53 protein-coding genes (1 of these 53 only partly in view) are annotated in these 57,671 nt (G+C 47.3%); 36 read left to right on the top strand and 17 right to left on the bottom strand.

Annotation, left to right across the window (positions count from 1 at the left end):
• A protein-coding gene (gene mtnK / locus ACDJ58_RS08040) for an S-methyl-5-thioribose kinase (RefSeq protein WP_413376961.1) crosses the window boundary here: on the bottom strand, nt 1–1,075 show its 5' portion. 143 nt of this gene lie to the left of the window's left edge; the window shows 1,075 of its 1,218 coding nt (coding positions 1–1,075); its start codon is at nt 1,073–1,075; its stop codon lies beyond the left edge, outside the window.
• 299 nt (nt 1,076–1,374) lie between these two features.
• On the opposite strand from mtnK, the gene ACDJ58_RS08045 reads away from it, so the two are divergent.
• The 9 genes from ACDJ58_RS08045 (at nt 1,375) to ACDJ58_RS08085 (ending at nt 9,313) form a co-directional block, all read left to right on the top strand.
• Nucleotides 1,375–1,836: a Dps family protein gene (locus ACDJ58_RS08045; protein WP_063564284.1), complete on the top strand. Its 462-nt coding sequence runs from the start codon at nt 1,375–1,377 to the stop codon at nt 1,834–1,836.
• Nucleotides 1,837–1,963: 127 nt separating this feature from the next.
• Nucleotides 1,964–2,539, top strand: a complete 576-nt coding sequence (locus ACDJ58_RS08050; RefSeq protein ID WP_413376963.1) for a DUF1802 family protein — start codon at nt 1,964–1,966, stop codon at nt 2,537–2,539.
• Between the two features lie 371 nt (nt 2,540–2,910).
• Nucleotides 2,911–3,690 carry a Fe-S cluster assembly ATPase SufC gene (gene sufC, locus ACDJ58_RS08055; protein ID WP_062320002.1) on the top strand — a complete coding sequence of 260 codons (780 nt, stop codon included), beginning with the start codon at nt 2,911–2,913 and terminating at the stop codon, nt 3,688–3,690.
• Between the two features lie 24 nt (nt 3,691–3,714).
• On the top strand, nt 3,715–5,019 hold the full coding sequence (sufD, locus tag ACDJ58_RS08060) for a Fe-S cluster assembly protein SufD (protein ID WP_413376966.1): 1,305 nt from the start codon (nt 3,715–3,717) through the stop codon (nt 5,017–5,019).
• The gene (locus ACDJ58_RS08065) at nt 5,016–6,236 is read left to right on the top strand and encodes a cysteine desulfurase (protein WP_090895337.1); all 1,221 of its coding nucleotides are present in this window, start codon (nt 5,016–5,018) and stop codon (nt 6,234–6,236) included. The genes sufD and ACDJ58_RS08065 overlap by 4 nt, the downstream gene beginning before the upstream one ends.
• The gene (gene sufU / locus ACDJ58_RS08070; RefSeq protein WP_413376968.1) at nt 6,226–6,657 is read left to right on the top strand and encodes a Fe-S cluster assembly sulfur transfer protein SufU; all 432 of its coding nucleotides are present in this window, start codon (nt 6,226–6,228) and stop codon (nt 6,655–6,657) included. The genes ACDJ58_RS08065 and sufU overlap by 11 nt, the downstream gene beginning before the upstream one ends.
• A gap of 20 nt (nt 6,658–6,677) precedes the next feature.
• The gene (gene sufB, locus ACDJ58_RS08075) at nt 6,678–8,075 is read left to right on the top strand and encodes a Fe-S cluster assembly protein SufB (protein ID WP_024629097.1); all 1,398 of its coding nucleotides are present in this window, start codon (nt 6,678–6,680) and stop codon (nt 8,073–8,075) included.
• Nucleotides 8,076–8,319: 244 nt separating this feature from the next.
• Nucleotides 8,320–9,039 carry a M23 family metallopeptidase gene (locus ACDJ58_RS08080; protein WP_413376970.1) on the top strand — a complete coding sequence of 240 codons (720 nt, stop codon included), beginning with the start codon at nt 8,320–8,322 and terminating at the stop codon, nt 9,037–9,039.
• A 142-nt stretch (nt 9,040–9,181) separates the two neighbouring features.
• Nucleotides 9,182–9,313 carry a YjcZ family sporulation protein gene (locus tag ACDJ58_RS08085; protein ID WP_211754048.1) on the top strand — a complete coding sequence of 44 codons (132 nt, stop codon included), beginning with the start codon at nt 9,182–9,184 and terminating at the stop codon, nt 9,311–9,313.
• 142 nt (nt 9,314–9,455) lie between these two features.
• Here the strand turns inward: ACDJ58_RS08085 and ACDJ58_RS08090 are convergent, their stop codons facing one another.
• Complete coding sequence (locus ACDJ58_RS08090) at nt 9,456–10,505, bottom strand: HD-GYP domain-containing protein (RefSeq protein WP_413376972.1); 1,050 nt, start codon at nt 10,503–10,505, stop codon at nt 9,456–9,458.
• A gap of 124 nt (nt 10,506–10,629) precedes the next feature.
• Complete coding sequence (locus ACDJ58_RS08095; RefSeq protein ID WP_413376974.1) at nt 10,630–11,376, bottom strand: molybdenum cofactor biosynthesis protein; 747 nt, start codon at nt 11,374–11,376, stop codon at nt 10,630–10,632.
• Between the two features lie 119 nt (nt 11,377–11,495).
• On the opposite strand from ACDJ58_RS08095, the gene ACDJ58_RS08100 reads away from it, so the two are divergent.
• The 7 genes from ACDJ58_RS08100 to ACDJ58_RS08130 all read left to right on the top strand — a co-directional run bounded on the left by ACDJ58_RS08100 (nt 11,496) and on the right by ACDJ58_RS08130 (nt 18,307).
• Entirely contained in the window at nt 11,496–12,926 is a 1,431-nt protein-coding gene (locus tag ACDJ58_RS08100) for a bifunctional metallophosphatase/5'-nucleotidase (RefSeq protein WP_413376975.1), read from the top strand.
• A gap of 69 nt (nt 12,927–12,995) precedes the next feature.
• Nucleotides 12,996–14,114, top strand: coding sequence for an HD-GYP domain-containing protein (locus ACDJ58_RS08105; RefSeq protein ID WP_413376977.1), 1,119 nt, complete (start codon nt 12,996–12,998; stop codon nt 14,112–14,114).
• Between the two features lie 222 nt (nt 14,115–14,336).
• A complete protein-coding gene (yfkAB, locus tag ACDJ58_RS08110) occupies nt 14,337–15,473 on the top strand; it encodes a radical SAM/CxCxxxxC motif protein YfkAB (RefSeq protein WP_413376979.1) in 1,137 nt (378 codons plus the stop codon).
• A gap of 52 nt (nt 15,474–15,525) precedes the next feature.
• Nucleotides 15,526–16,914, top strand: a complete 1,389-nt coding sequence (locus tag ACDJ58_RS08115; RefSeq protein WP_413379548.1) for a hemolysin family protein — start codon at nt 15,526–15,528, stop codon at nt 16,912–16,914.
• Nucleotides 16,915–17,139: 225 nt separating this feature from the next.
• Nucleotides 17,140–17,379: a spore coat associated protein CotJA gene (locus ACDJ58_RS08120; RefSeq protein WP_413376981.1), complete on the top strand. Its 240-nt coding sequence runs from the start codon at nt 17,140–17,142 to the stop codon at nt 17,377–17,379.
• Complete coding sequence (locus ACDJ58_RS08125; RefSeq protein WP_063564297.1) at nt 17,369–17,644, top strand: spore coat protein CotJB; 276 nt, start codon at nt 17,369–17,371, stop codon at nt 17,642–17,644. The genes ACDJ58_RS08120 and ACDJ58_RS08125 overlap by 11 nt, the downstream gene beginning before the upstream one ends.
• 93 nt (nt 17,645–17,737) lie before the next feature.
• A complete protein-coding gene (locus ACDJ58_RS08130; RefSeq protein WP_063564298.1) occupies nt 17,738–18,307 on the top strand; it encodes a manganese catalase family protein in 570 nt (189 codons plus the stop codon).
• Nucleotides 18,308–18,525: 218 nt separating this feature from the next.
• Here the strand turns inward: ACDJ58_RS08130 and ACDJ58_RS08135 are convergent, their stop codons facing one another.
• The 4 genes from ACDJ58_RS08135 to ACDJ58_RS08150 form a co-directional block, all read right to left on the bottom strand.
• Nucleotides 18,526–19,518, bottom strand: coding sequence for a 3-oxoacyl-[acyl-carrier-protein] synthase III C-terminal domain-containing protein (locus tag ACDJ58_RS08135; protein ID WP_413376984.1), 993 nt, complete (start codon nt 19,516–19,518; stop codon nt 18,526–18,528).
• Nucleotides 19,519–19,573: 55 nt separating this feature from the next.
• Nucleotides 19,574–19,924 (bottom strand): hypothetical protein, encoded by a 351-nt coding sequence (locus ACDJ58_RS08140; RefSeq protein WP_413376986.1) that lies wholly within the window; start codon nt 19,922–19,924, stop codon nt 19,574–19,576.
• A 185-nt stretch (nt 19,925–20,109) separates the two neighbouring features.
• Nucleotides 20,110–20,478 carry a carboxymuconolactone decarboxylase family protein gene (locus ACDJ58_RS08145; RefSeq protein WP_413376988.1) on the bottom strand — a complete coding sequence of 123 codons (369 nt, stop codon included), beginning with the start codon at nt 20,476–20,478 and terminating at the stop codon, nt 20,110–20,112.
• A gap of 12 nt (nt 20,479–20,490) precedes the next feature.
• A complete protein-coding gene (locus tag ACDJ58_RS08150) occupies nt 20,491–22,122 on the bottom strand; it encodes a thiamine pyrophosphate-binding protein (RefSeq protein WP_413376990.1) in 1,632 nt (543 codons plus the stop codon).
• A gap of 405 nt (nt 22,123–22,527) precedes the next feature.
• Between ACDJ58_RS08150 and ACDJ58_RS08155 the strand changes: the two genes are divergently transcribed.
• On the top strand, nt 22,528–23,499 hold the full coding sequence (locus ACDJ58_RS08155) for a Gfo/Idh/MocA family protein (protein WP_413376992.1): 972 nt from the start codon (nt 22,528–22,530) through the stop codon (nt 23,497–23,499).
• Nucleotides 23,500–23,656: 157 nt separating this feature from the next.
• Nucleotides 23,657–24,343 carry an HAD hydrolase-like protein gene (locus tag ACDJ58_RS08160; protein ID WP_163759324.1) on the top strand — a complete coding sequence of 229 codons (687 nt, stop codon included), beginning with the start codon at nt 23,657–23,659 and terminating at the stop codon, nt 24,341–24,343.
• Nucleotides 24,344–24,438: 95 nt separating this feature from the next.
• Here the strand turns inward: ACDJ58_RS08160 and ACDJ58_RS08165 are convergent, their stop codons facing one another.
• From ACDJ58_RS08165 to ACDJ58_RS08185, 5 genes are all read right to left on the bottom strand, one after another.
• A complete protein-coding gene (locus ACDJ58_RS08165) occupies nt 24,439–25,635 on the bottom strand; it encodes a YheC/YheD family protein (RefSeq protein WP_413376994.1) in 1,197 nt (398 codons plus the stop codon).
• Between the two features lie 35 nt (nt 25,636–25,670).
• Nucleotides 25,671–26,777: a YheC/YheD family protein gene (locus ACDJ58_RS08170; protein ID WP_413376996.1), complete on the bottom strand. Its 1,107-nt coding sequence runs from the start codon at nt 26,775–26,777 to the stop codon at nt 25,671–25,673.
• Complete coding sequence (locus ACDJ58_RS08175; RefSeq protein WP_413376998.1) at nt 26,777–28,150, bottom strand: YheC/YheD family protein; 1,374 nt, start codon at nt 28,148–28,150, stop codon at nt 26,777–26,779. The genes ACDJ58_RS08170 and ACDJ58_RS08175 overlap by 1 nt, the downstream gene beginning before the upstream one ends.
• A 61-nt stretch (nt 28,151–28,211) precedes the next feature.
• Nucleotides 28,212–29,402, bottom strand: a complete 1,191-nt coding sequence (locus ACDJ58_RS08180) for a YheC/YheD family protein (protein ID WP_413377000.1) — start codon at nt 29,400–29,402, stop codon at nt 28,212–28,214.
• A 30-nt stretch (nt 29,403–29,432) separates the two neighbouring features.
• Nucleotides 29,433–30,800: a YheC/YheD family protein gene (locus ACDJ58_RS08185; protein WP_413377002.1), complete on the bottom strand. Its 1,368-nt coding sequence runs from the start codon at nt 30,798–30,800 to the stop codon at nt 29,433–29,435.
• Nucleotides 30,801–31,081: 281 nt separating this feature from the next.
• Here ACDJ58_RS08185 and ACDJ58_RS08190 point away from each other — a divergent pair, with 281 nt between their 5' ends.
• From ACDJ58_RS08190 to ACDJ58_RS08200, 3 genes are all read left to right on the top strand, one after another.
• Nucleotides 31,082–31,429 (top strand): YlbF family regulator, encoded by a 348-nt coding sequence (locus tag ACDJ58_RS08190; protein ID WP_062319951.1) that lies wholly within the window; start codon nt 31,082–31,084, stop codon nt 31,427–31,429.
• 102 nt (nt 31,430–31,531) lie between these two features.
• Nucleotides 31,532–31,819, top strand: coding sequence for a hypothetical protein (locus ACDJ58_RS08195; RefSeq protein WP_076289792.1), 288 nt, complete (start codon nt 31,532–31,534; stop codon nt 31,817–31,819).
• A gap of 236 nt (nt 31,820–32,055) precedes the next feature.
• Nucleotides 32,056–33,390 (top strand): DRTGG domain-containing protein, encoded by a 1,335-nt coding sequence (locus tag ACDJ58_RS08200; protein ID WP_064639320.1) that lies wholly within the window; start codon nt 32,056–32,058, stop codon nt 33,388–33,390.
• Nucleotides 33,391–33,556: 166 nt separating this feature from the next.
• Here ACDJ58_RS08200 and ACDJ58_RS08205 read toward each other — a convergent pair whose 3' ends face one another.
• The 3 genes from ACDJ58_RS08205 to ACDJ58_RS08215 all read right to left on the bottom strand — a co-directional run bounded on the left by ACDJ58_RS08205 (nt 33,557) and on the right by ACDJ58_RS08215 (nt 34,836).
• On the bottom strand, nt 33,557–33,898 hold the full coding sequence (locus tag ACDJ58_RS08205) for a YtpI family protein (RefSeq protein WP_379434360.1): 342 nt from the start codon (nt 33,896–33,898) through the stop codon (nt 33,557–33,559).
• A 98-nt stretch (nt 33,899–33,996) separates the two neighbouring features.
• Nucleotides 33,997–34,485, bottom strand: coding sequence for a hypothetical protein (locus ACDJ58_RS08210; protein WP_076289791.1), 489 nt, complete (start codon nt 34,483–34,485; stop codon nt 33,997–33,999).
• A gap of 21 nt (nt 34,486–34,506) precedes the next feature.
• A complete protein-coding gene (locus tag ACDJ58_RS08215; protein ID WP_024629128.1) occupies nt 34,507–34,836 on the bottom strand; it encodes a YtrH family sporulation protein in 330 nt (109 codons plus the stop codon).
• A gap of 307 nt (nt 34,837–35,143) precedes the next feature.
• On the opposite strand from ACDJ58_RS08215, the gene ACDJ58_RS08220 reads away from it, so the two are divergent.
• The 8 genes from ACDJ58_RS08220 (at nt 35,144) to ACDJ58_RS08255 (ending at nt 45,668) form a co-directional block, all read left to right on the top strand.
• The gene (locus ACDJ58_RS08220; protein WP_413377005.1) at nt 35,144–39,238 is read left to right on the top strand and encodes a DNA polymerase III subunit alpha; all 4,095 of its coding nucleotides are present in this window, start codon (nt 35,144–35,146) and stop codon (nt 39,236–39,238) included.
• Nucleotides 39,239–39,792: 554 nt separating this feature from the next.
• Nucleotides 39,793–40,284 (top strand): phosphatidylglycerophosphatase A, encoded by a 492-nt coding sequence (locus ACDJ58_RS08225; protein ID WP_024629130.1) that lies wholly within the window; start codon nt 39,793–39,795, stop codon nt 40,282–40,284.
• A 285-nt stretch (nt 40,285–40,569) separates the two neighbouring features.
• Nucleotides 40,570–40,758 (top strand): hypothetical protein, encoded by a 189-nt coding sequence (locus ACDJ58_RS08230; protein WP_017689496.1) that lies wholly within the window; start codon nt 40,570–40,572, stop codon nt 40,756–40,758.
• Between the two features lie 406 nt (nt 40,759–41,164).
• Nucleotides 41,165–42,058: an acetyl-CoA carboxylase, carboxyltransferase subunit beta gene (gene accD, locus ACDJ58_RS08235; RefSeq protein WP_063568087.1), complete on the top strand. Its 894-nt coding sequence runs from the start codon at nt 41,165–41,167 to the stop codon at nt 42,056–42,058.
• Complete coding sequence (locus ACDJ58_RS08240; RefSeq protein ID WP_413377007.1) at nt 42,059–43,090, top strand: acetyl-CoA carboxylase carboxyltransferase subunit alpha; 1,032 nt, start codon at nt 42,059–42,061, stop codon at nt 43,088–43,090. It abuts the gene before it with no gap.
• A gap of 105 nt (nt 43,091–43,195) precedes the next feature.
• Entirely contained in the window at nt 43,196–44,623 is a 1,428-nt protein-coding gene (gene pyk, locus ACDJ58_RS08245; protein ID WP_063568089.1) for a pyruvate kinase, read from the top strand.
• Nucleotides 44,624–44,753: 130 nt separating this feature from the next.
• Nucleotides 44,754–45,260, top strand: coding sequence for an acyl-CoA thioesterase (locus ACDJ58_RS08250; protein ID WP_413377009.1), 507 nt, complete (start codon nt 44,754–44,756; stop codon nt 45,258–45,260).
• 6 nt (nt 45,261–45,266) lie between these two features.
• Nucleotides 45,267–45,668: an FxsA family protein gene (locus tag ACDJ58_RS08255; protein WP_063568091.1), complete on the top strand. Its 402-nt coding sequence runs from the start codon at nt 45,267–45,269 to the stop codon at nt 45,666–45,668.
• 111 nt (nt 45,669–45,779) lie between these two features.
• Here ACDJ58_RS08255 and ytvI read toward each other — a convergent pair whose 3' ends face one another.
• Nucleotides 45,780–46,898, bottom strand: a complete 1,119-nt coding sequence (ytvI, locus tag ACDJ58_RS08260) for a sporulation integral membrane protein YtvI (protein WP_063568092.1) — start codon at nt 46,896–46,898, stop codon at nt 45,780–45,782.
• 478 nt (nt 46,899–47,376) lie between these two features.
• On the opposite strand from ytvI, the gene citZ reads away from it, so the two are divergent.
• The 4 genes from citZ to ACDJ58_RS08280 all read left to right on the top strand — a co-directional run bounded on the left by citZ (nt 47,377) and on the right by ACDJ58_RS08280 (nt 51,453).
• Nucleotides 47,377–48,489: a citrate synthase gene (gene citZ, locus ACDJ58_RS08265; RefSeq protein WP_413377011.1), complete on the top strand. Its 1,113-nt coding sequence runs from the start codon at nt 47,377–47,379 to the stop codon at nt 48,487–48,489.
• Nucleotides 48,490–48,639: 150 nt separating this feature from the next.
• On the top strand, nt 48,640–49,932 hold the full coding sequence (gene icd / locus ACDJ58_RS08270; protein WP_063568094.1) for an NADP-dependent isocitrate dehydrogenase: 1,293 nt from the start codon (nt 48,640–48,642) through the stop codon (nt 49,930–49,932).
• 15 nt (nt 49,933–49,947) lie between these two features.
• Nucleotides 49,948–50,889: a malate dehydrogenase gene (gene mdh / locus ACDJ58_RS08275; protein WP_090895396.1), complete on the top strand. Its 942-nt coding sequence runs from the start codon at nt 49,948–49,950 to the stop codon at nt 50,887–50,889.
• A 138-nt stretch (nt 50,890–51,027) separates the two neighbouring features.
• Nucleotides 51,028–51,453: a hypothetical protein gene (locus tag ACDJ58_RS08280; RefSeq protein ID WP_181586571.1), complete on the top strand. Its 426-nt coding sequence runs from the start codon at nt 51,028–51,030 to the stop codon at nt 51,451–51,453.
• Nucleotides 51,454–51,679: 226 nt separating this feature from the next.
• Here the strand turns inward: ACDJ58_RS08280 and ACDJ58_RS08285 are convergent, their stop codons facing one another.
• Nucleotides 51,680–53,239, bottom strand: coding sequence for a histidine kinase N-terminal 7TM domain-containing protein (locus tag ACDJ58_RS08285; protein ID WP_413377014.1), 1,560 nt, complete (start codon nt 53,237–53,239; stop codon nt 51,680–51,682).
• Between the two features lie 409 nt (nt 53,240–53,648).
• Here ACDJ58_RS08285 and ACDJ58_RS08290 point away from each other — a divergent pair, with 409 nt between their 5' ends.
• The 3 genes from ACDJ58_RS08290 (at nt 53,649) to ACDJ58_RS08300 (ending at nt 57,662) form a co-directional block, all read left to right on the top strand.
• Nucleotides 53,649–54,518, top strand: coding sequence for an SDR family oxidoreductase (locus ACDJ58_RS08290; protein ID WP_376032808.1), 870 nt, complete (start codon nt 53,649–53,651; stop codon nt 54,516–54,518).
• Between the two features lie 470 nt (nt 54,519–54,988).
• The gene (pnpS, locus tag ACDJ58_RS08295; RefSeq protein ID WP_413377016.1) at nt 54,989–56,818 is read left to right on the top strand and encodes a two-component system histidine kinase PnpS; all 1,830 of its coding nucleotides are present in this window, start codon (nt 54,989–54,991) and stop codon (nt 56,816–56,818) included.
• A 115-nt stretch (nt 56,819–56,933) separates the two neighbouring features.
• Complete coding sequence (locus tag ACDJ58_RS08300) at nt 56,934–57,662, top strand: response regulator transcription factor (RefSeq protein ID WP_053783546.1); 729 nt, start codon at nt 56,934–56,936, stop codon at nt 57,660–57,662.
• Nucleotides 57,663–57,671 lie beyond the last annotated feature (9 nt).

A 57,671-nucleotide genomic window follows, 5' to 3' on the forward strand; every position in this document is an offset into this window, starting at 1 on the left:
TCGTATCGATATCTGCGACATGCGCAAGTCCGACAATACGGCGGACCATTTTCGCGCCAGCAAAGCCAGCAGAATCTCTGAATAATTGTTGTACATAAAGATCTTCGTATCCAGGCGCCTTAGCCATAGGATCTACCAGATCGGAAGTCCACAGAGCACGGAAGCGGGATTCAAATTCAGTCCATACGTCACGAACCATATTCAGCAAAATCGTTTCACGCTCATGAAGAGCCGTCTGATCCTGGAATCGACCTGGTAGAGAGGCGTAGTGGAGAAGCAGATTGGCAAGCACGGCTCCTACATCAAATCCCATTGGGCCGAAATAGGCAAATTCGGGATCAATGACTTTGGTGGATTCAGGTGTGACAAAAATACTGCCTGTGTGCAAATCACCATGAAGTAGAGCTTGACCATGGGTGAGAAATTTCTCGCGCAGCAAGGCTACTTCAAGATGAAGTTCTCCATCTGTACGAAGTGCTTCCGCTTCATCTTCAATGGCAGCCTCATAATTATTTTTCTCCGCAATGCGATACGGTTCATCAAAGATCAGATCTTCGGTTATTTTACATTGATCCGGATTGACGAATCTGCCCTGTTTTTCTTTCTTCAGTTGCTGGTTCATGCCAAGATCTGAAGTGAAAAACAGCGTTCTTGCCATGAACTCCCCAATATGTTGTGCAAAAAGAGGATATGTTCGGCCATCGATGAGGCCTTTACGCATAATCACATGATCGCTCAAATCTTCCATCACAGTTAAGGCGAGATCATCATCATAATGGTACACTTCGGGCACCATTCCCGGACATAGACGATACTCTTCCTGTAGGATTTCTCGTTCAATTCTGGCACGTACCAGAGACAATGGCCATGATTCTCCGACCACTTTCGCATAAGGAAGAGCTTGTTTGATAATGATACTTTTATCGGAGTTCTGATCCGTGATATGGAAGACCAAATTCAGATTGCCGTCACCGATCTCACGACATTCCAGATTCGCATCTGCCGCAAACGGACCCGGTAATGTTTTGGCCAGTTCGATTGCATCCTGGGGTGTAAAAGGGTGATATTGGGACAAGAATGCCACCTCCATATATATGAAGAAACAGGAAAACCCACTTCTTTGCTTGGTATATGTCAGTATATCGGAAATAACTGTGATTTTGTACCCTTTTTTTGAGACAGCCTATACCGGACTTGTTTCGAACTTCTGGTGTACGGGTAAAAACAAATAGGCCGGACGGTTGACAGAAATACCGCCGACAAGGCTCCCCACCACTGGGTGGTGCCGAAATGTTAAATCTCTGTCATTTACGGCAGGATAACCTGCTTATAGTGAATGTCAGACTAATTTTATAATAAAAGGATGGGATTAAGATGGCTACAAAAAACAAAACGGATCAAGCAAAATCGGTGGAACAAGTACTTAATCGTCAGGTGGCAAACCTGAACGTCCTGTATGTTAAAATCCATAACTATCACTGGTATGTAAAAGGACCTAACTTTTTCACACTGCACGTGAAATTCGAAGAATTTTACAATGAAGTAACTGTACAAATGGATGAAATCGCTGAACGTATTCTTACCCTCAAAGGCAGCCCTGCGGCTACGATGAAAGAATATCTGGAGATTTCCTCCATTCAGGAAGCAGCTGGTGGCGAAGATGCCAACACAATGGTACAGAACCTGATCGAGGATTTTGCTACCTTGTCGAACGAGTACCAGGAAGGTATTGAAGTGGCAGACGCTGCGGAAGACCAACCAACATCTGATATGCTGACAGGCTTCAAGGCTGATCTGGAGAAACATATGTGGATGCTGCGCTCTTTCTTGGGCTAATTCCATCCTCATTTACCGAGTTTGTTGGCTTATAAACCATACAGTTACTCTAACCTTTCTTTCACGTTGTCAGGATGACGCCGAGCGTCTATACTGCTGACAAGACTGACTTCGGGAGGAGAACTTTATGATAGGCACAACGATACCGGCATTAAAAGAATGGGCCTCCGCAATCAAAGCACTGGAAACGGGTCGCCAAGTTATGGTGATGCGCAAAGGCGGGATTGTGGAGGAAACCCGACGTTTTGAGTTGAAAAGTCCAGCGTTCTATCTGTATCCGACTTATGAACATCAGCGTAAAGAACTGATAAAGTCCTCTGATCATTTCTATGTTGAGGAATCACTGGCCGAATGGGTGCCTGAAGCTTCGACGATCCATCTCACAGCATATGCTGAAGTGACACAGGATTTGGAGATCAGAGATCAGGAGATGCTGGATCGACTTCTTGACTTTCATATGTGGACAGCGGATTTTGCCGAAGACCGCCTAAAGTGGAAACGCAAAGATCCACTCCACGTATTGATACTCCGAGTGTACCGTTTGAAGGAACCGATGGAGATTCCCGTGTTACCTGAATACAACGGATGCCGTTCATGGATTTCCATTCCGAATGGTCCGGTGCCGCGCGAAATGACGCCGGTGGTGGACGTTGCGGATTTTGACGAACAGGTACAGAAGATTAACGAGATGCTCAAAATGTAATGTTATTTATCGGAAGGACTTGTCCATGATTTGGATAGGTCCTTTTTCGGTTGAAAGGATCAGATTTGATAAAAGGTTGAATCCTTGTGATTTTTCTCACTGTCTATTTATGACGAAGAAGTTTTGTCATTTGATTCAATCTGGCTTTTATTATAGAATCAAATAGAATAATGTTTCCTGTAAGGGACAAGAGTTCTTAGGAAATGACTTGATAATCATTGAGAATCAGTTTAGAATTATTCTAAAGTGATTCTTGCTTTGGAGATTGGAGTACAGGAGAAATTCAGGGGAAGCCCTGTTCAGATATTAATAGGCGCTTTTTCGTTTTCGACAGTAAACATCAATTTAATCAATGGAGGGAAACAATACACATGGCTACGAATTTCGTCATTGAAGGTCTGAAAGCGACGATCGAAGGTAAGGAAATCCTGAAAGGCATCAACCTGGAAATGAAAGGTGGAGAAATCCACGCAATCATGGGTCCGAACGGAACAGGTAAATCAACACTGGCTTCTGCACTTATGGGGCACCCTAAATATGAAGTAACAGACGGTACGATTACACTTGATGGTGAAGATGTATTGGATATGGCTGTAGACGAGCGCGCTCGTGCAGGTCTATTCCTGGCTATGCAATACCCGAGTGAAATTGCTGGTGTAACGAATTCTGACTTCCTGCGTAGCGCAATTAACGCACGTCGTGGTGAAGGCAACGAGATCTCCCTGATCAAGTTCATTCGCCAAATGGAAGGTAAAATGAAAGAACTCGACATGAATCCTGAATTTGCTCACCGTTACCTGAATGAAGGTTTCTCCGGTGGTGAGAAAAAACGGAACGAGATTCTGCAAATGATGCTGCTTGATCCAAAAATCGTAGTACTCGATGAAATCGACTCCGGTCTGGATATCGATGCTCTGAAAATCGTGGCAAACGGTGTAAACGCAATGAAGAGCGAAGATCGCGGCTTCCTGATCATCACTCACTACCAACGCCTGTTGAACTATATTACTCCTGACTATGTACACGTAATGATGCAAGGTCGTATCGTGAAGTCTGGTGGACCTGAACTGGCTCACCGCCTAGAAGCTGAAGGATATGATTGGGTTAAAGAAGAGCTGGGAATCACGGACGAAACTGTAGGTCAAGCGTAAAGACAAAACGGAGGAGGATAATCAATGACTACACAAACAATTCTTCCGGTTGAATCTGAAGCGCTTCGCGCCTTGTCGGAAAGCAACAATGAACCCGGCTGGTTGACCGAGCAGCGTCTCGAAGCCCTTAAGCTAGCAAGTGGGCTTGCGCTTCCCAAACTGGAAAAACAAAAAATCGAACGCTGGAATGTCAGCGAGTACGGCACGTATAAAGCTAGTGAAGCGATTGCTTCCCTTGAGGAAGTACCAGCTTCCATTAAAGATCTGGTTAAGGACCAAGCGGAAGGCAGTCTGGTTATCCAGCGTAATTCCGGTACGGTATATTCCAAGTTATCTGCTGATCTTGCAGCAAAAGGAGTTATCTTCACAGATCTGGCTACAGCAGTTCGCGAACACAGTGATCTGGTAAAACCATATCTGAATACGGCTGTGAAAGCAGATGAGCATTCACTTGCTGCACTGCATGCAGCGCTTTGGAACGGTGGGGTATTCCTCTATGTTCCGAAAAATGTAGAAATTGAAGTTCCGCTGCAAGCGGTACTGCTCACAGATGATGCTTCTGCAACGTTTGCACCTCACGTGCTTGTAGTTGCTGAGTCCAACAGCTCCGTTACTTATGTGGATAACTATGTATCTGGCGAACTGTCTTCACCTGTATTCCATAACGGTGTTGTGGAAGTATTCGTGAAAGCTGGTGCCAAAGTCCGTTTCGCATCAGTTCACCAACTGAGCACAAGTGTTACTGACGTATCTTTCCGCCGTGCAGTGGTGGAGAACGACGGTTCGATCGAGTGGATCGTTGGTGAGATGAACAACGGTGATACTGCAAGCAACACGATGACGGTTCTTAAAGGGAACGGCTCAAGCTCCGATTCCAAAGTTATTGCAGTAGGTTCCGGTTCCCAGAAGCTGAACTACACAACTGAAGCTCGTCACTTCGGCAAAAACACGCCAAGTCAGATGATTACACGTGCAGTTATGCGTGAAGAGGCTTCTGCAATCATTAACGGAATCACGAAGATTGAGAAAGGCGCTACCAAAGCGGACGGACAGCAAACAGAGAAAGTACTGATGCTGAGCCCGAAAGCACGTGGAGACGCCAACCCAATCCTTCTCATTGATGAGGATGATGTAACAGCAGGTCACGCGGCTTCTGTAGGTCAAGTAAATGTGGAGCAAATTCATTACTTGATGTCACGCGGGATTAACCGTACGGATGCGGAACGCCTGATCATTTACGGGTTCCTGGCTCCGGTGGTGGCGGATATTCCTCTGGAAGCACTGCGTACCCAATTGCAGTCTCTCATCGAACGGAAACTGGGACAATGAACCCGGCTATCCGCGAGCAGTTCCCGATCCTCCACCAGGAAATCAACGGACACCCGCTCGTATACCTAGATAACGCAGCGACTTCCCAGAAGCCGCTGGCTGTAATCGAAGCGATTAAACATTATTATGAATATGAGAACTCCAATGTGCATCGTGGTGTTCATACGCTTGGAAGCCGTGCAACGGATGCTTATGAAGGCGCACGTGAGAAGGTTGCCAAGTTTATCAACGCACGGCGCACACAGGAGATCATTTTCACCCGTGGGACAACGACTGCTCTGAATTTGGTGGCTTCGTCCTACGGACGCGCAGTCTGCAAAGAAGGTGACGAAATTGTTATTACGCAGATGGAACACCATAGCAATCTGATTCCATGGCAGCAGGTAGCCAAGGAAACGGGAGCGACATTGAAATACATTCCGCTTCAGCCGGATGGTAACATTGATTTGGCTGATGTGGAGAAGACGATTACGAACAATACTAAAATTGTAGCAATCGCGTATGTATCCAATGTTATGGGTGTTGTTCATCCGGTAAAACAAATCGCTGAAATTGCACACCGCAAAGGTGCTGTCATCGTTGTGGATGGCGCACAGAGCACACCGCACATGAAGGTAGATGTGCAGGATCTGGACTGTGATTTCTACGCATTATCCGGCCATAAAATGTGCGGACCAACCGGGATCGGTGCACTTTACGGCAAAAAGGCGCTGCTGGAGTCCATGGAACCGGTTGAGTTCGGCGGTGAAATGATTGATGATGTGGGTCTCTATGAATCCAACTGGAAAGAGCTTCCTTGGAAGTTCGAAGGCGGAACCCCAATTATTGCAGGTGCGGTAGGGTTGGGAGCTGCCATTGATTTTCTGGAGCAGATTGGCATGGATGAGATTGCTCATCATGAAAGTGTGCTGGCAGCTTATGCAACGGAACGTATGGCCGAGATTGACGGACTGACCATTTATGGGCCAGCTAAGCGTCATGTCGGAGTGGTTACATTTAACCTCGGTGATGTACACCCGCATGATGTGGCAACTGTGCTGGATGCGAGTGGCGTAGCCATTCGTGCCGGACACCACTGTTGCCAACCGCTGATGCGTTGGCTTGAAGTCAGTTCAACAGCTCGTGCCAGTTTCTATCTATACAATAACGAACAAGATGTGGATCGGCTTGTCAGCGCCTTAATCCAGACAAAGGAGTATTTTGGCGATGCAACTTGATGATCTGTACCGGCGTGTCATAATGGACCACTACAAAAACCCGCGGAACCGCGGAACGTTCGATAATGAAGCTGTCACGGTGAATTTGAACAATCCAACGTGCGGCGACCGGATTTCACTGCAACTTTTGCTGAAAGACGGAATCGTTCAGGAAGCCAAGTATACGGGGGAAGGTTGTTCCATCAGCATGTCCTCGGCATCAATGATGACCGAGGCAGTCAAAGGCAAAACGATGGATCAGGCACTCGACATGGCTAACCGTTTTTCCTCACTGATGAAAGGGGAAGAAGTCCATTTCGACGATTATGAAGATCTCGAAGCCCTATCCGGTGTGAACAAGTTCCCTGCACGCATCAAATGTGCCACATTGGCCTGGAATGCACTACGCAAAGGAATTGACGAAGAGGACAATGTACAATAACGATAGGGAGGTAGAGCAAGATGGCTAAAAAAGCACCAGAAATGGAAGAGTATAAATATGGTTTTCGCGACGAGCACAAATCCATCTTTCAAACCGGTAAAGGTCTGACTGCAGAAGTCGTTACGGAGATTTCCAAAATCAAGAACGAACCGGAATGGATGTTGGAATTCCGTTTGAAATCCCTGAAACAATTCGAAAAAATGCCGATGCCTAAATGGGGCGGAGATCTTGACGGATTGGATTTCAACGAAATTCAGTATTATGTCCGTGCTTCTGACAAGCAAGGAAAAACATGGGAAGAGGTTCCTTCCGAAATCAAGGAAACTTTTGATAAACTGGGTATCCCTGAAGCGGAGCAAAAGTTCCTCGCAGGTGTATCGGCTCAGTATGAGTCCGAGGTTGTATACCACAACATGCAAAAAGAATTGGAAGATCAGGGCGTAATCTTCATGGATACGGATACTGCACTTAGAGAGCATCCGGAAATCCTGCGTGAATATTTCGCAACCGTTATTCCACCAGCTGATAACAAATTCGCTGCATTGAACAGTGCCGTTTGGTCCGGAGGAAGCTTCATCTACGTGCCTAAAGGCGTAAAATGTGAAGTGCCTCTGCAAGCCTATTTCCGGATTAACTCCGAAAATATGGGACAATTCGAGCGTACACTCATCATTGCAGACGAAGACAGCTTCGTTCACTATGTAGAGGGCTGTACAGCTCCAATCTACAGCACGAACTCACTGCACAGTGCGGTTGTTGAGATCATCTGTAAGAAAAATGCCCGTGTTCGTTATACAACGATTCAAAACTGGGCACCAAACATCTACAACCTGGTTACGAAACGTGCGGTTGCTGAAGAAAATGCAACAATGGAATGGGTCGATGGCAACATTGGTTCCAAACTGACGATGAAATATCCAGCAGTTGTACTGAAAGGCCGCGGAGCTAAAGGTTCGGTTCTGTCCATCGCTGTAGCTGGTAAAAATCAGCATCAGGATGCAGGCGCGAAAATGATTCACTTGGCTCCAGATACAACATCAACGATTGTATCCAAGTCGATCAGTAAACATGGTGGTAAAGTAACCTACCGTGGTCTGGCTTCCTTTGGTCGCCAAGCGGAAGGCGCAAAATCCAATATCAAATGTGATACGCTCATTCTGGATAATGAGTCCACATCCGATACGATTCCTTACAATGAAATCATGAATGATAACATCATGCTGGAGCATGAAGCTACGGTATCCAAGGTGTCTGAGGATCAACTCTTCTACCTGATGAGCCGTGGTTTGACCGATGCAGAAGCAACACAGATGATCATCATGGGCTTTATTGAACCGTTCACGAAGGAACTGCCGATGGAATATGCGGTAGAGATGAACAGATTGATCAAGTTTGAAATGGAAGGGTCGATTGGTTAATCCAACTGCCCTGGTCCGTTTCGAAACGTCGATTCTGATTGTGGCAAAGTTGTGCTGAATCAGTTTCACGTGAACTAAATAGCATATCAAGAAAGATCGAGGGAGTTTATCCCTCGATCTTTTTTTATTGCAGTAGAAACGAACTGGGATGCTCTATCCTGGGTTTATTTGTAATAAAATAAGATCAATAGCACAAGCCATTTACTAGATTTAAGCATCTAATGATAGAAAAGGATGTGAATACATGAGCATAAATCCGTTTAAGAGATATCGGATTACGAGTTCATTTGGCTATCGAATTCATCCTATTTCTGGCGGTCAGACATTTCATCGTGGAATCGATCTCGTCACAGAGCCATGGAATGGGCCCATACATGCATTTATGGACGGGGCTGTATGTTTTTCTGCGGAAGGTGCTACAGGCTCAGGATTCGGCGGTTACGGGCTTACGGTTGCAGTACAGGATCATAGGGGCTACTTGCATTGTTACGCTCACCTTTCCCGAATTGCAGTGAAAGTTGGACAGCAAGTGAAACAAGGACAGCTTCTTGGCAACCAGGGGAGCACGGGTGAAAGCACGGGTCCGCATGTGCATTATGAGGTACGCAAAACGAGCTCCCCTTCGTATGGATACACGGCTAGTGAAAATGGTGTTGTTGATCCAGGGATATATTTGCAATCTGAATATAATTCGACGGTTGAAGGACAGGAGGGGACCCCAATGACGACGGAGGAAAGGGCACGATTAACAGCGATGGAGAAGATGCTGGAATCCCAGTCAGCCTGGATTCAGCAGCAGAAAAGCATTTCCAGTATGGCTTGTCCATCTTGGGCTGAGGAAGCTTATCATTACTACCAACCATATATAATGAACGAAACAGGCAGTTATGACTTTTGGAGATTACTTGTCATCATGTATCGTAAGGAGAAGGGAATCAAGGTCTCTTCCAGTTCCTCAAGTTAACGAACAGATCAGGAGTATACGTGAAGCTTGATTTAGGCAAAAGCAGGCAGACAACCATTTATTGAATGTTTCCAGTTCGCCCGGTTCATCCCAACGCAAACGTCATATGTTAGGGTATACCTGATGAAGAGGAGGCAATCACATGAGCGAAGTAGGATATGGCTGTGGGGGCAACGTAGGCGGCGTAGGCGGATACAATATGTTCACAAACACGGGTGCGATCTTGGTACTGTTCATTCTGTTGGTTATCATCACTAAAGCATTCTTTATTTAATATGATATGAACAAATCGGTATACAAAAAGGGAAGCCTTAACGGCTCCCCTTTTTTTCACGTGCATACCATGTAAACGTGTAAGATGTTCTCTTGAATTTGGGTTACTCTAACTGCTGCTGCGCATACTTAAATGCTAATGGTTACTGGATATAAATTTCAACGATAGCTACATCTCTTTCCTTCACTAAATCAATAAAGGCTGTAGAGGTCTGAACGAGTGGGCGGAAGTAATCCGCAGGGTTGTTCAAAACAATCAGACCGGTTTCGCCGGTCGTGAGCAGAACCCTTTTGCCAATAAAATTGGGAAGCATGTGTTTGATGAGTTCCTGCGTAACTTCAGCATTCAACTGACCGAAGCTGAGGCTGTACAATTCGCATAGCACGGAGATTAGTTCCTGCTTGGTCTGATATACCCGAGTGGTCGTCATCGCGCTGTACACATCGGCTACAGCCGTTATACGGGCAAATGGATGAATCTCGTCGCCTTTCAGTCCGTAAGGGTAGCCACTTCCATCCTCGCGCTCATGATGCTGGAGGGCAACGGTTGCAAGGATCTCGTCCTGAGTGGACTCTTTGACAATCTCATAACCATATAACGTATGTTTCTTCATTTCATCGAATTCTTCGGGCGTTAATTTGCCCGGCTTATGTAACATTTCAGAAGGAATCTTGGACTTGCCGATATCGTGAAGATATCCTGCTTTGGCTACGGTCAGACATTCTTCAGGGCTGTAGCCCATCCAGCCGGCGATATAAAAAGCAAGCATTCCGACTTGTAAGGAATGGTTGTAGGTATAGTCGTTGTCCCCGTCAAGCATCAGCAGCAAGGAGACAACGTCCTTTTGTTTTTCAAGCTGTCCCGTTAGGGTTATCAAAATCTCATCGACCTGAGTCTCATCAATAAAACCCTTCTCCATCGCTTGTTCAAATAGAGATTCTGTACCTTTGATCGTATCGTTAAACAGGTTAGTTAACAGACGGGTTTGATCGGAAGGTAAGGTTTGTGCATCAGAGTGTAGGTCAGATGTTGTATGCTCTACATCTGCGTAATCGATTCCGTGCTGCAGCAGCTTGGCAATATCATCGTCGCTGAGTGTGGAACCTTTCATCAGCATGTGGAGACCCGAACTGTTGTACACATCATTTTTTAACAGGTCGCCAGTTTTAAGATCAGTAACATGCACTCTCACGTATAAACCACCTTTTCCTCGACTAATATCGACACATATGATTATAATAACAAGAAAAAAATGGGTTGACAACGACTTATTTACTAATTTCTTCACCTGTTGAGCAGGTCGAATGACTAGTTATTTAATTGTCTGTGGGGTTCCAGGGTCCTAGTTGATGCCCTTTCCACTCGGAACCATCCTCCCATATTTCTTTTTTCCAGATGGGGACATTCTGTTTGAGTCTTTCAATCGCGTAACGGCTTGCATCGTAACAGTCACTGCGGTGAGGGGAGGAAACGGCAATAACGACGCTGATCTCTGCTACGTCTACCTTCCCAATTCGGTGGCTAATCGCACATTTTACGCCTGGCCAGCGTTCATTGATTTCAATTCCGATAGCTGCCATCTGAGAAAGTGCCATAGGTACATAGGCCTCATATTCAAGATGAACCGTTCGTTGTTGTCCAGTCATTTCACGGGTGGTGCCAACAAAGGTAAGGGCTGCTCCATGGTTTGCAGTGATGACGAGCTCCGTTGTAGCTTCCACGGACAGTGGGGACTGGGTGATCAGGAATAATCCGTCATCTGTACGATGCTCAGGATGGGAATAACGATGTCCGTCACCATTCAAATGGGTGCCATCTCCTCCCGATACAGGGGGAATTAAGGCGAGTTCATCCTGGGCCTTGATTATAATATCGGCAGAAGCATACTGCTGGTTTACTGCCAGAAAAGAAACACGTATTTGAGCAGCCGCTTCAGGGTAAGCAAGGCCCAGTTTTTCTTTTAATTGCACAGGAGTTGGATCCGTTCCGGGGTATTCATATTCAAGCAGAGATGTGCCCAAACGTTCAGCGATTCCTGCAAATAGTTGAATTGTTAATTTCATGGAAATAACTCACCTCTTTTTAATCTCTAAACCCTATAAATATATCATAACGACGCGGAAAATGTTATGCTTATCCATTAGAGGATGTACGTTATCGACGATAAGAGGGAGGCGGTGTGATGAGCACCAAGAAGGCGCAAACATTAACGATTCTACACACCAATGACATCCATAGTCATTTTGGCTCCATGAGCTCCATCGCCGCCATGATCGAACACGAGAGGGAACAGACTGGAGAACTTCTGGTAGTGGATATCGGAGATCATATGGATCGGATGGCAGTTGAGACGGAGGGTACCCTGGGCGCGGCCAACGTGGATGTCATTAATCTGACCGGTTATGATGCGATAACGATCGGGAACAACGAAGGACTAACATTTACACCCGAACAACTGGGTCAGTCTTACTCTGGACTTTTGTGTCCTGTTGTATGTGGAAATGTTGTCGACCAGGCTACGGGCCGGCCACCAGTCTGGATGAAATCCTCTCTCGTTCTGGAGAAGGGGCCATTTCGCATCGGTCTGCTTGGTGCTACAGCACCCTTTACCGCTTTTTATGAATTGTTGGGCTGGGATGTATTGGACCCGGTAGAAACGCTGCGTGAGCAGGTTGAAGCTTTGCGTGCTCAGGTGGATGTAGTCGTTATCTTGTCTCATCTGGGGCTTTCCACAGATCGCAGATTGGCCGAACAGATCCAGGGCATCGATGTCATTCTGGGTGGACATACACATCATGTACTGGAAGAACCATTAGTCATTGGTCAGACGGTGCTCGGAGCGGCAGGCAAGTTTGGCCAGTGGCTCGGTAAGGTGGTACTGGAGCGGGAATATGAAGCGAATGAACTTACACTGGTGAGCAGCGGCTGTTTTCCGGTCCAGAACATGATGCTCAAAGAAAGCGTATCGCTGGCTATAGATACACACCGGACGGAAGCCGAGCGTACGCTTGGTCAAACAGCCGTTATTACGGACAGGACGCTTACCATTGATTACGATCATGAGTCTCCGTTTGCGTCATTGCTTGCCCAGGCAGTTCGTCAGTTCACTGGAGCGCAGTTGTCTCTTGTTAACGCCGGGCAGCTTCTTGCAGATCTCCCGCAGGGGAATATCACGAAGGGAATGTTACATTCCCTATGTCCATCTCCCATCAATGCCTGTACAATATGCTTGAATGGAATTCAGATTCGGGAGGCACTGGAGCAGTCCATGTTGTCAGAGTTTTCACGTAAACCGATTATCGGATTTGGATTTCGCGGGGATATTTTAGGAACATTGTGCATGGATGGAATGGTCGTGGAGTATGACCCCCATTCGCCTCCATACGAGAAAATCCGTGCCATATATATTGACGGCGAGCCGATTCGTGATGAACATGAATATGTGGTAGGAACACTCGACATGTTTACGTTTAACGTAGGTTATCCGTCCCTGGCTCTTGGAACGGATATATCGTATCGACTTCCTGAATTCATACGTGACTTGCTCGAAACGGAATTAAAGAGGCCTGGGGCGCTGGATGACAGCCTGCGATCCCGTTGGCATGAAATCTAACAAGTACTTGCCTTCTGCTGAAGCGGCGGCTAGTGGAAATTACATCTACGGAGCGGGAGAGGATAGGCTGTGCGTTTAGTACATATAAACCTATTGCAGCCTGGCATGAAGCTGGGGAAACGAATTTATAGTGAAGAGGGTTTGGTTCTGCTCAGTGAGGGAGTGGAGCTGACCAGTCGGTTGATTGGACGTCTGAAAGACCTGGGGATTGGATATGTGTATATTTCGGATGCAGCAACAGAGGATATCATCATTCCGGATATGCTGCAGGAAGAGACCAGGCGCAGAGCGCTGGTCGAGATCAAACAGCAGTTTCAGAGTATGTCGGGTCTCAAAACCAAAAGCCGAATCCCACACTTCGGAAAAGCACTTAGCGGGTTAATGAATACGATTCTGGAGGACATTGGCAGTCAAAAAGAAGCGATGATTATGCTGATGGATATGAACGCCAGTGATTTTGACCTGTATAATCATTCTCTCAATGTATGTGTGTATACGCTGGTTCTTGGTGTGGCATCAGGCTATACTCGGCAGCAGCTAATGGAGATTGGACTAGGAGCTCTATTGCATGATATTGGAAAAACACAGATAGCCCCAGAAATTCTGCACAAGCCTGCCAAACTGAGCGATGAGGAATTTAAAATCATACAGCAGCATACTACATATGGACATCGTATTCTCAAAGATGAACCGGGTATACCGCTCCTTGCTGCACATTGCGCATTACAACACCATGAGCGGATTGATGGCAGCGGCTATCCTTTTGGTTTGAAAGACAAAGAGATTCATGAGTACGCCAAATGGCTGGCCCTTGCCGATTCGTATGATGCGATGACAACCAATCGGGTATACAAACAAGCTTTGCTGCCACATCAAGCTGTGGAAGTATTATATACGGGTTCAGGGACTTTATATGAACAGCGAATGCTGGAGAAATTCCGTGACTGCGTAGCCATTTATCCCTTAGGTATCTCCGTCACGCTGAGTTCAGGGGAGGTCGGGGTTGTTGCAGACATCCATACGCGCGTTCCGCAACGACCACGCATTCGTGTTCTCAAGGATGCAGACGGACAGACATTAAGTGCACCCTACGAGATCGATCTGTCTACAGCGTTGTCTGTTATGATTACAGGCGTTGAGGGTGTGGAAGACGCTACGCCAGCTGCAGCGCGTGGCGAATTATTTTGATATCCTGACGTCAAATGGAGAATGGGTCAACGCTCATATCGTAATATCAGGGCCGAGCCGGCCTGATATTACGCGGGCGTTTTTTGTCATGTAATGGACAGAGCATGCTCATGCCAGAGCACAGGAAATTGTGCTATGATTAAAGATAACTCCAAAAGTTGAAGACGGGGTATGTTGTAAATAAAACTTTTTAGGTTAATAAAAGGAATAAGGTGAGGAACAATGACCATGCTAAACTCAGGATCGGTAGAACCGATGCCTTTATCGCCGACTAATGATCCTTGGGATCCGATCGGCTCTTTGCGTACATATGGACGCCATGTGCTGACCAGTGTAGAAATGACCGTGACTCATCTGTGCAATATGCGCTGCGAGCATTGTGCGGTAGGAGATATGTTAACGATGCGCGAAGCCCCTGCGCTTCCGCTACCTTTGATGCTTAAAAGGCTGGATGAGGTTGAGCACCTTCAGACGATCAGTCTGACGGGCGGTGAGCCGAGCTTCAGCCAGAAGACCGTGGATGAGATGATCATTCCGCTCCTCAAATATGCCAAGGAACGGGGCATTCGTTCCCAGATCAACTCCAATCTGACGCTGGATTACCGTCGCTATGAGCAACTTCTGCCTTATCTGGATGTAATGCATATCTCATTCAACTATCTGAATGCCGATGACTTTCACCAAGTCGGGTTTGCCAACAGTGGTAGACCTGTAAAACGGGAAGTCGCGGTGAAGATGTATGAGAAAATGATTGAAAATTCCCAAAAACTCAGTGAAGCGGGCATGTTTATCTCTGCGGAGTCCATGATTAATTTCCGTACCCATGACAAGCTTGAGGGCATTCATCAATTGATCCGTGAGATGGGCTGTGTCCGTCATGAAGTGCATCCGATGTATAATTCGAATTTTGCTTCTGCCCTGCCGGTGCTTTCTCTTGATCATATGAGAGCGGCTATTCATCGTTTGTTGGATGTGCGTGACAAGGATATGTGGATGCTGTTTGGTACACTTCCGTTCTTCGCATGCAGTGCAGCAGACCAGGATCGCGAACTGATCAACCGTCTGTATAGCGAGCCTAAAGTGACGGTTCGTAATGATCCCGACGGTCGTAACCGCGTTAATGTCAACATGTTCACCGGAAACGTGTATGTTACCGATTTTGCCGATATCCCGGCGTTTGGCAACATTCGTGACCGGAAGCTGGATGACGTATTCCATGAGTGGTCGGCGGAACATCCTTTGAATCAGACAGTGAACTGTCATTGTGATGCTGCTTCTTGCTGCGGTCCGAATCTGCTGGTGGCAGATATGTATTATAAAGGTGTGGATTTCAAATCGAGAAAAGCAATTACACGTTGATATTCCAGGTGTATTCCTGAAATAGATAGAAAAGGGGAGTTTCGACTTGGGTATTCATACCGAATTTCATCTCGGGCAGTTAGTATTTAATCTGGTCTGTGTGTTTCTGCTCGTATTTTTGAACGGCGTATTTGTCGCAGCGGAATTTTCTCTGGTCAAAGTTAGACAAACGCGCCTCACTCAATTACAGAGTGAAGGGAATAAGTTGGCTGGTTATGCACTGAAGGTGAATGGTAAATTGGATGCCTATCTATCGGCAACCCAGTTCGGAATTACGCTGACATCGCTGGGGCTTGGTTGGCTCGGTGAACCAGCCATTTCCGAATTGCTGGTCGAGCCTCTGATGTTCAAGCTTGGTGTAGCGGATACAGGACTTATATCCACGGTTTCAGTCATCATCGGTTTCTGTATCATTACGTTTTTACACATTGTGCTGGGTGAGCTTGCGCCCAAATCTCTGGCGATTCAAAAAACAGACAGAGTGGCTTTGCTACTATCGGCACCATTGCTGTTATTTTATAAAATTTTCTTCCCATTCATCTGGGTACTGAACGCGTCAGCCAATGCACTGCTGCGTTTGGCAGGCATTGAACCCGCCAGCGAAGGGGAGGCCCATTCCGAAGATGAGCTTCGCATTTTGATGAAGCAAAGTGCCAAGAGTGGTGTCATCGATAAGGATGAAATCAAACTGATGGATAACATCTTTGATTTCTCGGATATGCTGGCACGTGAAATTATGCTGCCGCGTACGGACATGGACTGTCTGTATACCCATATGTCTCTGGCAGAAAACCTGAAAATCATTAATGCAACGAAGCATTCCCGTTACCCTGTGGCTGTTGAGGATAAGGATGAGATTATCGGATTTATCCACATTACCGATTTGCTTCTAGCTGAACCAGAGCAGCAGCATGATCTGGCTGCGCTTGTTCGTCCGATTCTGAATGTTCCTGAATCGATGGAGATTAGTCATGTACTTCGTCTGATGCAGAAAAAGCACTCCCAGATGACACTGGTGGTCGACGAATATGGCGGTACAGCCGGTTTGCTAACTGCCGAAGAGATTCTGGAAGAGATCGTTGGTGATCTGTATGATGAGTTTGAGGACGAACGTCCACATATGGAGCGCAGTGGAGAAGCCTTTTCCATCGATGGTCGTTCCCTGATTGAAGAGGTCCATGAATGGACCGGAGCTGTCATTGAGGATGAGGAAGTCGATACGATTGGCGGCTGGCTGTTCAAGGAATTGGAAGGAAGCGTGGTCAAAGGCAAAACACGGGAGCAAAACGGTTACGTCTTTGAGGTGGAAGAATCAACCCGTCTCCGAATTACCCGAGTGAAGGTATATAAGCGACCTGATTCTGAAGAAGATAAGGTGGAGATAGGAGAACAGGAACAAGGTTCGATGCAGGCTGATGATCGTGAACGTAACAGGGACTGAGTATTGATGAATTGACCATCGATGCATATCGCCTCCATATTAATTGAAGTGACCTTTGGACACTGCCCAGCGGGGTGAGTCGTTCGAAGGTCTTTTTTTTTGCGTTCCGCTAAATATGGGATTAACTTGGGGGACGGCGACATATGGTTATAGAGACGGGAAATGAAAGCTTGTAATGATGCGATGTGGAATGTACCAAATCAGTGATGAAGGAGGCGTTGTTCTGTGTCAGATCCGCAGCTTCGTGCTTACGCCCCTTTTGTGGGGCCGTTTGATCCATGTCCACCGAAGGCGATTCGGACGTACCTGGTTCCTCCGCAATTGTTTATCCCATTTCAGCCGATGGGCTGGCCGCAGTTCAGTCCAGCTGAAGCCTTAAGAATTGGAACGTTGTGGCCTGCTTTATACAGTCCTTATACACCTGCGAGCTCGAAGGGAAGGAAGGTGGAAGCAGATGGAACCTGAAGCACCCAAAGCCTGCGATGCAAAATACTATGAGCTGCTGGAGGAACTTCAGGCCCTGGATTTTGTATTGGTTGAGCTGAATCTGTATCTGGACACCCACCCGGGCGACTATCAGAGCATTGAGCAATACAACAAATTCAGCCAGGAGCGGATGAGGGTGGCGCATGAGTTTCAGCAATTGTACGGACCGCTGATGAACTTTGGGCATGCTTTCTCCAAATATCCGTGGGAATGGTCCCAGACGCCATGGCCTTGGCAAGTGTGAGATAACAGCCTCGAGTTTCCTTGCAGTTGTTCCAGGCCGGGAGCTCGAGGGATTGTAACAGGTTGGATTTGATTTAGAAGAGGAGGCATCTGCATGTGGGTGTATGAGAAAAAATTGCAATATCCCGTTCGGGTCAGCAAATGTGATCCTCATATGGCGAAATTGCTAGCGGAACAGTATGGAGGCGCAGATGGAGAACTGGCGGCCGCCCTGCGGTATTTGAACCAGCGGTATACAATTCCGGACAAGATTATCGGGCTATTAAATGATATAGGCACGGAGGAATTTGCTCACCTGGAAATGATTGCAACGATGATATATAAATTGACAAAAGATGCGACTGTGGAGCAACTGGAAGCAGCGGGGCTTGGGCCAAACTATGCACAGCGTGATTCTGCTTTGTTCTATACGAATTCTTCGGGTGTGCCATTTACAGCAGCCTATATTGCCTCGAAGGGAGATCCTATCGCGGATTTGTACGAGGATATTGCAGCGGAAGAGAAGGCACGGGCTACATATCAGTGGTTGATCGATCTGACGGATGACGTTGATCTACAGGATAGTCTCAAGTTTCTAAGGGAACGGGAGATTGTGCATTCCTTGCGTTTTCGTGAGGCAGTAGAGATTCTGAAGGATGATCGGGAGACAAAGAAGATTTTCTGAAAAGGATAACATATCATTCTCATTGCCGTTCTCTGCCAAGGGAGCGGTTTTTGCAATTAAAGGAATTGTTCAGAGCATCCTGCTCATTGGTTTTGAGGTAATGGGAATGGGGGGTTATCCAGCAAAAGTTATCATTTCAAATATAAAATAAAAAAAAACAGGGCAAGCCTTTTTTTATTAAAAAGGCTGCCCTGCTTTTTGGGTTTAGTGTCATGCTCTCAGAATTCAACGACCATGGCAACATTTTGCCACCCAGCTCCGACGGTCCAGAACAGCACTTTATCACCACGCTGAATTTGGCCGGATGTAATGGCTCGATGCAATGCAATAAATGGACTGCTGGTTGAGGTGTACCCGAACTCGTCTCCGATGTAGACGGCAATATCTTCGCCAATGCCAATGTTCTCGGATACAGCACGTATATTGCCAATGGATAATTGGGAGAAACAAGCGGCTTTGATCTCGTCTGCTCCGATCTCGTTACGACTCAGCAGAGTGCGAATTGATTCGGAGGCTGCACCTACACAGATGGAATCATCAAACGGTATGAATTTTACATGGAAGGCACCTGCGTCAACACCGGTTTGGCCCAGTTTTGCAAGACCTTGTGCTGGGAAGAGGGAATTGCCGTACACACAGGTATCGGTCTGATAGATCGAGTCAATAAAACCGACAGCCTGTTCGTCCCGTTCAACAATGACAGCTGCTGCTGCGTCCCCAAAGTTCGCGAAGTATACAGGATCGTCCGGACTGGCGTGAGGAGCCACGTTATCAGAGCCGATAATCAAGGCGCGACGAATTCTGGGATTGCCCAGCATCTGGCGGCTAACTTGTTCAAAGGCGGCGGTCATGCCCGCACAGTTGGCATTGCTGTCAATGCAGATCGTATGGGATGCCCCGTTAATCAGGCGATGAATCATTAAGGAATTCGTAGGAAAGATGTATTCCGGCGTTTGACTTGCATAAGCAATCAGATCGATATCAGCACCGGTAAGTCCTGTCTTTTCGAGCAGATTACTGGCGGCCTCAAAGGCCATGCTTAGTGAGTTTTCATCATCGTTGTCAATTTTGTAACGTGTATCACGCCCAAGTGCCTTTAACAATCCCCGAATATCTACACCTCTTGCATCAAAATGTTCAATATAAAAGTCATTGCCCACCTTATTCGTTGGATGATAGATATCGATATCTACAATACGAATTCCAGCCATCTTCATTCTCCTCCTGAGCGGATGGGTGAACCCTCATGCTTGTCCGCCTGGTTTATTAGGTCGTAACCGTGGAGATGATCTCAAGATTTTCCAGTCCGACAGACCGTCCAAGACGGGACAGCTGCATTTTCAGAATGGCATTATTCTCAAGCGTCAACACCACTTTTTTGTATTCATCTTTTTTGAACATCTGCAGGCAGCCCTCAAGAAGAGGCACAATTTCCGGAGCGGTAACATTCAACTTTTTGCAATCGATATTCAGCTGATACTCCTTGGTGTTAATCGGAGCGATCGTGTCCTGATATGCCGAGATGGAACGTAAACCATCTTCTTGAGAGAAAGAGCCCTCCAGTTCAATGTTTAACACCTTGTTCGGAACGTCAGTTTTCAGTATAAAACTTCCCATGATTGTTCTCTCTCCTTTAAATGAGTTAAGGCATCCTGCTAACCAAGACATAGGCCTTGAGGCCCTCGCTGACTGTGTCTGAGATGTAGTCGGATTCGGAGGATAATTTAACCATATTATAAAGGTAGAGCTGTAATAAGATCAATAAAAAAGTCGAATCGTGTATAAAAATGTAGAAGAGTGAATTATTGGATTTCATCCAGTGTAGCAAGCAATATATTAAAAGCACTGATGATTCGTGGAGCGCCAACACAAGGTGCCAGATGCAGCAAAATTCCTTTGAGCTGATCCACGGTTACACCGACACTTAACGCCATCGTATAATGAACCCCTAACTGCTCATACTGCCCCTGTGAGATCAGTGAGGAGATAATCGCAACTTCCTTCCATTGATCGGTAATGCTTGTACGCTGAAAAATATCCCCGTAAGCTGTTCCCATAATAAACTCGGCGAGCTCGGGGAATTGATCCTTAATCGGTGCCAGTGCTTTTGCACCATATTCACCGGAAAGCTTTGCAAAACGCTCCAATCCCTGAGTCACTTGTTCACTCATGCTAAGTTCCTCCTAATTCAAAGTCACGGTACGGTGAGCCGTGGGTGGGATCTCGTCGCGATCGGTAAGAAGCTCAATTACAGTAACCTGGTTCAGCTGCTGCGCGGCCTGGAGAGCTGAGGTGAATTCAGCCCGTGTTTCTGCCCGAAAAGCAACAGCACCGAGGGACTCGGCAAACTTTGCCGCATCCACGGGAACCTCAAATAAAGTGCCATCGATTCGACCTGTTGTTTTTTCCATGCCTTTCAGTGCCATATCCAGCTGTTTATTGTTCACGACGATGAAGATGACTGGCAAATTGTTGCATACAGCGGTGTTAATCTCAGTTCCAAGCATCATGAAGCATCCGTCACCTGTAATGCATACAATGGTTTCTTCCGGTGCAGCAGTCTTGGCCCCAATAGCCATGCCGATGGCATTGCCCATGCAGGCAAAATAGGCGTCAAACACAAAGCTACCGGGTTTCTTGACTTTATATCGTTGAACCGCATGAAAACCATGACTGCCATCATCCACAAACAGCTTATGATCATATGGAAGCAGTTCACTCATTTCTTCCAGCACGGAAGCTAGGGACAGGTTTGGCAGATCCGGGAGAGGTACGGTGTAATCAACAGTTGTCGTTTCTCTTGGAACAATAGGTTGTTCTGTCAGTGTACCGAGCAAAAACTGCAGGTTGTCCTTCAAGTCGCCGGTGATATGTAAGGTTTGAGCGTTAAGTATTTTACCAACGAATGTAGGATCAGCGTCGAATTGAATTAGATGTGCAGGATGGTTTACAGGCTTCAAATTACAGATCGTCATATCACTCAGACGTGAACCGAATACGATATAGAGATCACTTTGATTGAGCAGTTCATCTGCATGAGGGAAGCCGCCAACACCGCATGGCCCATGGTAAAGGGGATGATCCCAGGTAATGGCACCTTTACCTCCAGGAGAAGTAATGACAGGAATATTGAAATGTTCGGCCAAATGGAGCAATTCATCATGGGCTCTGGCGCGACTAACGCCTTTGCCTGCAATAATTAAAGGGTGACTGGACTGTTGAAGTAAGGGGAGGATATGATTCAGGTTGGATACGCTAATCAGGGGTTCTGGCTCCGGGATGACAACCCGGAAATCAGCGAGCTGTTCGGTTTGTACATCAAACGGAAGACAGAGATGGACCGGACCCTTGTTGGGACCGAGTGCAATGGAAAGGGCGTGATTCAATATGGTGCTGAAATGATCACCGCGCTCCACCAGCTTGCTGAATAGGGTGGCAGGACGGAACATCTCCGCCAAATCAGCCAAGTAGGAAGAGGAGTCCTGACATTGTGGAAGCCCCAATTCCTGAATGGATTGATGACCCGTAATAAACAGGACAGGCAAGTTGTTGGCTTTGGCATGGGCTGCGGCGGTGAGCAAGTTGGTTCCGCCTGGACCTGAAGTGGCGAAGGCCACACCCAGTTTCCCTGTTTGAAGGGCATAGCCCGATGCGGCAAAGCCTGAACTGGATTCATGGCGACCTGGAATGAATTCCAAGCCGTAATCGACCATCTTCAGGACAGCAGGACATATGGATTTTCCGATAATACCAAAGACATGAGTAACGCCTAAATTACGCAGAGATTCTGCCAAATAGTCCGCAACTGTTCTCATGCGGGACACCTCGCTTCACAAAATAGGTTTTTGGACCCACAGGTCAAGTTCCATTTTTGGGGTGTATGTCGTTGTCTAAGGTTGTAAAAGGAAATAAATCCTTGTTAATAGGAAGAGTAGCTTTTTTTGTGGTTTTTTGTCAACCGCTTTTATGAGTATAAGCTCCTGATTCTTAGGTTGGAAACGCTTAATGTCTTGTCCCATAAGAGAAAATAAATTGGTTATATATTCCTGAAACAAATTACCTATAAACATGATTTATAGAATAAAATGTAAAATAATGTATAATGTGATGGATTTTTTGTGAGGATCCAATGAGAATCGTGTGCTTTCCATTTCGCATCCGTGCAAGGATTGGCAATGTTATGCTTTCTGTTATACTGAAATTCGATGGGAGTGAATTGAATGACAACGATAAAAATGGCCGTAATTGGACTGGGCAAAATGGGAATACATATGATTCATCGGGCAACAGAGGCGGAACTATCCGAAAAAGTAGAGATTGTAGCGGTGTGCGATTCCAGTGAGGATAATTTGACATTGTTTGCTTCCTCTCATCCTGAGACGAAGACGTATACAGATTTCAAGCAATTGCTCGACACACATCCGGTTGATCTGCTGTACATTGCAGTTCCACCTAAATATCATTATCCGGTCGTTATGGATGCATTAAAGCGCAAGATTCATGTATTTTGTGAGAAGCCACTGGCAAACAGCGTGGAGGAAGCTAGAGCAATGCTTGAGGCAGCCGAGAAGGCCGATGTAGTACATGCAATTCATTTCTCCATGCCGCATGAACCGTCTGTAGTGAAGTTGCAAGAGTTGATCAGTCAGGAAACGATTGGTGAGATTCGCAAAATCGATCTGATCCTGCAATTCCCTCTGTGGCCACGAGCGTGGCAGCAAAATGCATGGATTACCAGCCGCGAGCAGGGCGGATTTATTCTTGAAGTGGGAATCCACTGGATTCATATGATCCAAAAAGTGTTTGGTGCTATCCGCGTGATTAGCAGTCAGGTTCAATTTCCTCAAAATACAGGTGAATGTGAACATGAAGTTCAGGCTGCGATGGAGCTGGAGGATGGAACCCGAGTTCAGTTAAATGGGATTGCTCATTTTGCAGGTGAAGAGCGTGTATCCATGGTGGTTTACGGTACTGAAGGAACGATTGCCTTGGAAAACTGGGATCAACTATGGAGTGGACGCGTCGGGGAGCCGCTTGTTCCCGTCGTAGTAGAGGAATCCTTAAGCATGCTGCCTGTACTCAAACACGTCATTGCTCGTATTCAGGGCCAACCTGCCAAAATATACGATTTCCACGATGGCTATCATGCACAGCTTGTCCTTGAAGCGCTGCGTAATCCGGATCAATCCTGATCCCAAAAAGGACTGAGTTAGAAGAGGTTGTAGATTGTGTATAACTTTGATGACACAGATGTTTTACATTGCGCGGTTTACACTGCCAAACGTTTATGTTTATCATGGAAGGGGAACGATTCCGAATACATATCCCAATCCGAAAGGAACATTGGACATGACAAAAGAGACGGTATTGCGTAAACCGGAAGCAATGATTTTTGATATGGATGGTACTTTGTTTCAGACGGAAACTCTGTTGTTGCCAGCCTATCATCAGCTGTTTGATACATTGCGGGCTGAAGGGCATTTTGAGGGAGAGACTCCTCCTGAAGAACGAATGCTGGGAAGCCTGGGGATGTTGCTAGAAGATATATGGAAAGTGGTTATGCCAGAAGCTTCAGTTGCAGCCCATCGACGTGCAGACGAACTGCTGCTTCAGTTGGAGATTGAAGGGCTGGATGGAGGGAGCTCGCAGCTCTACCCACAAGTAAAAGAGACGCTGGAAGCGTTGAAAGAACAGGGCGTGCGGTTGTTTGTTGCCAGCAACGGGCTGGAGGACTATGTTAAAGGTGTGGCCTTTGCCCATGAGATCATGCCGCTCTTTGAAGGCGTGTATAGTGCAGGACAGTACAAGACCCCTTCCAAAGTTAACTTGGTTCAGATTCTGCTTGAGAAGCATCGGATTCAGGATGCATGGATGGTCGGGGATCGCTCTTCGGATGTGGAAGCAGGTAAAATGAACAACCAGACCGTCATCGGCTGTGCCTATGCAGGTTTCGGACGAGATGAAGAACTTGCAGGATCAGATGTACTAATCTCTGATTTTACGGAACTGCTTCGTTTATATCGGGAAGCCGAATAGAAAAAAACTGACCACCCTAAATCCATTCGGATGTTGGGTGGTCAGTTTTTTTGGTTCAAGGAGAATTTGGTTCACTACCAATTTAAGTCTGACGGTCATAACCGGGATCTTCTGGTCCTTTTGAGGGTGGCAGACTTACCTTTTACGCGTTTGACTGGTTTGGTTACTTTCACGCCACGAGGGGGACGGTTTGCATTTGGATGGTTGCGGTACACCCATAAGGCGTACTCCAGTGGTTGAGTGATTGCCTTGGAATAAGTATCTTGCTCTCCAATGCGGGCAAATACTTCACGTGCAGGTTTCGGATTCACTTCAAGCAGATAGATACGTCCGCTCTTGTCAATCGCCAGATCCAGAGCCAATTCACACAAAGTACCATAGGTACTTTCCAGAAATGAGGCAACGTCAATCCCAAAGTTCTCGGCAGTGGTGTTGATCTCAGCCCGTTCCTTCTCATCGGTAATCCACTGTTTCATCAATTTGTGCATCGCAATGGCCTGGCCACCGCCATGCAGATTAGAGGTAACACTTTTCTCCGCACCCATACGTCCTGCGCATCCAGTTAACTCCCACTGTCCTTCACCATTCTTCTGGACCAGCATCCGATAATCATGAACCCTGCCATTCGGAAGCTGAAGCTGGATGCCCTGCTGAACAAGGTATTTATCTTTCATATTCCAATGCTGTAGCAGTGAACCCAGGCGTGACAGATGGACTTTGCGTGGGGTGATGATCCGCCGCTTCTGGTCCCGTCCCTGTACAAGAACCGTATTGGCCTCGCTGCCACTGCGTTCGATGCGAAGGATTCCGCGCCCTCCGGTTCCATTAATGGGTTTCAGATAGATGAGCGAGGAGGCTTTCAGCATACGATTCACATCGGACATATCCTGAAACAGAACGGTATCTGGCAGATGTTCACGAAAGGCTGATTTCGCCGAGAGCGTTTGATGAATGGTCCATTTATTGCGCAGTGGACGGTTTAGAAAGAGCAGATGGCCATACTTTTCCCGAAAGGCAAGCAGCTGCTGGAATCTGCGATTGCGCTGTATACGGCAGCGATCGAAGATCATGTCCGGGAATGAACGCCATTCCCGGGACCAGCCTTTTTCCGAATGAAAGACCATAGCCTCAATCTGTTTGCCTCCTGAGTGTACATCGGCAGGTGTGAACACATAGATATCGAGTCCCCGCTTGCGCCCTTCAAGGATCATTCTGCGGTATATGCTCCGTTCTTCCAGAGCGCGATGTTCATTTAAGTACAACGTCATAATGCCCAGAACAGGTGAGGACACAAACAATCACCTTCTTTAGCTGTTATTCCTGTTCATCATCGTTTGGACTGACGGGCAAGGTAGGCGCTGTATTCAAAAATTCGTTCCAGTGACTGGCGCCGAATCTGCGGTTCATCGAACTTCATCGGCTTCGCATTCGCTTCGAAGAACCAGATCTCACCGAGATCGTCAACACCCAGATCCATGGACATTTCTCCAAGCGTATGCCCTGAGCCTCGTTCGACTTGTCTCGCAATCAACAATGAGGTAGATTTCACACGCTTCATCAGTGTAATTGATGTCTCTTCCCCGAACAGATCAGTGAGCAACTTCTCGGGGTCCTCCACACTACCTCCGCGCGGAACGTGGGTGGTAATGCTCCGGGAGCCGGCGAGACGAGCTCCAATTCCCGTTACGCTCCAGTGTCCTTTGCCGTTTTTCTGCACAAGTACCCTTAGATCGAAGGGACGCTTTCGGGAAGATGCCAGCTCAATCCCCTGTTGCATGATATAGGGCGTGTGTCCGGTCTCCTTGCGAATTCTTGCCCATAACTTGGAAAGGGTTGCTGCTTTATACGTGGTGCTTTTACGGGTGCTTTGTATTTTAAGTCGGTAAGGAAGACGTTCTTTTTCCTGGAACTTGAGCATCATGATACCCTTTCCAGCCTTACCACTTTCGGGTTTCAGATACAAGTAGGGATATGACCGCAGCACCGTACCCAAAGCGGATCCATTACGCATTCGGCGAGTATAGGGAACCAGGTGCTGGGTAGACTTCGATTTTTTAAGCCATTCGAACAGATTCCATTTATTGAAGAAAAACGGGTTATACAGCTCTATTCCAGACTGCATACATTCATCGATCTTGCGCTGCACTGAAGGCTTGCGCTCGTCTTCCCGGTTAGGGATGCGATTGTATAATACATGGGGGAGAGGGAAGGACTGTGACGTCCATTTTCCACTCCCCTTGTTGTACGTATATCCTTTCACGGTTGGACCGTTCACGTTCAGATCTCGTACAGTCACAATGTATACCACGTATCCCATATTCTCGCCTGTCTGCACAATGTCCTGAAAATTTTGGTGATTTCCCCTGAACATTCGCTGATCATCATGCATGGTGAGTACAGCAATGACTGGTTTGAAATCATCATGAGGACTCATCAATTGCCGTCCTGCTTCCGGAATTTGCTCAAATACAGGCAATGTTCCAAAATGTGCTCCACCGACGATTTTCCCTCCACGCGGAGTGAAGGATGACGGAAAATGGAGCGCCCGGGTTTGGCGTTGGCTTCGAACATCCATACATGTTCCTCCTGATCAATGCCCAGATCAAAGCCAATCTCACCAATCAGATGCTGGTGCTGGGTTTCAATCGCCTGGGCCAGTGTAATAGCGACGGATTTGGCATGCTGAAGCACTTCTCCCGCTCGGTCGCCAAAGTTGCGACTGAGCGCCTGCTCAGGGGTCATCAGGGAACCGCCATTTTTGATATGTGTGGTTACGCTGCCTCGGCCAGCCTTCTTGGCGCCAATGCCGACGACCACCCAATGATTGTTTCCATTTTTATGCATGTGAAAGCGGAAATCAATCGGACATTCGTCGATCTCAATGAGCCGGATACCCTGTTGAACGACATACCCGCGGAGCTGTTTGCCGTGTCTGCCTTGAAGCATGCGCATCAGGCTATTGAACGAGCCGAAACGTAGCAGTGCGTTGCCACCTTTTTTACGATAACGGGCGAAATATCCACGTTTGGGTGAATAGGTCAATCGGTATATCCCGTTGCCAAGACTTCCAGCGGTTGGTTTATAGTAGACAAACTGATGCCGTTCCAACATTTCCCTCATCTGTTCCACCGTCGGATTAGTGATGGATTCAGGAATATGTCGTCCTGCTGCAGGTTCATTCTCCAACAACTTGTAGATGTCCGATTTGTTGAAGAAACTCCAGTTGAAGAATGGGATCTTGCGCCGGATGAATCGCTCTCGCAGCTGGTTTATCGCTGGTGAGAAATCAGAACGGCGGCTGGGTAACCGGTTATACACGACGTCTGGCAGAGGTACGGTTTTGCGACTGAAGCTTCCATTGTCGTTAAGGAAAAAACCGGATACCGTTTCATTCTGCCAGTTGATATCTCTTGGGGTGAATGCATAAATATAGGATTTACGGCTGCCTTCGCGGAGCAGTTGTTTGATAAACCCGGTACGGGAACCAAACGGATTGGAGCCAGACGAAGGTCCGTCAGACAGCACGCCGATCAGTGGACCCAACTGGACTTCATCATTCTGCAAGTTACGGAGGTAGATGCTGCCCCGTTTCGGAACGTTCATCAGATTGCGTATGCCCGAAGCGAGATAGAGATGTTTGCCAGCCTTTTTGATCGGTTTGATGGTTGCGGGCACCCGGTCACGGCCAAACCGCAGATGAATCGTTTTTTTGCCGGATAGGTTTAGGCTTTTCATTAATGCGTTGGATACATAAACCACTTTATCCGGCTGCTGTGTGAAATGCAGATTGCAAAAGGTCAAACTCATGATTTATCCTCCTATCCTGAAAAGATCCTTCGGCTCCATGGCAAGCAGGGCGATGCGTGCCTCAACCGCCGTGAATCGGGATGGGTTTCAGGCCAGCTGTGCTGGATGTATTCGGCATTTTCATTGGACGCTTCACGTCCGTGAGAACATGTTGTTGCAGCAAATAACGGGCATAGGCAAGCGGCCGGGTGTAGGTCAGACTGTACATACGTGGGTCCCCTGCCTCTGCGAATGAGGAACGTCCCGGTCTCGAATTCACTTCAAGCAGCCAGAGGTGGCCCTGAACATCTGCTCCGAAATCAAGACCCAGTTCGGCCAGTCTGCCAAAGCGGCTTTCCAACAGGGCGGGGATGTGTGCAGCAGCCTGCCTGATCGTCTCTAGCAGATCATTGGTACGATTGCTCCCGTATCGCTCCAACAGATAAGGATGCACAGGGTACGCCTTTCCCCCTCCATGCAAATTGGAAGTGAGTGAGCCAGCCGGTCCTTCCCGTACCATACATCCGGTTAGAGACCAGCGTCCTTGCCCATTTTTTTGCACCAAGGCCCTAATGTCGAACGGTCGTCCATGATGACATAGCTCCAGATACGGCTGTAAGATCATCTTTTTACCGGCCTTGTGTGAATCCAGCCAGGCAGAGACATCCTGGCGACGGTCAAATGTACGGTGAATCAATTCATTGCGAGTATTTCTTCCCTCTATGATCCAGGAGGCGTGGTGATCTTCGCGATAAAGGCGAAACGTATTTTTACCATGGGTGCCCGATACAGGTTTGAAGAAAATACCTTTCGGCCAGCGCTCCAGCGATTGCTCCCATAAGGTATCCGACTGAAGGAGCGTCGTAGGCGCAAGAAGAGCACGCAGTCTTGTATCAGCAGACAAGGCGCAGTATACCTTCCATTTACCAGGCAAGGAAGCAGACCAGTATCGGCCATGGTGTCCGTTGCCTGAGGAAACAAGCTGCTGAAGCTGCTGTTTGAATCTTCTGGGAAGCGGTAGCAGACAGCGGTCCATGATCAGGTCCACAGCAGGAAGAGGCACGATGTTCCATTTTCCTTTGTCGAATGCATAGCCCTGTGTGAGCAGGGATGCGCTGGGTTTATTCGCTACGGCCAGCACAATGATATTTAGGTCGTAACGGTGGCTTTCCAAACTGAGACGACGACAGAAGAGTTCATCCACGAAAGGAGGCGAGCCTTCTGTTGCCCGAACCAGGATGGCTACTGTGTTTGTCTGATGTTGCAGGAACATTCCGCTACACCTCCTCTAATGGATGACTCTTCAGAATCCGGCCAGATAGGTAGAGTATTCCAGCATCGCTTTGACCGAAGGCCGGATTTTGCTCTCGCTAAGTGGCGTATTATCGTTCTTGGATGGTTTGGAGTTCACTTCAAGTAGCCAGACCCTTCCGCTGGTGTCCAAGGCAAGGTCGATGCCGAGTTCACCAAAATGGGCGGGGATGGCACCTTCAATGCCTTTGGCGATATCCAGCGCCGCCGTATGCAATCCTGCATACGCAGAAGCTTTGGCTGATCCGGACAATTGGGTTTTGGCTACAGCTTCCTTGACGGTGCTGAGGCTTCCACCTCGTGCCAGGTTGGATACATAGTGACTGCCGCCTGCAATACGTGCGACGATGGAAGTGACACTCCATTTGCCCGTACGGTTTTTTTGCACAAGCGCACGGAAATCTACGGGCCTGCCGCTGTTATCAATAAGGGAAAGACCCTGTTGGATCTGGTAACGCGTTGTTTTCATTTTCCCGGACAGACTGGAATACAGTTTATCCAGAGAAGCATACGTTTGTTTTCGGGTACCCCCAACGCTTGTAGCGAGGGTGAGGAAGCTGCCGTCGCTTTGACGGGAGACCCGGATGATACCTTTGCCAAGCGACCCGCGAACCGGCTTCAGAAAGACAACCGGATATCGATTGCACATGGTTTTGAGTGTGGCGGAAGCTTTGAGCAAATGGGATTCGGGTAGTACCCTTTTCAGTGTTGAAATGGACTTCAAGGCATCGAATACTTCATTTTTGTCCAGAAACTTTTCGTTGAAGGTTTGTGTACCGTAGAGCGATTTTACTTCTTTCATAAAATGCTGTACGCTAGGTTTGTTCTCAAGCTTACGGGACGTCAGCCGGTTATTGACGACGTCTGCTATAGGCAGAACGGTCTTTTTCCAGCCGTCATCATACACCCAGCCTTTCATATAACCCGTTACCGCTCCAATATCCTCCGGTGTGAAAAAGGATACATAGGCGCCCTTCTTCCGGCAGGCGTTCACCAGTTCTTGACAGAACATCGTGATGGAGCCAAAGGGCCGATCGGGCTGATCGGGGTAATCCTGGCTGACCAATACACTGATGTAAGGTCCAAGACGCAAAGTACGGCTGGCTGAACGATAAGATATGCTCAGGACCGAACGGGGAACAAGGCCGGTCTTGCTGGCTACCGTCTGATTGATGCGCAGACCGACATACCTGGGAACAGGGATGACAGTGACTTCACGGCTGAAAGAGCCGAATTGCAGCTGAAGCGGCCTTCCCGAAGGGATTTTAAGCGCCTTGAGCAGCCCTTCACCCAGCATGATGACGTCGTCCTGCAGGATGCCCGAGCCGGTAACCTGAATCGTTACTTTTTTAGTGGACATCGCGGATCTCCTTCCGGGCGGCAACTTGATGTCTGATCTCGAAGTTGAACGGCATCTAAACATGGCATGTGCTTCATCATATGAGGACATATAACCCTTGGTGATTGACCCATTTGGATTAAATGCATTTGATGCTCGGGCAGGTAATGGATGGCATGATTCCGCAACCTTTGTTTGACGGAAGTTAAATACGTGTATTAACACGGGTGAACGTTGCGATGAGAATGTGAATGAATACGAATGGATAACAGAAGAACAACCCAATTCGAGGAGGAATTATAGTGAACATTTATGACAAAGCCAATGATTTGGCCAAAGCACTGAGAGAAAGCAGCGAGGTGGAAGAAATTACTTCTGCGATGAAGCTGATCGAAACGGACCCGGAAGCAAAGGCTATGCTGGATAATTTCCGTGATCAACAGATGGAATTGCAACAACGTATGATGAGTGGGGATATGCCTGCACCGGACGAGATGGAGAAAATGGAGAAACTGTTTGAGGTACTGAGCCTGAACCTGAATATCCGTCGTCTGTTTGACGCTGAACGTCGCCTGAGTGTCATTATCGAAGACGTGAACAAAATTATTGCAGACAGCCTGGGTCATCTGTACGGTGGCGCTGAAGCTTAAACCAAAACCTTGTCCCGTTTTTTTTGCCTGAACCTCTCATATTAGCTCCTTATCGTTCATAGACTAGACATATAGAGTCGATCAAGAACGAAGGAGCTGTGAATGGTGAAAAGGCTGAAGAAAGCAAAACATGTGATCTATCTGCTTATCGCGTTATCGATGCTGGTCATTGCGTTGCCACGGATTTCCTTTGCTGGAGGAATGGACTGGGTTAATATTTTTGGCATTGTATGGGTGCTGTTCTCGTTATTAATCATTGGTGCACATCTGCATTTTATTCTTGGTGTGGATGAAGAGAAGAAGCGTGCACTGGAAGCTGTTCGGCGGGCAAAGCTGCGACAGTGGGAGATGAAACTGGTGGACAAGCAGGAACAGAGCAAATCTGTATAAGATTTGGATCACATACGACATGGTGATAGAGATGGTTCTATCTGTCTAAGTAAGGCCGGATTCCCTTTGGTATGAAAGGGGCCGGTCTTTTTTTATACCGTTATTCGATGTTCCGGTTATTGTGATCAATGTAGCGCGGTTCTTTAGGAGAATGCTGCGTAGAATGGGGTTATTTTCATAAGGTCGTGTTATAATAGATACAGAATAGTACAGATGCATCTTCGGGGGTGGTACAGATGGACGGACAGGAAGAAAATGTGACGAAGCACGAACAATTGCTTCAACATATTGAACAACTGAAGGTAGGCAGTAAAATATCGGTGCGCGGACTGGCGCGGGAACTGGGCGTAAGCGAAGGAACAGCATACCGTGCGGTAAAAGAGGCAGAGAACTTCGGCCTGGTCGTGACCAAGGAACGAATCGGGACGGTGCGGATTGAGAAAAGACCTCGCGGCATGACCGAGCAGCTGACTTTTGCCGATGTAGTAACCATCGTTGAAGGTCATGTGCTGGGTGGAAGTGACGGTCTGGCCAAACCGCTTCATAAGTACGTGATCGGTGCGATGAAAGAGCAGGCCATGGCCCGTTACATTGACGCGGGAAGCCTGTTGATTGTCGGTAACCGGGACAATGCACATTCCCTTGCCCTCGAGCAGGGCGCAGGTGTATTAATTACAGGTGGCTTCGGTACAAGCCGTGAAGTGAGAGTCATGGCTGATGAGTTGGGTCTGCCCATCATTTCCTCCAGACATGATACGTTTACGGTGGCTTCAATGATTAACCGTGCGATCTTCGATCGACTGATTAAGAAAAAAATTATGCTGGTTGAGGACATTATCGGTCAGAAACCCCGCCTTCAGGTGCTTAAGGTGACCAGTTCAGCTGCGGATTTTCACTTGCTGGTTTCTGAAACAGGAGAACATCGCTTCCCGGTAGTAGATGAATGGAACCGGGTTATCGGTATTGTGAGCCTCAAAGATGTGAGCGAGTTAAAAGAGGATCAGAGTATTGAGAAGTGTGTTGTACGCCGCCCGATCACGGCTTCGCTGCAAACCTCACTGGCTTCGGCTGCACAGATCATGACGTGGGAAGGCATTGACTTTCTGCCGATTGTGGATCGGAACCGTAAACTGATTGCATCCGTCACACGTAAGGAAGTGCTGCAGGCGATGCGTGATGCACAGAAGCAGCCACAGCTTGGAGAGACGTTTGATCATCTGATCTGGAACGGGTTTGCGGAAGAGCGCGGAGAGCAGAACGAATTGTTTTTCCACGGATTCATCATCCCGCAGATGGCGACAGACCTCGGTACGATCTCGGAAGGCGTTCTGCTGAATGTGATGACACAGGCGGGAAGGCGTGCCGCCTGGGATGTTACAGGAAACGACCATGTGGTGGATAATGTAACAACATATTTTGTTCGTCCGGTACAGATTGAAGATCAGATTCTGGTTCGTCCAATTATTCTGGAGACAAGTCGTCGGACCTGCAAAATGGATATTGTCATTTCCCGTGATGGGAATGTTGTATGCAAAGCGGTGATGACCCTGCAATCCATTGACCATGCATAGAAAAGCGAGAGATCCTGGATTCGGAAAATATCATGAGTTCAGAAAAAAGAGAGTATCCTCTTATCGAAATAACGCACTGTACCCCGAAATCAACGTGGTTCAGGCTTGTTCGATAGATGAGGGTACTCTCTTTTTGGCACAACGCATTGACATCCCGCTAAATGCATCAGGCAGACTGTCCGGATGTCTTGCCAGTTCCACCGTCTGCATGTTGCTGAAGACGGGCATAGTAACTGCGGTTACGTAATCCGGCGAACAGATTGTACGCTCCCATAATCAGAAATAGCGCTTCCACTACGACGGATAGTGTAGAACCGGTAAAGACAAACATCAGGATAAGGGCAAGAATAATCAGCATGCTACCCATCCAGATGTTGGTCCATGAACGATAAAGACCTGTGGCGATGGGATCAGTGGTCCTGCGCGAACGAATGCTGTTCAGAGCTGAACAGACCATGGCCAGGGCAAAGATGGCGATTAGGGCATATTTGAGTACATCGATGAACACAAAGACGCAGCTCCTTTTCTGGAAAGCATTTACTGCCCTTATTGTACCATGCAGGCAGAGGGCTAGGGCAGTTTTTTTCCGGGGCTGTCATCCATTTCCTAAGCCGGAACGTGCATCCGAATCTGTACCCAAACTTGCAGGACACCTTCCATCACCAGCATTGTTTTTACCTGGACGGTGTATTCCTTTTCTCTGACCGTATACACTTTTTGGTTCAGCATGATCCGCGTCATTTTGCTGTACTCATCGATGTTGAAGACGTCGCGGCCCCGGAGAACCTCAAGTTCATCGCCCAGTTTCTGCAACATTACTTTCAGGGAGGCCTCGTCCGGACCTTTGTCAGAATCTTCTGCACGGACCTTGATTTCCTTGATGACGGTTTGGCGTTTACTGTATTTTTTCAGCGTTTTAATATCCTCCTCATTCTGATGCAGCTGAAGCTGCAACTCCTGATTGTTGAGCCACAACTCGTTGTAACTCAGGTGAAATACACCGTTGTACACGACACAACCGGCGATCATTCCCAGAACAAAGACAGCAGTCATGCGCATAAGCGGACGGTAACGTGCAAAAGGCGGGATTCTCATGGGCGTTCTCTTGGAGTCATGCTAACCCCGTCCTCCACCGCAAACCCATTTCACCAGTTCAGTACCCATGTGGGCGCCCATGAAGGCGGATATCAGGTACAAAATTTGTTTGACTGCCGGAGACAGATTGCCGTCCAGCACGTTGCTTTCGATCACCCGCATCGGATCGATTGTACCGCCAACGGCCGCTGCGAGCGCCCAAATTTTAATTTTCCCAGCGACATCAAGCATCGTCTGTGTCGGAGGCTGGAGAGAGACCACCGCTCCTATACCTCCAATCATCGCGCCGCCCAGCACGATCCCAAACGCAATGAAGAAATCAAGAATGGCTTTGGACAAAAATGTGCTCATCCGGCAACACCCCTTTCAGACCCAGCAGCACACCTCCTGTCTTCGGTCCGTAACAGGGGGAGCGGCTTGTACTTCTATTGTATGGGCGTGCCCCCGAACGTTATGATAAAATAGAATAATAAAGCACTCTTCATTAGGATGAATCCTTATATTTCATTCATTTCATTTATAGCAGCATTTTGCATGAATACAGAAATCAACTTTCGGTCTGAACCGAAGGATGAAAAATACGGATAGAAGAAGATAGTGCAGCAACCTGATGCAAGATGGTTGCTGTGACTGTCCATGGCGAAAGGAAGAAAAAAACATGAGTTCTTTTGTGCATTTGCACGTTCACAGTGAATATAGTTTGCTGGACGGCGCTGCGCGTATACCGGATCTCGTGAATAAGGCCGCGGATCTCGGAATGACTACGCTGGCATTGACCGACCACGGTGTAATGTATGGTGCTATCCCTTTCTATAAAGCATGCGTCGAGCGGGGAATAAAGCCGATCATTGGATGTGAGGCTTATATGACTGCCGGGTCTCGTAAAGAGCGGGGAAGCCGCAAGGATCAGCCGATCCATCATCTGATTTTACTGGCCAAAAATATGACGGGTTATCGCAATCTGATGAAACTATGCTCCATCGGACATTTGGAAGGCTTCCATTACAAACCACGTATTGATATGGAAAGTCTGGCCGCCCATCACGAGGGTATCATCTGTCTAAGTGCTTGTCTGGGGGGAGAGGTTCCCCAGCATTTGCTGCATGGACGAGAGGAAGAGGCAAAGCGTGCGGCGCTCCGTTACAAAAATATTTTTGGTGCCGATTTCTATCTGGAACTGCAGGATCATGGGCTATCTGAGCAAAAAAGAGTGAACCCCCAGCTGATCCGTCTGGCAGCAGAGCTTGATATTCCATTGGTGGCGACCAATGATGCGCACTATTTGTCAGAAGAGGATGCCGAGCTTCAGGATGTGTTGATCTGCATCGGAACAGGGAAAACGGTAGATGACGAGAACCGGCTGCGCATCGGAACCAATCAGCTTTATCTCAAGAGTGAACAAGAAATGGCGCGTTTGTTCCCCCATGTGCCCGAGGCATTGGAGAATACGGTTCGCATCGCGGAGTCGTGTGAATTGCAGCTGGAATTCGGCAAATCGATTTTGCCGGAGTACAGACCGCTTCCTGAAGGGGAAAGTCCTTCTGCCTATCTGCGTCAGTTGTGCGAAGAGGGAATGGAAGATCGCTATATTGAATCATCGCGTTGGACGGACACGGAGCTCAGAGCCGAACTTGAACAGCGGCTGGATTATGAGCTCCGGGTTATAGACAGTATGGGATTCTCGGATTATTTCCTGATCGTATGGGATTTTATCGCCTATTCTCACAGGCAGGGAATTGTCACCGGACCGGGCCGTGGTTCCTCGGCAGGTAGTCTGGTTGCCTATACCTTGCGTATTACAGACGTTGATCCCATGAAGTATAACCTGCTCTTCGAGCGGTTTTTGAATCCGGAACGGATATCCATGCCGGATATTGATATCGACTTCAGCGATGAACGGCGGGACGAAGTCATTGAGTATGTTGCGAAAAAATACGGCAAAGCCCATGTCGCCCAAATCATTACCTTTGGTACAATGGCTGCCCGTGCAGCCGTTCGGGATGTCGGGCGTGCACTGAATGTGCCTTACGGCGAGGTGGACAAGGCAGCGAAGCTGATTCCTGCACAGCTTGGCATTAACATTCAGCGGGCAATGGAAGCCACACCTGAACTGAAGGCACTGTATGAGACCAAGCCGAAAACACGTGAATTGCTCGATATGGCCATGAAAGTGGAAGGCATGCCTCGTCATGCTTCCACGCATGCGGCGGGGGTTGTCATCTCCCGTGATCCGCTGACGGATGCCGTTCCGCTTCAGGAGGGCAGTGAGGGAACGGCCTTAACGCAATATTCCATGGAAAACCTGGAGTCCATTGGACTGCTCAAAATGGACTTCCTCGGTCTGCGTACCCTTTCGATTATTGAACGCTGTCTGCGCTGGATTGGTGAAAATGGCGAAATTCCTGATTTCCGTCATATTCCGGACGACGATGCACTCACGTATGAGATGCTTGGTCGAGGCGACACCATGGGTATATTCCAGCTCGAATCCGCAGGGGTGCGTCGTGTCCTGAAGGAGCTAAAGCCAAGTGTATTTGAAGATATTATTTCCGTACTGGCCTTGTATCGTCCAGGCCCGATGGAGTTCATATCCAAATACATTCAGGGCAAACATGGACAGATTGAAGTGGATTACCCGCATACAGATCTGGAGTCCATCCTCAAGGATACGTATGGCATCATTGTATATCAGGAACAAATTATGCAGATTGCTTCCCGGATGGCGGGCTTCTCTCTCGGTGAAGCGGATTTGCTCCGCAGAGCGGTTTCCAAGAAGAAACGGGAAGTACTGGATCTCGAACGTGGACATTTTGTTCAGGGCAGTCTTAAGCAAGGATACAGCGAAGCGGAGGCTGACTTGGTCTATGACATGATCGTCAAGTTTGCCAACTACGGTTTCCCGCGTGCCCATGCCGCTGCGTATGGTGTGCTGGCTTTCCAGACGGCTTATCTGAAAGCACATTATCCCATTCATTTTATGTCATCCATGTTAACAGCTGTTATGGGCAGTCACCGCAAAGTGGCGGAGTACGTTGTGGAATGCCGACGCATGGACATTGAAGTACTTCCACCAGATGTCAATGAGAGCGGCATTCTGTTTACACCTGTACTTGCATCATCCACCAGCACTAGGCCTGGACAAGCGGCGGGAACCCAACGTTTAGGGGGAGAGCATGGGGAGGACGGTACAGCAAGTCCTACTATGGAACATGCCGTACATGATGATCATTATTCCGGACAAGCGGAGTACGGTGAAGCCCCTCTTCCGGATGACCCGGGTCCCGTACCAGACGAAGACGGTGGTGCATATGATTGGCAGGCAGCGACGGCTGTGCCAGAGCAGTCCGAGGATCGGATTAATTCGGGCGTAGTGACTGTTTCTACAGCAGAACGCCTGCATGGGAACGGGGAAGAGGAGTCCTCGCACGCTGAACAGCGTGGAATGTCTGATGTACGGGAGCAAGATAGATTACCTGATCACAATTCGAATGCTGATAAAGCAACCGGGGCAATACGATTTGGTCTGGCTGCGGTAAAAAATGTAGGTACCCAGGCGATGGAGAGTATCATGATTGTACGGCAGGAAAGACCGTTCGACAGTTTGCTCGATTTTTGTCGTCGCGTCGATTTGCGGGTATGCAACAAACGTGTGATTGAATCGCTTATTCAGGCGGGAGCCTTTGACACATTACCTGGGCACCGTGCCCAATTACTGGCGATGCTGGATGAGACCGTGGAGGCGGCTCTGAAATGGCGCAAGGAACGCGAAGATCTGCAAATTCAATTGTTTGATTTTGTCGAGACGCCGAACTGGGAGATTGAATATCCCGAAATTCCGCCTTATTCCGGGAGTCAGCAATTGGAGCTGGAGCGTGAGCTATTAGGTTTGTATCTCTCTGGTCATCCACTGGATGACTACGAAGATGTGCTTGAATCCAGCGGCGCAGATCGCATTATGGAGCTGACGGAAGCGGCTGACGATACGATGGCCGTCGCAGCCGGGATGGTCGTGTCTGTGAAGTCGATTACGACGAAACAAGGCAAAGCTATGGCGTTCATGGAGCTGGAAGACCAGATCGAACGCTGTGAAGTGGTTCTCTTTCCCGAAGTATGGCGGCGCAGCCAGCAGCATGTCGGGAAAGGTGAACTACTCGTCGTGCGTGCCAAGGTGCAGCAGCAGGACGAAGGGTTCAAGCTGCTGGCTGAGGAAGTGGCGCCGTTGTCACCGGCGGCACTGGAACAGCAGCTGCGCAGCCGCGAACGGCGCGGCAAGCCCGGTAGCGGCAGTGTTTCGCGCCCGGCGGCTCCGCCACGGCAGGCGGGCGGCGCGGGAGCCGGAGCTCAGCGCAGCAGCGCAGGCGTGGATGCTGGAGCTGCACGCAGCAGCGGAGGCCAGGGTCCGGCAGCGTCGCACAGCGCTGGGGGTGGATCTGGGGCGGCCAATGCCAATGGGGCCGCTTCCGTGGCTCGTCGGGCCCCTGAGGCCGCTGGCGGCACGGAGCAGAGTCGTGGGCCGCGAGTGGTGGAGCAGCGGGTGTTCGTGAAGATCACCCCGCAGGCGGAGAAGCCCGAGCTTCTGGCCCGACTGAAACAGTTGCTTCAGCAGCATTCGGGTCCGGTGGCGACGGTGCTCTTCTATGAACAGCAGCAGAAGCTGCTCGCATTGAGTGATGCCTACCGGATTAAACCTTCGCCCTCTTTGTTCTCCGAGATGGAGAAGATGCTGGGTGAGGGCACGGTCAAAATAAAATAATAGGCTGTCTCGCAAGTGATTGTTTTCTCGCCTCAAAGCGCTAACGAAACTACTGCGCCTTAAAAGGCGGATGATCGTGTAATGCAAAGTTTAACGAACTTCAGTGACTTTATTCCGGTACAAAACTGCGGCACGGCCTATAGAATGACGAAATAACATCTCTGAGATTCGTTAAACCGCAGATCTGTGGAAATTGGAGCTAATAACGTGCGTTTGAATCGTTAGGGCCGAACCGAATAATGCTAAAAAGGTGTCTCCGGCCATGCTCATGACCCTCAAATACCCCTTATTCCTAATAAAAAACCTGTTCGGCCAACTGCCGAGCAGGTTTTTTTGTATTTATTTTACCAATTACATCAAGTATACAGGCGAAGGTGATATTGAACACAAGAATGTAATATGTGAATCTTTTTACATAATTTATAGGATAAGCAGACTGCCAAAGCGAATGTGCATTCCGCATTTTTTATGAACATTTTGCGAGCTTGCCGCATACACTTGAGAACACCGAAGGACCTGGGGGTCCTCGGGGGAGCGATGCGGGAGGTCGAGATATGTCATATGAAATCGTAGAAGCCATGCTGGCCCGGCGGGGTGTACAGATTGATGCAATCGCGGAAATTGTATATCGTCTGCAAAAAGGGTACCACCCGGAACTGACTATGGACGACTGTGTCACCAGTGTAAAATCAGTACTGCAGAAACGTGAGGTGCAATATACGCTGTACACAGGTATAGCCCTTGACGAGCTTGCTGAGAAACGCCTTTTGCCGCAACCATTGCAGGCGATTATGGAGGCGGATGAATCCCTGTATGGAGTGGACGAGACTCTTGCTCTTGGCATTACCCATGTGTATGGTATGATCGGTTTAACCAGTTTTGGTTATCTGGATAAAGAAAAGATTGGCGTCATTCATGATCTGAATGAAGCAGGACCAGCTATACATGTTTTTCTGGACGACCTGGTTGCCGGGCTCGCCGCCGCTGCTTCTGCCCGAATTGCTCACAAAAATATTAAAGCCAAGAAATATCCATCGGATATCTGATTTTCTTCATTTGTGTTTTCATTCATTTGGTATCTTTTGTTTGTTCAATGGAAGGTCATCCGGGGTGGCTGTTGCTGCCCTGAGCGGCCTGAAATTCCTTTTTGATAAAGAAAGTCTTAGGAACATTGCATCAACCATATCGGTTATCCTCACGGGACAAATGTCCCTCTAGTTCTCGTTTTCTCCCCAAAGGTCCCGAACCCTTCCTTGCAGAAAAAAAGTGAGGTATGTTATCATTAGTCCAATATACGGGCTCTGAACATTAGCTTAGGGGGCGGACATGGCATGTGGACGGTGATTTACATTGCACCGACAGCAAAGGTTGCGGACAAGATTAAGACCAAGCTTTCGGAAGAAGGTTTTCTGGTACAGACCCGTCCCATCAGTTTATCCAAGCAGCAATTTGAGATTCGCGTCCCTTCAGGGGAATTGGAAGAGGTTCAGGAAGTGCTGAATTCGATTCTGCATTCCTGATTCATTCGATATCAGACGTGCCTTGGCAGATGAAGAAGTACCAATGGTACATAAGGGACTGACCGCGTAAGCGGAAAGAGGAATCGACTTGCATGTATTGTATGCTGCTGTCCTTCCTTCTTTTTTTGTTAGGACAAGGACTGACCAGATTGCTCCCAGAGACCCTACCAAGACAGATTCAAACATCAGCGCAACAATCTTTCGGTTATTGCAGGTAACATCAATCGTGCTGACAGAAGCCGCTGATCCTTGCCTTATACCGGCGGATTTTTTTGTTGTGAATGCTGGACAAGGCCCATGGCAGCGTATGGGTCGTAAGCGGTTTACCGCAGCGCGCGGATGAAGTTGCTACATGCAACGGACTGCAGGTTGCGGCCATCAAATCAACGGCTGGAGAGGTGTAGTTGTGTTCAAAGATATATTCCAGAAAAAACGGAAGTACGCCACCATACCTTCCGAGCGTGCGCTTCGTGGCGAAGGTCAGGAAGCTGGAGAACGTCCAAAACGGGAAATACCTGAAGGGCTTATGAACAAGTGCAGCAAATGCGGCACGATTCAATATAGCAAGGAATTGGAAAAGAACTTGAAAGTATGTCCGGCTTGCGGCTACCATATGCGTTTGAACGCAATGGAACGTATCGCCATGGTTTTAGATGAGCAAGGGTTTGTGGAGTATGACGCTGATATGGTATCAGTTGATCCGCTTGAATTCCCTGGATATAGTAACAAACTGGAACAACAGCGCCTGAAGTCAGGACTAAAGGAAGCTGTCATTACGGGTGAGGGAACCTTAGAAGGTTTGCCTGTGGTTGTTGCTGTCATGAGCTTCGACTTCTTCACAGGTAGTATGGGTTCGGTTGTAGGGGAGAAAATTACCCGTGCGATTGAGCATGCAACAGAGAAACGCCTGCCTTTGATCATTTTCTCAACATCTGGGGGTGCCCGGATGCAAGAGAGTATTCTAAGCCTTATGCAAATGGCGAAAACAAGTGCGGCTTTGTCCCGTTTGGATGAACAGGGCGGGTTGTATATTTCGGTCATCACCGATCCGACGACAGGCGGAGTATCGGCCAGTTTTGCGAGCCTTGGTGATATCATTATTGCTGAGCCGGGAGCTGTATTTGGCTTCGCCGGTAGAATCGTTATTGAGCAAACGATCCGTCAGAAACTGCCTGATGATTTCCAGACGGCAGAATTTAATTTGCAGCACGGTCAGCTGGACATGGTGGTCCATCGTAAAGAACTTCGAGCCACCCTTGGCAAGCTTCTAGACATGCATAGTGAAAAAGGAGGGGTCTAAATGGCGGGTGAGTTGCCATATGAAGCGCCTCTGGTTGAGATGCGCAAAAAGATCGAAGAGCTCGTACAGTTTGGACAGGAAAAAGGCATCGACTTCACTGACGAAATTGCCCGCCTGGAAGAACGTTATCATAGACTCGAAGAAGAGATTTATACCGGCATAACGGCTGCCCAGAAAATGCATCTGGCGCGGCATCAGCAGCGTCCGACGGCACTGGATTTGATCCAATTGATATTTACCGATTTCATTGAGTTGCACGGTGATCGCATGTTCGGAGACGATCTGGCGGTTGTTGGCGGACTGGCGAAGCTGAACGGAAAAACAGTAACGGTCATCGGCCAACAGCGGGGGAAAGATACGAAGGATAATATCGCCCGTTTTTTTGGGAGCGCACATCCAGAAGGATTCCGAAAAGGCTTGCGTCTCATGAAGCAAGCGAACAAATTTGGTCGTCCAATTATTACATTCGTTGATACTAAAGGGGCGTATCCGGGTAATACTGCTGAAGAGAGAGGTCAATCGGAAGCTATTGCCCGTAACCTGCTGGAAATGGCGAAGCTCTCGGTACCTGTTATTATAGTGGTCATCGGCGAAGGCGGAAGCGGCGGGGCCCTAGCTATGGCTGTGGGTAATCGTGTGTTGATGCTGGAGCATGCGATTTACTCTGCGATCTCTCCGAACGGTGCTGCATCCATTCTTTGGAAAGATGCATCCAAGGCAGATCAGGCGGCCGAAGCGATGAAAATAACGGCCAAAGACCTTCTGGAGATGGAGGTCATTGAAGAAATAATCCCTGAGCCACGCGGCGGTGCTCATCGGGATTATGAAGAATCTGCGGCTGCAATTAGCGAGGCTTTGGTTCGTCATCTGGACGAGATGAGAGGCTGGACTGGTGACCAATTGAAGCAGGATCGGTATGAGAAATTCCGTAAGATTGGATCAGTCACGTTTGAACCTGAGGTGCAAATTGAAGCCGCTCAAGTGCCTGTTGAAGTCGATACAGCAGGTAATTTGTCGGGAAATGCTGAATGATGTGACGAATTTCCTATACAAATGAGCAAAAGTATAGTAAATTTAATAGTTGGAAAAAGAAAAAGAGATAAAAAGATAGACCTTTAAAATCGGAGGAAACCCAAAATGCGCAAAACAAAGATTGTATGTACGATTGGTCCATCCAGTGAATCATTGGAGAATACCAAAAAATTGATTATGGCCGGTATGAATGTGGCCCGTTTGAACTTCTCCCACGGTGATTTCGATGAGCACGGCGGACGGATCACAGCAATTCGCCAAGCATGCGAAGAGCTGAACAAGACAGTAGCGATCTTGCTGGACACCAAAGGACCGGAAATTCGGACAGGTAAACTCGAAGTGGAGCCGATCGAACTGGTTCAAGACGAGTACATCACTTTGACAACAGAAGAAATTCTGGGCACCAAAGAACGTCTTTCCATTACGTATGCAGATCTTCCGAGTGATGTTGAACCGGGATCTACAATTCTGATTGACGACGGTCTGATCGGACTGACTGTGGTGGAAGTACAAGGCACCGAGATCAAATGCCGTATCGTTAACGGCGGTACGATCAAAAGCAAAAAAGGTGTTAACGTTCCGGGCGTTGCCATTTCTCTGCCGGGTATTACTGAAAAAGATGCTAACGATATCGTATTTGGTATCGAGCAAGGTGTCGATTTCATCGCGGCTTCTTTTGTTCGTAAAGCAAGCGACGTCCTTGAGATTCGTGAATTGCTTGAAAAACACAATGCTGGACATATTCAAATCATCTCCAAAATTGAGAACCAACAAGGTGTGGACAACCTGGATGAAATCCTTGAAGTGTCCGATGGCCTGATGGTTGCTCGTGGAGACCTGGGTGTAGAGATTCCTGCGGAAGAAGTACCATTGGTACAAAAACGCATGATCGAAAAATGTAACGTTGCAGGCAAACCGGTTATCACAGCTACACAAATGCTGGATTCCATGCAACGCAACCCGCGTCCAACACGTGCAGAAGCAAGTGACGTGGCTAATGCGATCTTCGACGGTACAGATGCAATCATGTTGTCTGGTGAAACAGCTGCTGGTAAATACCCAGTTGAATCCGTTCTGACAATGTCCCGTATTGCCGAAAAAGCAGAATCCGCTCTGCCTTACCAAGAGCTGTATCTGAAACAACGTGTTGCTCAACAAACAACAGTTACTGAAGCAATCAGCCAATCTGTTGCCCTGTCAGCTCAAGATCTGAACGCTAAAGCGATCATTACTTCGACTGAATCCGGTCATACAGCACGCATGATTTCTAAATATCGTCCAGAATCTCCAATCATCGCGGTGACAACGGAAGACAGAACTTCCCGTCGTCTTGCACTGGCTTGGGGTGTAACACCAGTCAAAGGAAGACTTGTTGATTCCACTGACGCTTTGTTTGAAAATGCAATTGAAGGCGGCGTGAAATCCGGACTTGTAAAAGAAGGAGACCTTGTTGTTATTACAGCGGGTGTACCTTTGGGTCGTTCCGGTTCCACTAACCTGATCAAAGTAAGCCAAATTCCAAACAACGCATAATTGTGTTTGGACGAGAAGCAACAGGAATGAAGCAATGGGGCGTTTGCGTCCCGTTGCTTTTTTTCCATCTTTATGAGACTTTACCGTCGCTAGATACGTAATAATTGGTATATCGAAGGAGGCCGGTAACATGCAACAACAAAGCAATGGCAGTTGGTACACGGCACGCCTTCGCGTGCGTTATCAAGAAAGTGATCAGATGGGTGTGGTCTATCACGCCAACTATTTGAATTGGTTTGAAATCGGTCGAACCGAGATGATTCGCCAAATGGGGTATACATATCGTAAAATGGAGGAACAGGGGTTACTGCTTCCGGTAACCGGACTGGATGTAAAATATCATAAACCTGCCCGGTATGATGATGACATCATCATTTTCACCCGTATTGCTGCATTTAGTGGTCTGCGACTGAACTATGAGTATGACATAAGGCGCATGACTCCAGACCTTAATGAGCAGATAGGCATCGGGCAACGAGTATGGTCATCTGAGGAGTCCCTTCCTGGTGAACGATTGGTTACAGGCTCTACCCAACATGTATGGGTCAATGGGGACTGGAAGCCAGTCAGGCTGGATAAGGCAGCTTCTGAGCTCTACAGCGCGCTTGAGAAAGTGTGGCTTTCAGGAAAGGGGTAATACGTAATGCGAAGATGGATGTGGGCCCTGCTATTAATCATTCCGGTGATTGAACTGTTTGGTTTCATTCTTATGAGTGACTGGATTGGAGCCGGAAAGACATTGCTTCTCATGATTCTCACGTCCTTGATCGGTATAGCAATGTTGCAGTTTGAAGGACGAAAAGTACTTATTGATGCCAAATCCGAGATGGAGCGCGGTAAGGTGCCCGGAAGGAAAATGGTAGATGGACTTTTTATTTTTGTCGGTGGTTTCCTGCTGCTGATTCCGGGATTTATCACAGATCTGATCGGTTTTACACTGTTGTTCCCAGTAACACGTTCAGTGTACCGTCTATTCTTCCTGGGCTGGCTGGAGAAAAAAATGAGAAACGGAAGTATTAAGTTTTATCGTGGTCCGAAAAAATAGGATATACCAGCATCAGTTAAAGAAAGGCACCCACCACCAGATTCAGTCTGATGAGCGGTGCCTTTTTTAATCTTGAATATATACGGATGACAGAAAACAGAGATCATGATTTCATCGGACACGTCCGTTAATAATGTACGTTCGGAGATCACGGAACACGTTCGCTCGATTAAATGCATCAAGGATAACGAGGCTGACAGGGCCGATGATCAAACCGAGTACACCGAACAGTTTCAATCCGACAAACATGCCAACCAATGTGGCGAGAGGGTCCAATCCGACACTGCTGGCAAGCACTTTGGGTTCAATGATTTGGCGGGCAATCAGCACAATGAGATATACAATACTGATGCCGATCCCCAGGTACAAGTCTCCATTCATAAGCAGGTATGCTGCCCAGGGAACCATCACCAGGCCAACGCCGAGATAAGGAAGCAGATCCACCAGACCGATGAGCAAAGCGATCGTGAAGGCAGACTTAACCTGGAGCACAAGCAATCCAATCATGACAAATAATGCGGTGATAGAGATCATGATCAACTGGGCTCGTGCATAACCGAACAGGGCTTTTTTCAGATCATTCCATATGTCGGTAATCGGTTTGCGAATGGATGAGGGCACCCAGCCCGATACGGTAATGCTGTGTCTGGTCCAACTTTTGCTAATAAAGAAAGTTGACAGCAGAACCACGATTAATACGGCTCCCATATTGGGTAGAGAAGTGAGCAGGTTCAGGATCATGTTGAAAAATCCGGTGACCAGGTCCGTTACAGCTGTACCTACCGTTTCGGTTGTTTTGCTAATATTGCTGTTAATGGTCTCCTGATAGTTGGGATTTTCCTTGTAAAATTCATTGATCTGTCCAATTAAACTCTGAATCGTGTCATTCTGGGTCCAGCGGATGAACGTAGCCTTAATCTCATCGACATGAAGGTCGAAGCTCGTCGTTAGTGAAATGACTTCCTTGACCATACGGGTTACCGCAGCAGACAATACGACGACAATGGCGCCGAAATAAATGATTAGTGATAAGGTTACAGCCAGCCAGCGGGGAAATCGGGCCTTGTATTGAAGCAACTTCACCAGAGGATTCATCGCATAAGCGATAATCCAGGCGATGGCAAAAGGATATAACAGCGGGAACAGCAGGTATATGGCAACGGCAATGAGTATGGTCGCGATAATCACCCATAAGCCGCGCAACAGGCGTTTCATTATGATTCTATCCAAGCATCAACTCTCCTTATTCCATTTCAAGCTACCATGAAGGAAGCATAGGAAGCTATCTAGTTAATATAGAGCAAATACACTGATTTGAAACGCCAGGATGTCGTCGAATTAGATCTTTTCTTTTGCCTAGAGTATGCCTCATATTCACAAAATATAGCAATGAAAACTTGATTTATAGCATGGATTTATATAAAAAGAATAAAATGTCAACCTTGTTTTTGTAAAGGTTTTCAAAAATGCTTTATCGGTCTGATAAAGAAGTTTGATGTGCGGATGACCTCGCACCATGTTCACATAAACGACAAAATCCAGTATGATGAGATAAGGAAATACCGATTGACAGATATGAAAACCGGATATTGAGGTATTTATTAATTTTAAAATGTAAATGGTTACAAAAGAAGGACGAGTGCGTTTGAGCACGTAGATGACACTCTGGATGGGTTCTTGATTTCGTTTATTAAAGGAGAGATGTAATATGACAGCTACCAAAGGTCTGGAAGGCATCGTTGCAACAACCTCTTCGATCAGCTCCATTGTAGACGGTGTGCTTACATACCGTGGTTACGATATTGACGATCTGGCAGAACATGCAAGCTTTGAAGAAGTTGCCTATTTACTGTGGTTTGGTAAATTGCCAACTACGGATGAACTGAAATCCCTTCGCAAAAGCCTGAGCGATTACGCGCCGATTCCGAGCGAGTTGATTGCACAAATCCAATTGTATCCGAAAAACATGAGTACCATGGCAGCACTGCGTTCCGCGGTATCCGCACTGGCTCTGTACGATGAGCAGGCTGACGAGATGACAGCGGAAGCGAATGAGAACAAAGCGGTTAAGCTGCAAGCGCAGTTGCCAACCATTGTGGCAGCCATAGCCCGTATCCGTCAGGGCAAAGAACCTGTGGCTCCAAAAGAAGGCGCTTCCATCGCAGAAAACTTTTTATATATGATGACTGGAGAACAACCAGCCGAGACCGCTGTTAAAGCCCTTGATCAAGCGCTTGTCCTGCATGCGGATCACGAGTTGAACGCTTCTACATTTGCAGCACGTGTAACGGTAGCTACGCTGTCCGACATTTATTCGGGAGTAACTTCTGCCATTGGCGCACTGAAGGGACCATTGCATGGCGGCGCGAACGAAGCTGTAATGAAAATGCTGAATGAGATTGGTACACCAGATCGTCTGGAAGCAGCTATTCAAGAAAAATTGAACAACCGTGAGAAGATCATGGGCTTTGGACACCGTGTCTACAAAAATGGAGACCCACGTGCAAAACATCTGCAAAAGATGTCCAAGGAACTGGGAGAAATGAATAGCGATACACGCCTGTACGAAATGTCAGTGAAGATCGAAGAACTGGTAACAGGACAAAAAGGCCTGAAACCAAATGTAGATTTCTATTCTGCTTCCGTATATACCCAATTGGGTATTGAAGAGGTCCTGTTTACACCGATCTTTGCGATTAGCCGGGTATCAGGTTGGACTGCTCATATTCTGGAACAGCTTGCGGATAACCGTATTATTCGTCCGCGTGCCGAGTACACAGGCCCAACAGATCAGAAGTACGTTTCAATCGAACTTCGCTAATGGCATCAAAACCAGTATAATAAAAAAGGACGGGGTGAAGGGGTGTAACATGTTGGCTGAAATTAGCAGCACGTTCATAACCCTTCCTCCAATAAGACAAGCGGTGTGTTATCATACTGCATCTACGAAACCCAAGGAGGAATTATACTAATGAAATTAGAAAAATTTGCTCACCCAACTGAAGGCGAAAAAATTCAAATTGATAACGGTACACTGCAAGTACCTAATAACCCGATCATTCCATTTATCGAAGGTGACGGTACAGGCCGTGACATCTGGAAAGCTTCCAAACGTGTATTGGATGCAGCTGTTGAAAAAGCATATGACGGCAACAAAAAAATCGCATGGTATGAAGTGTTTGCTGGACAAAAAGCATTCGATACATACGGGGAGTGGCTGCCAAACGATACGCTTGAAGCTATTCGCGAGTATATCGTAGCGATCAAAGGACCATTGACTACACCAATCGGCGGCGGAATTCGTTCCCTGAACGTAGCGCTTCGTCAAGAACTGGATCTGTACACTTGCTTGCGTCCTGTTCGTTATTTCGATGGTGTACCTTCTCCGGTTAAACGTCCTGAGTTGGTAGACATGGTCATTTTCCGTGAGAATACGGAAGATATCTATGCGGGTATTGAATACGCAGAAGGTTCAGAAGAAGTGAAAAAAGTAATCCAATTCCTGCAACAGGAGATGGGTGCAAACAAAATCCGCTTCCCTGAAACTTCCGGTATTGGTATCAAGCCAGTTTCCTCCGAAGGTTCCAAACGTTTGGTACGTGCAGCAGTACAATATGCCATCGATCACAACCGTAAGAGCGTTACATTGGTACACAAAGGCAATATCATGAAATTTACAGAAGGTGCCTTCAAAAACTGGGGTTATGAAGTTGCTGAAGATGAGTTCGCTGACAAAGTGTTCACTTGGGCACAATACGATATCATTAAAGAAAAAGACGGTACGGATGCAGCGAATGCAGCTCAAAAAGCAGCTGAAGATGCTGGCAAAATCATCGTGAAAGATGCTATTGCCGATATCGCTCTGCAACAAGTATTGACTCGTCCAGGTGAGTTTGATGTAATCGCAACGTTGAACCTGAACGGTGACTATCTGTCCGATGCACTGGCTGCACAAGTTGGCGGAATTGGTATCGCTCCAGGAGCGAACATCAACTATGTAACAGGACATGCTATCTTCGAAGCTACTCACGGTACTGCACCTAAATATGCAGACAAAGATGTCGTGAACCCTGGTTCCGTTATTCTGTCCGGCGTTATGTTGCTTGAGCACCTGGGATGGCAAGAAGCGGCTAACCTGATCTACAAAGGTATGGAAACATCCATCAACAACAAAACAGTTACTTATGACTTTGCACGTCTGATGGACGGCGCTACTGAAGTGAAATGTTCTGAATTTGCTGATCAAATCATTAAAAACCTGTAAGGGGAGATGTGAATCATGACTATTCAGCGCAAAAAAATCACAGTAGTCGGCGCCGGATTTACCGGAGCTACAACGGCTTTGATGCTTGCCCAAAAAGAACTCGGGGATGTTATTCTGGTTGATATTCCACAATTGGAAAACCCGACTAAAGGTAAAGCGCTCGACATGTGGGAAGCTAGTCCTGTTCAGGGCTTCGACAGCAATATCGTCGGTACTTCCAACTACGAGGATACTGCAGGTTCGGAGATTGTTATTATTACGGCAGGTATTGCCCGTAAACCGGGTATGAGCCGTGATGATCTGGTCAACACGAACGCGGGAATCGTGAAGTCTGTTTGTGAAAATGTGAAAAAATATTGCCCTGATTCCATCGTCATTATTCTAAGCAACCCGGTAGATGCAATGACATATGCAGCTTATCAGACGCTTGGTTTTCCTAAAAACCGCGTAATCGGCCAGTCCGGTGTTCTGGATACTGCACGTTATTGCACATTCATTGCGCAAGAGCTGAATGTATCGGTTGAAGACGTCCGTGGATTCGTTCTTGGCGGCCACGGAGACGATATGGTACCACTCGTTCGTTATTCCAGCGTTGGCGGTATTCCAATCGATACCCTCATCCCGGCAGAGCGCATTGAAGCCATCGTACAACGCACACGTGTTGGCGGCGGTGAGATCGTTAACCTGCTCGGAAACGGCAGCGCATATTATGCACCCGCAGCTTCATTGGTGCAAATGACCGAAGCCATTTTGAAAGATAAAAAACGAATCATTCCGGTTATTGCTTACCTTGAAGGGGAATATGGCTACAACGACTTGTTCCTTGGTGTGCCAACCATTCTGGGTGGTAACGGAATTGAAAAAATATTTGAACTGGAACTGACTGCTGAAGAAAAAGCGGGACTCGACAAATCTGCGGATTCGGTTCGTAACGTCATTTCAGTAGTAAACCTGTAAGTTTGAAAACTTTTTGACAGGAACAGACAGAAAACCTTCGGATCATCCGGAGGTTTTCTTTTCTTTGGATAAGTTCCCCAGTATAATGAGATGTGATGTATAGCACACTGACTGAAATTTTTGAGGAGGATGGACATTTTGACAATGATTATGTATTTGCTCCATATTATTGGAGCACTGGCGATGGGCTTCTATCTGATCTTGCCTTTCGTGGTGGGTAAAATCCGTACCTTGAGTGTTGCCGCTCAAGAGGGAGCATTTGCATCGCTCCGTTCATTGAACCGTATCGCACAGTATGGACTTGTAATTCAGCTTCTTACGGGTGGTTACTTGATGACCAAGGGTGAGTATTCCTATCTGTGGATGGGCGTGGTAGTCGTTCTGTTGCTGGCTATTGCAGCAATCGGTGGCATTATGGGTAAACCGTTACGCTTGGCAGCAGAGGCTGTGAAAAGCAATCGTGACGTCAGTGCAGAACAAAGTAAGATTCGTACGTTCAGCACATTGCTTGCCGTATTCCTGCTCATTATGGTGTATCTGATGGTGAACAACCAGGTTATCTAACAATAGCTGCGAACGAGTTTTATTCGCGAGCTGAACTTAAAGCGTTTGCACTTCAAACGTTGGGACAACCTGAATAAGAAAGTAAGGTCTTGAACCGTAGTGAAATAGACAGCCCTGAGGCTGTCTATTTTTGTTCGCTCCGTCTGGGATAATGTCTGACAACCATCAAGGTGCTAGTGCTGAAATAACGGCATATATGGCTCACGTAGTTATACTCTACATTTAGTTAACCTAGGCTCACAGCGTGGGCAAATACGGTGTTACGACCGTTACGCTTGGACTCATATAGTGCTGTATCAGCATCGCGCAGTAAGGATTCCAGAGAATCGGACCCTCCATTATATTGTGCCACTCCGAAGCTTGAAGTCAGTGGAATACGAGTACCTTGTACCTCCAGCGGGTCATTCAACAAAGCCACGCGTAACTTCTCGGCGAGCTGCTCACCATCTTGGAGGGATGCATTGGGAATCGCGATAACAAACTCCTCTCCTCCATAACGTGCAAACAGCATCTCCGAATTCAGGTAACGATTACATACAGAGACCACATGAATGATAGCCTGATCACCAACGTCATGTCCATAGGTGTCATTAATTCGTTTGAAATAATCAATGTCAAATAATATAAAGGCCGCAGGCTGCAGATTAAGCTGAGCTTCACTCAATATCTCTCGACCTCTAAGCAGGAACTGCGTGCGGTTATATATTTTGGTGAGACCATCGAAGTAAGCCAGTTGCTTCAATTGTTCTTGTAGGAAACGTTGCTCTGTAATATCAATCAGCATAATCAGTGTGCCAACGGCTTGTCCTTCTTTGTTATACACATAAGAGGTTCTTACCTGATAACAGACAGTCTCTCCGTTCAATTGCCAGTACAGATCGGTTTGCAGACCTTCTCGGCCATATTCCACCGGAAAGGTCTCACCGGCAAGCGACAGCCATACATCGTTGAGGTGTTGACCCACCATGCTGAAATCAAGCTCTGGCAGCATATCGCGCAGAGATTTGTTGTAGTCGACGAGACGATTGGAACTATCCAGCACAATAACGCCTTCACGCATGCTCTCAAAGATACTATCCTTGGCGATAGGTACGATAGTTAGCAGTCGGGAGGATAGAATAGCCCAGATATACATTGCGGATGTAATGCACATGAGAACCGGAACAGGATCCATACCACCTGGGGTCAGACCAAGCAAATACACAAAGGCCGCTACCATGGGAATAAGCTGTGAAGTGATCAGTGTGAGTAACTGACGACGATACATCTTTTTGGTATGTTTCCATTGTCCGACGAGAATAAGGCAGGCACATAACAGACAGGAAAAGGTGAATGCACCATGAACAACGTACCACTGCCCTACGGCAATATCCATTAGAGGGACGGAACTGTCTTCTCTTAGCCATACTCTTTTATAGAAAAGATGATGAAAATCATTTGTTGCCACCATGAACAAGGTAATGGAAGGGATTACAAACAGCGCCGCAGAAGCTTTATTGGATAATTTTTTACCAGTGTATTGCATCATGAGCATCAGCCCAAGAGAGGCGGAGAAAGGCATGCCGATGTATTCGACGACCGTCCAGAATTTCATCTGCTCCAGTGTATTGCTGGCGAGTTCAATCGCATATCCGAAGGTGTAAACAGACAGAGCTGCTGTATAGAGAATGAATATTTTAGAACTGGGGATTTCTGCTCTTCTAACATAAGTATATAAACACAGAAAAACATTCAGCACAGCTGAAGTTGCTACAAATGTTATATAAGAATTAATGTGCGATTCCATGGGTTAGGTCTCCATATTAGATCAGAATATTTGCTTAGTTGGGAAGTATGACAGCTTCATTCAAACTGGATTAATGTAGTTTAAAGCTTATCTGATACTGTACATTGTACATCAGCCCATACGGCATAGGAATACAATTTGGGAGTGAATCAGTTCAATTTCGAAAAAACTTCGAATGTATGGCAAAATAGGTCGAATTCAATGTGGCTTTAACTCAGTTGACAGCATGTCTGGGAGAGAGTATTGGGAATTTTGTTTGACCGCCAAAAGGGAGTGGTAAGTAAGTATCGAGACATCACACAGGGACTTTGGAGCATGACTGTTGGAAAAGGGAATAATATGTACTGTTCATGCCATCCTACAGAATGAGACTGGATCAGAAATTCCATTTTGAGAGGAGAAATGCCACATGTCAACCGACACACAAAACAAAAAGACGATGCCTGCGCAACATCAGGACCAGCGCCCGGGTATTGAATCGGAGATGCACCCCAAACCAGAGTTTGAGAAACCTGAATATAAAGCAGCTGGAAAGTTGTTAGATAAGGTTGCTTTGATCACGGGTGGAGACAGTGGAATTGGACGTGCTGTTGCCGTCACATATGCGAAGGAAGGCGCGGATGTAGCGATTGTATACCTGAGTGAGCATGAGGATGCAGAAGAGACCAAGCGTCAGGTCGAACAGGAAGGACGCAAATGCATATTGATTGCCGGTGACATTGGTGACAATGCCTTTGCCAAGAAATCCGTGCAACAGACAGTGGATCAACTGGGCAAGCTGGATATTGTCGTGAATAATGCAGCGGAGCAGCATCCCCAGCAGCAGCTGGAGGATATTACTCCAGAACAGTTGGAGCGTACGTTCCGCACAAATATTTTTGGCATGTTTTATATTACACAGGCTGCTCTGCCACATCTCAAGAAAGGCAGTACAATCATTAATACAACCTCCATTACCGCATATCGCGGAAATCCGACGTTAATTGATTATTCATCTACGAAAGGAGCTATCACTTCATTTACACGCTCCTTGTCAATGAACGTTGTGGAGAAGGGAATTCGTGTGAATGCCGTCGCTCCAGGGCCGATTTGGACCCCGCTCATTCCATCCACATTTGATGAGAAAAAGGTGAGTGAATTTGGTGCTACTCAGCCGATGAAACGTCCAGGGCAACCGGATGAACTGGCTCCAGCTTACGTATATCTCGCTTCGGATGATTCTTCCTACGTAAGCGGTCAGGTGATGCACGTTAATGGCGGCGAAGTGGTGAACGGATAATCCATTGAAGACGTGTTTTAAATGAAGGCGTATCGTTTCCAGCATGACTGGTCGGTACGTCTTTTTTTATGAGCATATAGAGGAATGGGTATGATTTTGATCCTGTTTACAAAAGTCGGGATCGGCGTTGATACAACCATGATATTTTATCATTAGTCTTGCCTGGAGATAGTTCTAGAATAGCCGCGGCTTTGCTGCTTATCAAATATGGCAGGGTCTCCATGCTATCTGTGATATGATATACACCGAACAAGTAAGCTTCGGAGGCGGTCACATGAAGATTAGCAAACAAAATGCGGCACACTATATATGGGGTGAAAGGAATAGAGATTGCGCCGGAGATGCCACATCAGATGCAGAATCGGGGAGAAGTAGACATAGAGTTTCTTGTCATTTCCCAGCCTACCTCTCGTGGTGATCGAATAGAAATGGATTTGTAATTATTAATTTTATAACAAAGGAAGAGATAGATGAGACCGTTCCGAATTCGCCTTGCCATCATCATGATGGTGCTGATCGGTATTTCCGTCATTGTGGCGGGGTATACGATGGGCAGAGTTTTTAAGACTACTCACATTAATGCACTGGAGCAAACGATGGTGCGTGAGATCAACTTGCTAAAAGCAACGTTCCTGTTCCATGATGCAACCAATCCAAAAAATGCAGAGACACAGAAATATTACTCAGAACGTGCGGTTGAGCTGGATCGACTGACGGATTCACGGGTAACTTTTATCAATAAAGACGGAACGGTCATTGGCGACTCGGAGAGCGATCCCAATTCAATGGACAACCACTTGAACCGTCAGGAGATTAAAGAAGCGGTTGGGCAAAACTATGGTCAGTCGATTCGTTATAGTGCAACACTGGGACAGGATATGCTGTATGTGGCGCTACCTGTGAATTCGGATCAAAGCGACATGATCGAGTTACCCAGTGGGAAATTTGACGGTTACATTCGACTATCCATGAGTCTTGAAGCTGTTGATCAGGGTCTCCAGCAGGGCTGGATTTTGATGTTCTTCACCTTGGGCCTTCTGTTCCTGATTGTGGCTCTGGTAAGTTACCGGGTTGCGCGGGGACTGACATCGCCCATTGAGCATATTACGAAGGTGGCTCACCGGATCACCAAGCTGGATTATGATGCTAGAGTGGATGTAACTCGTAATGATGAGATCGGTCAACTGGGACTTGCCATTAACGGAATGGCAGACAGCCTTCAGATGCAACTGAAGACGATCAGGGATAATGAAGCGTTGCTGCAAAGTGTGCTTGCCAACATGACGGGCGGCATTATTATGATTGATGCTGGTCAATCTATTGCGCTGGTCAATCGGGAAGCGGAGCGTATGCTTGGCATTCAGGCAGAGCGGGTTACTGGCAAACCATATATTGAATTGAAGCGGCATTATGAGCTGACGCGCACGATTGAAGAGAGTGTTGCATTGCGAGAACCGATGCATGAAGAAGTGAGTGTGTTCAATCCGGTCGAAAAATTAATTCGGATTGATGGAGTACCGATGTCCGAAGATGACGGCGCTTATCGGGGGATGCTCTTCCTCCTGCAGGATGTCACGGCAATCCGTAGGCTAGAATCAATGCGCAGTGAGTTCGTAGCGAATGTATCTCATGAACTCAAGACGCCGGTGGCTGCGGTCAAAGGTTTCGCCGAAACGCTTCTCAGCGGTGGGGTACAGGACAAAGAGACGGAGCGTTCATTCCTGCAGATTATCTATGATGAAGGTGACAGACTAAACCGATTGATCGGAGATATTCTGGAGTTGTCCAAAATTGAGTCCAAACGGGCTCCCCTGCAGTGTTCACCAGTGCATGTGTATTCGTTCTTCGAGATGGTCCTGGGTACCCTGTCCAAGGTGGCAGAGAAGAAAGAGATTCGCCTGGAGATGAATGTTCCCGAAGAATTGTATATTGAAGCTGATGAGGATAAAATGAAGCAGATCTTTATTAATCTGTTATCCAACGGCATTAATTACACCCCTGAGGGCGGACGGGTAAAATTACAAGTGTCGGTTGAACATAATGAGGACGAAGAAGAAGTTGTATTTGCAGTATCCGACACAGGAATTGGTATTCCGAAGAAAGATTTGCCGCGGATTTTTGAACGCTTCTATCGGGTGGACAAGGGCAGATCCCGTAATTCGGGAGGGACTGGACTAGGACTTTCAATTGTGAAACATCTGGTAGAATTGCACCATGGCAAACTGTCTGTAGAGAGCGAACTTGGCATGGGGACTACGTTTCGTGTTATCCTTCCATTAATTCAGGATGAAGAAATCTAGCGCGATGGAAGTGAAATGTAAAAGGAATGTGCTGTTTTACACAGAGTTAACAATTAGGTGCTATGATAATGAAAGTGTTGTGGCAACAGACAACCTATAGGAGAGAAGGGGTATCATGGCGCAGCGTTTGCTCGTTATTGAAGATGAACCAACATTATCAAGATTGCTTACGTACAACCTGACACAAGAGGGCTATGATGTTATTGCTGAGGATCACGGATCTTCAGGTTATGATCGGGCGTTGTCCCAGGAATTTGATCTGATTCTGCTGGATCTGATGCTTCCTGGAATGAATGGTCTGGATATTCTGAATAAGTTACGAATTCAGGGTGTTAGTACACCGGTCATTATTCTCACAGCCAAAAACGGTGAAGCCGAAGTTGTACAAGGCTTAAAATCAGGTGCCGATGATTATATTACGAAGCCATTTGGTGTATCCGAATTGCTTGCTCGCGTAGATGCAGTGTTAAGACGTTATTCGAACGGTGAAGATTTGCCGCAACCAGAGGATAAGGACGGTTCCCGTATTATTCTGGGAGAGCTTGAGATTTATCCTTTGAAGTATGAAGTGACACTGGGTGGACAATCCATCAGTCTTCGTCCCAAGGAGTTCGAGGTACTGCTTTATCTGGCCAAGAAGCCGGGTGTTGTGCTTACACGGGATGATCTGATGAATGCGGTCTGGGGCTTCGATTATATCGGAGGACAGCGCACGGTGGACGTTCATGTCAGTTCATTGCGGAAAAAGTTGGAGCTGGACCCGGAATCGGTTCACATTGATTCGATTCGCGGTGTAGGTTATAAATTGGTTGTAAAAAGAAAAACTCCCCATCATTCAAGTTAACAATGATCG

The sequence above is a fragment of the Paenibacillus taichungensis genome (assembly GCF_047302525.1).
Lineage (GTDB): Bacteria > Bacillota > Bacilli > Paenibacillales > Paenibacillaceae > Paenibacillus > Paenibacillus taichungensis_B.

Coding starts and splice junctions, on each gene's coding strand:
- ACDJ58_RS08140 (WP_413376986.1), bottom strand. CDS start 19,924: ATGGGAAGTTTTATACTGAAAACTGACGTTCCGAACAAGGTGTTAAAC.
- ACDJ58_RS08145 (WP_413376988.1), bottom strand. CDS start 20,478: ATGAGTGAACAAGTGACTCAGGGATTGGAGCGTTTTGCAAAGCTTTCC.
- ACDJ58_RS08255 (WP_063568091.1), top strand. CDS start 45,267: ATGCGAAGATGGATGTGGGCCCTGCTATTAATCATTCCGGTGATTGAA.
- icd (WP_063568094.1), top strand. CDS start 48,640: ATGAAATTAGAAAAATTTGCTCACCCAACTGAAGGCGAAAAAATTCAA.
- mdh (WP_090895396.1), top strand. CDS start 49,948: ATGACTATTCAGCGCAAAAAAATCACAGTAGTCGGCGCCGGATTTACC.
- ACDJ58_RS08285 (WP_413377014.1), bottom strand. CDS start 53,239: ATGGAATCGCACATTAATTCTTATATAACATTTGTAGCAACTTCAGCT.
- ACDJ58_RS08100 (WP_413376975.1), top strand. CDS start 11,496: ATGAGCACCAAGAAGGCGCAAACATTAACGATTCTACACACCAATGAC.
- ACDJ58_RS08230 (WP_017689496.1), top strand. CDS start 40,570: ATGTGGACGGTGATTTACATTGCACCGACAGCAAAGGTTGCGGACAAG.
- ACDJ58_RS08180 (WP_413377000.1), bottom strand. CDS start 29,402: ATGTTCCTGCAACATCAGACAAACACAGTAGCCATCCTGGTTCGGGCA.
- ACDJ58_RS08290 (WP_376032808.1), top strand. CDS start 53,649: ATGTCAACCGACACACAAAACAAAAAGACGATGCCTGCGCAACATCAG.
- ACDJ58_RS08200 (WP_064639320.1), top strand. CDS start 32,056: ATGGACGGACAGGAAGAAAATGTGACGAAGCACGAACAATTGCTTCAA.
- ACDJ58_RS08150 (WP_413376990.1), bottom strand. CDS start 22,122: ATGAGAACAGTTGCGGACTATTTGGCAGAATCTCTGCGTAATTTAGGC.
- ACDJ58_RS08155 (WP_413376992.1), top strand. CDS start 22,528: ATGACAACGATAAAAATGGCCGTAATTGGACTGGGCAAAATGGGAATA.
- ACDJ58_RS08085 (WP_211754048.1), top strand. CDS start 9,182: ATGAGCGAAGTAGGATATGGCTGTGGGGGCAACGTAGGCGGCGTAGGC.
- ACDJ58_RS08170 (WP_413376996.1), bottom strand. CDS start 26,777: ATGAGTCCTCATGATGATTTCAAACCAGTCATTGCTGTACTCACCATG.
- ACDJ58_RS08195 (WP_076289792.1), top strand. CDS start 31,532: ATGGTGAAAAGGCTGAAGAAAGCAAAACATGTGATCTATCTGCTTATC.
- ACDJ58_RS08160 (WP_163759324.1), top strand. CDS start 23,657: ATGACAAAAGAGACGGTATTGCGTAAACCGGAAGCAATGATTTTTGAT.
- ACDJ58_RS08125 (WP_063564297.1), top strand. CDS start 17,369: ATGGAACCTGAAGCACCCAAAGCCTGCGATGCAAAATACTATGAGCTG.
- citZ (WP_413377011.1), top strand. CDS start 47,377: ATGACAGCTACCAAAGGTCTGGAAGGCATCGTTGCAACAACCTCTTCG.
- ACDJ58_RS08095 (WP_413376974.1), bottom strand. CDS start 11,376: ATGAAATTAACAATTCAACTATTTGCAGGAATCGCTGAACGTTTGGGC.
- yfkAB (WP_413376979.1), top strand. CDS start 14,337: ATGACCATGCTAAACTCAGGATCGGTAGAACCGATGCCTTTATCGCCG.
- ACDJ58_RS08130 (WP_063564298.1), top strand. CDS start 17,738: ATGTGGGTGTATGAGAAAAAATTGCAATATCCCGTTCGGGTCAGCAAA.
- ACDJ58_RS08135 (WP_413376984.1), bottom strand. CDS start 19,518: ATGGCTGGAATTCGTATTGTAGATATCGATATCTATCATCCAACGAAT.
- pyk (WP_063568089.1), top strand. CDS start 43,196: ATGCGCAAAACAAAGATTGTATGTACGATTGGTCCATCCAGTGAATCA.
- ACDJ58_RS08080 (WP_413376970.1), top strand. CDS start 8,320: ATGAGCATAAATCCGTTTAAGAGATATCGGATTACGAGTTCATTTGGC.
- ACDJ58_RS08220 (WP_413377005.1), top strand. CDS start 35,144: ATGAGTTCTTTTGTGCATTTGCACGTTCACAGTGAATATAGTTTGCTG.
- ACDJ58_RS08185 (WP_413377002.1), bottom strand. CDS start 30,800: ATGTCCACTAAAAAAGTAACGATTCAGGTTACCGGCTCGGGCATCCTG.
- ACDJ58_RS08050 (WP_413376963.1), top strand. CDS start 1,964: ATGATAGGCACAACGATACCGGCATTAAAAGAATGGGCCTCCGCAATC.
- ACDJ58_RS08065 (WP_090895337.1), top strand. CDS start 5,016: ATGAACCCGGCTATCCGCGAGCAGTTCCCGATCCTCCACCAGGAAATC.
- ACDJ58_RS08300 (WP_053783546.1), top strand. CDS start 56,934: ATGGCGCAGCGTTTGCTCGTTATTGAAGATGAACCAACATTATCAAGA.
- sufU (WP_413376968.1), top strand. CDS start 6,226: ATGCAACTTGATGATCTGTACCGGCGTGTCATAATGGACCACTACAAA.
- ACDJ58_RS08225 (WP_024629130.1), top strand. CDS start 39,793: ATGTCATATGAAATCGTAGAAGCCATGCTGGCCCGGCGGGGTGTACAG.
- ACDJ58_RS08240 (WP_413377007.1), top strand. CDS start 42,059: ATGGCGGGTGAGTTGCCATATGAAGCGCCTCTGGTTGAGATGCGCAAA.
- ACDJ58_RS08250 (WP_413377009.1), top strand. CDS start 44,754: ATGCAACAACAAAGCAATGGCAGTTGGTACACGGCACGCCTTCGCGTG.
- ACDJ58_RS08210 (WP_076289791.1), bottom strand. CDS start 34,485: ATGAGAATCCCGCCTTTTGCACGTTACCGTCCGCTTATGCGCATGACT.
- sufB (WP_024629097.1), top strand. CDS start 6,678: ATGGCTAAAAAAGCACCAGAAATGGAAGAGTATAAATATGGTTTTCGC.
- ACDJ58_RS08215 (WP_024629128.1), bottom strand. CDS start 34,836: ATGAGCACATTTTTGTCCAAAGCCATTCTTGATTTCTTCATTGCGTTT.
- sufD (WP_413376966.1), top strand. CDS start 3,715: ATGACTACACAAACAATTCTTCCGGTTGAATCTGAAGCGCTTCGCGCC.
- pnpS (WP_413377016.1), top strand. CDS start 54,989: ATGAGACCGTTCCGAATTCGCCTTGCCATCATCATGATGGTGCTGATC.
- ACDJ58_RS08045 (WP_063564284.1), top strand. CDS start 1,375: ATGGCTACAAAAAACAAAACGGATCAAGCAAAATCGGTGGAACAAGTA.
- ACDJ58_RS08175 (WP_413376998.1), bottom strand. CDS start 28,150: ATGAGTTTGACCTTTTGCAATCTGCATTTCACACAGCAGCCGGATAAA.
- sufC (WP_062320002.1), top strand. CDS start 2,911: ATGGCTACGAATTTCGTCATTGAAGGTCTGAAAGCGACGATCGAAGGT.